At 36.1% G+C, this 57,671-nt stretch carries 48 protein-coding genes and 2 riboswitches (2 of these 50 only partly in view); of the genes, 34 read left to right on the top strand and 14 right to left on the bottom strand.

Annotated features, from left to right (window positions below; genetic code table 11):
- Positions 1–206, bottom strand: partial view of a 2TM domain-containing protein gene (locus tag P177_RS15965; RefSeq protein WP_036156354.1) — the 5' portion only. The gene continues 172 nt to the left of window position 1, outside the view; the window shows 206 of its 378 coding nt (coding positions 1–206); it begins with the start codon at positions 204–206; its stop codon lies off the left edge, out of view.
- A 54-nt stretch (positions 207–260) separates the two neighbouring features.
- Between P177_RS15965 and P177_RS15960 the strand changes: the two genes are divergently transcribed.
- Positions 261–1,343 carry an aminotransferase class V-fold PLP-dependent enzyme gene (locus P177_RS15960; protein WP_036156351.1) on the top strand — a complete coding sequence of 361 codons (1,083 nt, stop codon included), beginning with the start codon at positions 261–263 and terminating at the stop codon, positions 1,341–1,343.
- Between the two features lie 150 nt (positions 1,344–1,493).
- Positions 1,494–1,790, top strand: a complete 297-nt coding sequence (locus P177_RS15955; RefSeq protein WP_036156349.1) for an isoamylase early set domain-containing protein — start codon at positions 1,494–1,496, stop codon at positions 1,788–1,790.
- A gap of 74 nt (positions 1,791–1,864) precedes the next feature.
- Here the strand turns inward: P177_RS15955 and egtD are convergent, their stop codons facing one another.
- The 8 genes from egtD to P177_RS15915 all read right to left on the bottom strand — a co-directional run bounded on the left by egtD (position 1,865) and on the right by P177_RS15915 (position 9,831).
- Complete coding sequence (gene egtD / locus P177_RS15950) at positions 1,865–2,833, bottom strand: L-histidine N(alpha)-methyltransferase (RefSeq protein WP_036156347.1); 969 nt, start codon at positions 2,831–2,833, stop codon at positions 1,865–1,867.
- Between the two features lie 16 nt (positions 2,834–2,849).
- Positions 2,850–4,010, bottom strand: a complete 1,161-nt coding sequence (egtB, locus tag P177_RS15945; protein WP_036156345.1) for an ergothioneine biosynthesis protein EgtB — start codon at positions 4,008–4,010, stop codon at positions 2,850–2,852.
- A 71-nt stretch (positions 4,011–4,081) separates the two neighbouring features.
- Positions 4,082–4,900, bottom strand: a complete 819-nt coding sequence (locus P177_RS19505; protein WP_084684716.1) for an energy transducer TonB — start codon at positions 4,898–4,900, stop codon at positions 4,082–4,084.
- Between the two features lie 3 nt (positions 4,901–4,903).
- Complete coding sequence (locus tag P177_RS15935) at positions 4,904–5,728, bottom strand: thymidylate synthase (RefSeq protein ID WP_036156343.1); 825 nt, start codon at positions 5,726–5,728, stop codon at positions 4,904–4,906.
- A gap of 169 nt (positions 5,729–5,897) precedes the next feature.
- Complete coding sequence (locus P177_RS15930) at positions 5,898–7,355, bottom strand: NupC/NupG family nucleoside CNT transporter (RefSeq protein ID WP_036156341.1); 1,458 nt, start codon at positions 7,353–7,355, stop codon at positions 5,898–5,900.
- Positions 7,356–7,369: 14 nt separating this feature from the next.
- A complete protein-coding gene (locus P177_RS15925; RefSeq protein WP_036156338.1) occupies positions 7,370–7,999 on the bottom strand; it encodes a bifunctional nuclease family protein in 630 nt (209 codons plus the stop codon).
- An 85-nt stretch (positions 8,000–8,084) separates the two neighbouring features.
- A complete protein-coding gene (locus P177_RS15920; protein ID WP_036156336.1) occupies positions 8,085–9,053 on the bottom strand; it encodes an electron transfer flavoprotein subunit alpha/FixB family protein in 969 nt (322 codons plus the stop codon).
- 37 nt (positions 9,054–9,090) lie between these two features.
- Positions 9,091–9,831 carry an electron transfer flavoprotein subunit beta/FixA family protein gene (locus tag P177_RS15915; RefSeq protein ID WP_036156334.1) on the bottom strand — a complete coding sequence of 247 codons (741 nt, stop codon included), beginning with the start codon at positions 9,829–9,831 and terminating at the stop codon, positions 9,091–9,093.
- 173 nt (positions 9,832–10,004) lie between these two features.
- On the opposite strand from P177_RS15915, the gene P177_RS15910 reads away from it, so the two are divergent.
- From P177_RS15910 to P177_RS15895, 4 genes are all read left to right on the top strand, one after another.
- Positions 10,005–10,982: a pyruvate dehydrogenase complex E1 component subunit beta gene (locus P177_RS15910; protein ID WP_036156332.1), complete on the top strand. Its 978-nt coding sequence runs from the start codon at positions 10,005–10,007 to the stop codon at positions 10,980–10,982.
- Positions 10,983–11,088: 106 nt separating this feature from the next.
- Positions 11,089–13,590: a DUF5686 family protein gene (locus P177_RS15905; RefSeq protein ID WP_036156330.1), complete on the top strand. Its 2,502-nt coding sequence runs from the start codon at positions 11,089–11,091 to the stop codon at positions 13,588–13,590.
- Positions 13,591–13,662: 72 nt separating this feature from the next.
- Complete coding sequence (locus P177_RS15900) at positions 13,663–14,190, top strand: inorganic diphosphatase (protein ID WP_036156327.1); 528 nt, start codon at positions 13,663–13,665, stop codon at positions 14,188–14,190.
- Positions 14,191–14,295: 105 nt separating this feature from the next.
- The gene (locus P177_RS15895; protein ID WP_036156325.1) at positions 14,296–16,722 is read left to right on the top strand and encodes a sodium-translocating pyrophosphatase; all 2,427 of its coding nucleotides are present in this window, start codon (positions 14,296–14,298) and stop codon (positions 16,720–16,722) included.
- A 59-nt stretch (positions 16,723–16,781) separates the two neighbouring features.
- Here the strand turns inward: P177_RS15895 and P177_RS15890 are convergent, their stop codons facing one another.
- The gene (locus P177_RS15890) at positions 16,782–17,489 is read right to left on the bottom strand and encodes an energy transducer TonB (RefSeq protein ID WP_036156323.1); all 708 of its coding nucleotides are present in this window, start codon (positions 17,487–17,489) and stop codon (positions 16,782–16,784) included.
- A 235-nt stretch (positions 17,490–17,724) separates the two neighbouring features.
- On the opposite strand from P177_RS15890, the gene P177_RS15885 reads away from it, so the two are divergent.
- Complete coding sequence (locus tag P177_RS15885; RefSeq protein ID WP_036156321.1) at positions 17,725–18,726, top strand: App1 family protein; 1,002 nt, start codon at positions 17,725–17,727, stop codon at positions 18,724–18,726.
- Positions 18,727–18,728: 2 nt separating this feature from the next.
- Here the strand turns inward: P177_RS15885 and P177_RS15880 are convergent, their stop codons facing one another.
- From P177_RS15880 to P177_RS15870, 3 genes are read right to left on the bottom strand one after another with little or no spacing between them, the layout of a single operon-like run.
- Entirely contained in the window at positions 18,729–19,331 is a 603-nt protein-coding gene (locus P177_RS15880; protein WP_051941875.1) for an aminotransferase class IV, read from the bottom strand.
- Positions 19,315–20,289, bottom strand: coding sequence for an aminodeoxychorismate synthase component I (locus P177_RS15875; protein ID WP_051941874.1), 975 nt, complete (start codon positions 20,287–20,289; stop codon positions 19,315–19,317). The genes P177_RS15880 and P177_RS15875 overlap by 17 nt, the downstream gene beginning before the upstream one ends.
- Before the next feature lie 26 nt (positions 20,290–20,315).
- Positions 20,316–20,930 carry a deoxynucleoside kinase gene (locus P177_RS15870; protein ID WP_036156319.1) on the bottom strand — a complete coding sequence of 205 codons (615 nt, stop codon included), beginning with the start codon at positions 20,928–20,930 and terminating at the stop codon, positions 20,316–20,318.
- 194 nt (positions 20,931–21,124) lie between these two features.
- Here P177_RS15870 and P177_RS15865 point away from each other — a divergent pair, with 194 nt between their 5' ends.
- From P177_RS15865 to P177_RS15815, 11 genes are all read left to right on the top strand, one after another.
- The gene (locus tag P177_RS15865) at positions 21,125–21,982 is read left to right on the top strand and encodes a GLPGLI family protein (RefSeq protein ID WP_036156317.1); all 858 of its coding nucleotides are present in this window, start codon (positions 21,125–21,127) and stop codon (positions 21,980–21,982) included.
- Positions 21,983–22,021: 39 nt separating this feature from the next.
- Positions 22,022–24,700, top strand: coding sequence for a TonB-dependent receptor (locus tag P177_RS15860; protein WP_036156315.1), 2,679 nt, complete (start codon positions 22,022–22,024; stop codon positions 24,698–24,700).
- Between the two features lie 258 nt (positions 24,701–24,958).
- Positions 24,959–26,215, top strand: a complete 1,257-nt coding sequence (gene metK / locus P177_RS15855) for a methionine adenosyltransferase (RefSeq protein ID WP_036156314.1) — start codon at positions 24,959–24,961, stop codon at positions 26,213–26,215.
- Between the two features lie 345 nt (positions 26,216–26,560).
- On the top strand, positions 26,561–26,758 hold the full coding sequence (locus tag P177_RS15850) for a hypothetical protein (protein ID WP_036156312.1): 198 nt from the start codon (positions 26,561–26,563) through the stop codon (positions 26,756–26,758).
- A gap of 385 nt (positions 26,759–27,143) precedes the next feature.
- A complete protein-coding gene (locus tag P177_RS15845) occupies positions 27,144–29,087 on the top strand; it encodes a CocE/NonD family hydrolase (protein ID WP_036156310.1) in 1,944 nt (647 codons plus the stop codon).
- An 89-nt stretch (positions 29,088–29,176) separates the two neighbouring features.
- Positions 29,177–30,604, top strand: coding sequence for an amidohydrolase (locus P177_RS15840; protein ID WP_036156308.1), 1,428 nt, complete (start codon positions 29,177–29,179; stop codon positions 30,602–30,604).
- A gap of 75 nt (positions 30,605–30,679) precedes the next feature.
- Positions 30,680–32,302 (top strand): sulfatase family protein, encoded by a 1,623-nt coding sequence (locus tag P177_RS15835; RefSeq protein ID WP_036156305.1) that lies wholly within the window; start codon positions 30,680–30,682, stop codon positions 32,300–32,302.
- A gap of 230 nt (positions 32,303–32,532) precedes the next feature.
- A riboswitch (SAM riboswitch) is annotated at positions 32,533–32,636 on the top strand.
- 140 nt (positions 32,637–32,776) lie between these two features.
- Positions 32,777–34,051 carry an O-acetylhomoserine aminocarboxypropyltransferase/cysteine synthase family protein gene (locus P177_RS15830; RefSeq protein WP_036156303.1) on the top strand — a complete coding sequence of 425 codons (1,275 nt, stop codon included), beginning with the start codon at positions 32,777–32,779 and terminating at the stop codon, positions 34,049–34,051.
- Positions 34,052–34,185: 134 nt separating this feature from the next.
- On the top strand, positions 34,186–37,572 hold the full coding sequence (gene thrA, locus P177_RS15825; RefSeq protein ID WP_036156301.1) for a bifunctional aspartate kinase/homoserine dehydrogenase I: 3,387 nt from the start codon (positions 34,186–34,188) through the stop codon (positions 37,570–37,572).
- Between the two features lie 149 nt (positions 37,573–37,721).
- A complete protein-coding gene (locus tag P177_RS15820) occupies positions 37,722–38,033 on the top strand; it encodes a GIY-YIG nuclease family protein (RefSeq protein WP_036156299.1) in 312 nt (103 codons plus the stop codon).
- 151 nt (positions 38,034–38,184) lie between these two features.
- Entirely contained in the window at positions 38,185–39,357 is a 1,173-nt protein-coding gene (locus P177_RS15815; RefSeq protein ID WP_036156296.1) for a trans-sulfuration enzyme family protein, read from the top strand.
- 70 nt (positions 39,358–39,427) lie between these two features.
- On the opposite strand, the gene P177_RS15810 is transcribed toward P177_RS15815, so the two are convergent.
- Positions 39,428–39,958 carry a hypothetical protein gene (locus P177_RS15810; RefSeq protein ID WP_036156294.1) on the bottom strand — a complete coding sequence of 177 codons (531 nt, stop codon included), beginning with the start codon at positions 39,956–39,958 and terminating at the stop codon, positions 39,428–39,430.
- Between the two features lie 92 nt (positions 39,959–40,050).
- On the opposite strand from P177_RS15810, the gene P177_RS15805 reads away from it, so the two are divergent.
- The 16 genes from P177_RS15805 to P177_RS15730 all read left to right on the top strand — a co-directional run.
- A complete protein-coding gene (locus tag P177_RS15805) occupies positions 40,051–40,461 on the top strand; it encodes an RrF2 family transcriptional regulator (RefSeq protein ID WP_036156292.1) in 411 nt (136 codons plus the stop codon).
- 200 nt (positions 40,462–40,661) lie between these two features.
- A complete protein-coding gene (locus P177_RS15800; RefSeq protein ID WP_036156290.1) occupies positions 40,662–40,925 on the top strand; it encodes a DUF2061 domain-containing protein in 264 nt (87 codons plus the stop codon).
- A 14-nt stretch (positions 40,926–40,939) separates the two neighbouring features.
- Complete coding sequence (locus tag P177_RS15795) at positions 40,940–41,563, top strand: phosphoadenosine phosphosulfate reductase domain-containing protein (protein ID WP_036156288.1); 624 nt, start codon at positions 40,940–40,942, stop codon at positions 41,561–41,563.
- 48 nt (positions 41,564–41,611) lie between these two features.
- Entirely contained in the window at positions 41,612–42,562 is a 951-nt protein-coding gene (cysD, locus tag P177_RS15790; protein WP_051941873.1) for a sulfate adenylyltransferase subunit CysD, read from the top strand.
- Between the two features lie 102 nt (positions 42,563–42,664).
- Positions 42,665–43,912: a sulfate adenylyltransferase subunit 1 gene (locus P177_RS15785; protein ID WP_036156285.1), complete on the top strand. Its 1,248-nt coding sequence runs from the start codon at positions 42,665–42,667 to the stop codon at positions 43,910–43,912.
- Between the two features lie 147 nt (positions 43,913–44,059).
- The gene (locus P177_RS15780; protein ID WP_036156283.1) at positions 44,060–46,150 is read left to right on the top strand and encodes a HEPN domain-containing protein; all 2,091 of its coding nucleotides are present in this window, start codon (positions 44,060–44,062) and stop codon (positions 46,148–46,150) included.
- A gap of 5 nt (positions 46,151–46,155) precedes the next feature.
- Positions 46,156–46,968: a uroporphyrinogen-III C-methyltransferase gene (gene cobA / locus P177_RS15775; RefSeq protein WP_051941872.1), complete on the top strand. Its 813-nt coding sequence runs from the start codon at positions 46,156–46,158 to the stop codon at positions 46,966–46,968.
- Between the two features lie 87 nt (positions 46,969–47,055).
- Positions 47,056–48,117, top strand: coding sequence for an NAD(P)/FAD-dependent oxidoreductase (locus tag P177_RS15770; protein WP_036156281.1), 1,062 nt, complete (start codon positions 47,056–47,058; stop codon positions 48,115–48,117).
- Positions 48,118–48,274: 157 nt separating this feature from the next.
- Positions 48,275–48,389, top strand: a riboswitch (SAM riboswitch).
- A 114-nt stretch (positions 48,390–48,503) separates the two neighbouring features.
- Positions 48,504–49,505, top strand: coding sequence for a homocysteine S-methyltransferase family protein (locus tag P177_RS15765; protein WP_036156279.1), 1,002 nt, complete (start codon positions 48,504–48,506; stop codon positions 49,503–49,505).
- A 24-nt stretch (positions 49,506–49,529) separates the two neighbouring features.
- The gene (locus P177_RS15760; RefSeq protein ID WP_036156277.1) at positions 49,530–49,886 is read left to right on the top strand and encodes a four helix bundle protein; all 357 of its coding nucleotides are present in this window, start codon (positions 49,530–49,532) and stop codon (positions 49,884–49,886) included.
- Positions 49,886–52,654 carry a methionine synthase gene (gene metH, locus P177_RS15755; protein WP_084684715.1) on the top strand — a complete coding sequence of 923 codons (2,769 nt, stop codon included), beginning with the start codon at positions 49,886–49,888 and terminating at the stop codon, positions 52,652–52,654. Before P177_RS15760 ends, metH begins: the two co-directional genes overlap by 1 nt.
- 175 nt (positions 52,655–52,829) lie before the next feature.
- On the top strand, positions 52,830–53,783 hold the full coding sequence (gene metF, locus P177_RS15750) for a methylenetetrahydrofolate reductase [NAD(P)H] (RefSeq protein ID WP_036156275.1): 954 nt from the start codon (positions 52,830–52,832) through the stop codon (positions 53,781–53,783).
- 228 nt (positions 53,784–54,011) lie between these two features.
- The gene (locus P177_RS15745; RefSeq protein ID WP_036156273.1) at positions 54,012–55,109 is read left to right on the top strand and encodes an acyloxyacyl hydrolase; all 1,098 of its coding nucleotides are present in this window, start codon (positions 54,012–54,014) and stop codon (positions 55,107–55,109) included.
- 10 nt (positions 55,110–55,119) lie between these two features.
- Positions 55,120–55,914 (top strand): head GIN domain-containing protein, encoded by a 795-nt coding sequence (locus tag P177_RS15740; RefSeq protein ID WP_157486594.1) that lies wholly within the window; start codon positions 55,120–55,122, stop codon positions 55,912–55,914.
- Positions 55,911–57,059, top strand: coding sequence for a serine hydrolase domain-containing protein (locus tag P177_RS15735; protein ID WP_036156269.1), 1,149 nt, complete (start codon positions 55,911–55,913; stop codon positions 57,057–57,059). Before P177_RS15740 ends, P177_RS15735 begins: the two co-directional genes overlap by 4 nt.
- Before the next feature lie 364 nt (positions 57,060–57,423).
- Positions 57,424–57,671 carry the 5' portion of a prephenate dehydratase gene (locus tag P177_RS15730; protein ID WP_036156268.1) on the top strand. It continues 580 nt past the right edge of the window, so the window shows 248 of its 828 coding nt (coding positions 1–248); the start codon lies at positions 57,424–57,426; its stop codon lies off the right edge, out of view.

The following is a 57,671-nucleotide window of genomic DNA, read 5'->3' as shown; positions in this document are numbered from 1 at the left end:
CAAAAAGTAATTGCCCAAACGAACCAATTATATTCTTGTCCGTATTTTAATATTTTATTGATAAGGACCAAGAAGACGCTACCTACTAAAAAGACTACAAAATGCGTATAAAGACGTTTCTTTTGTTTCACTCTTTTTTGAGCGTTCTCTAACAGCTCATGCTGTTCTAAATCTAATTTGGAGGTATTTTTATTTCTAGAAAACATACTCTTCCTATCTTTGGTATAAAGATACAGCAATTGTAGTATACCCTATAACCAATGGAAAAAATTAGAAAGGAATTCCCAGTTTTAAGAAAAGGTATTTATGCGAACACCGCAGTGTATGGTTTGCTATATGATTCTTTATTAGAATGGCGTCAAGAGCATGATTTAGACTTTCTAATAGATGGTAGCGATATGCGCGAAAAGTCTTTAAAAGTAATATCAGATACACGTTCTGCCATTGGTAAGTTCTTTAACTGCAAACGACAGAATGTTGCATTAGTCAGTAATTTTTCATCAGGACTCAATATTTTGCTAGAAGGATTGGATGAGGATAAAAAGGTGTTACTTGTAGAGAATGATTATCCTTCTCTTAATTGGAGTTTTGAAAATAGAGATTTTGAGGTGTCTTATATAGCACAGACTACTGATTTAGAAGAGCGAATTAAAGAAGCCGTATCCAACCAAAAAATTGATGTCCTTGCCTTGAGCTTGGTTCAGTGGTTAGACGGATTTACAATTGATTTGGATTTCTTGAAGGAATTAAAAAAAGATAATCCCAAATTAATTATCATGGTAGATGGTACCCAGTTTTGTGGCAGTGCTAGTTTTGATTTTGATAATTCTGGAATTGACGTTCTGGGAGCTAGTGCGTATAAATGGTTATTGGCTGGTTATGGTAATGGTTTTATGTTATTCTCAGATCAAGTTAAGAATGAATTTGCCATAAATAATATAGGTTTTAATGCGGCAGATGGTGATTTCGATAAAAAAACTGAAATTAGGTTTGCCAAGAAATTTGAACCTGGTCATTTATCTTCATTGATTTTTGGAAGCTTGAAGTATTCTATTGATTTCTTTGAAAGAATAGGGATGGATAAGATTACGACACATAATCGTAGGTTGGCAAAGAAGGCAAAGTCTGAATTTGAAAAATTAGGTCTGTTATCCGATGAAATTAAAAATAGAAAAGAACATAGTACCATTTTCAATATTAAAGCGGATGACGCTACTTTTCAAAAATTGAAAGATAACGATGTATTTTGTGCACAACGTGGTAATGGTGTAAGGTTAAGTTTTCATTTCTACAATACGGAAGCAGAGATAGATGCCATTGTTAAAATTTTAAAAACAAGCTAACGGTATTCGTAATAAAGAATTTTTTTATCCTTAAATTTTGTTGTGCATCTAAAAAAAGGATTATTATTAAGGATTTGATAAAAATACCTTAAGTATTGTAAATGAGTGTTTTATTGTGCTAGTTTTGCTTAAAATATTAAATTTAATATCATGGCAATTGCAAAAAAATATTTAAAGACTAAGCCAGTTTGTAAGGTTACTTTTACAGTGCCTACAGACGATGCAAAGAAAGTAGCTGTAGTAGGCGATTTCAATAATTGGAATGCTAAGAAGAGCGCTTTAAAAAAACAAAAGAACGGTACTTTCAAAGGAACATTTGATCTGCCAAAAGAGAATTCTTTTGAGTTTAAATATATTGTAGATGGTGAATATGTAAATGATGGTGAAGCAGATCGTTACCAATGGAATGATTTTGCTGGTTCTGAAAATGCTGTTTTAGAATTGTAGAATAATCATACTGATATAAAAAAAGCCTGCTATTTTTAATAGCAGGCTTTTTTATGAGATTTATGTATCTAAAATCAAGATTTTTTAAACACACAATTTTTATATCCATATGCTTTAGATTCGTACTCTGTGGTCATTTGCAGTCCAGATTCATTGGCTAACCATGAAATGATTTCGTCATCATATTTTTGTGAAATTTCTGTGTGTATGGTTTCCCATTGGTTGAAATTAACCGTTAAATCAAGTTTGTCAATTTTTACTGTTTGTTCGGTCTTAGAGACTAAGTAGCTTTTAGCAGATCCTGTTTCTGGGTTGTACACTTCCCAATGTAAAAAATGGTCTAAGTTAAAATCTGCATTAAGCTCTGTATTTATTCTAGCCAGAACATTTTTATTGAATGCTGCAGTAACACCTTCTGGGTCATTATAAGCATCTAATATGGTCTGCGGATTTTTCTTTTGGTCAAATCCCATAAAAAGTAAATCGTTCGGTTGCATTAGTTTCTGAATCTTATTCATGAAACCAACTGCTTGATCGTGTTCTAAATTGCCAATATTAGACCCTAAGAATAAAATGATTTTTCTGTTCTTACGGTTATTAATTTCTTTTAGCGCTTCAAAGTAGGTGCCTTGAAAAGGCTGAACATTGATTTTTGGTAATTCTTTTTCAATAGAATTATGAAGTTGGTTCAACGCATTGTCACTAATATCTATAGGCACATATGTGAAATCTATATTCTTGTCGCTGAATTCTTTTAATAAAATTTTAGTCTTTTTACCATCTCCTGCTCCAAGTTCTATTAAATCAAAGGAACCAAAACCGGTGAACAATTCGGTAATTTCTTCTTTATTACTTTCAAGGATTTCATACTCACAATCAGTAAGATAGTAAGTTGGCATCGCCATAATATCTTGAAAAAGCTTATCGCCTTTCTTATCGTAAAAATATTTTGAGGAGAGGTGTTTAGGGGAATCGGTTAATCCAGAATAAACCTCTTTTTCAAATTCAGTTGAAACAACTGGTACTGTTTTAGTGTCTTGCATAATTAGTATGTCGTAATTATTTGGCTAACCTTATTCCGGTGAACTGCCATTTTAAGTCTGTTGGGAAAAAATTGCGATACGTATGTCTAGCATGTTTGCTGGGTGTGGCTATAGAGCTTCCTCTAAGAACTTTCTGGTTAACCATAAATTTACCGTTATACTCGCCTAATGCGCCATCTACTTTTTTGTAGTTGGGGTAGGGTAGGTACGCACTTTCGGTCCATTCCCATCGTTGTCCCCAATTGAAAAGGTTCTGTGCAGCTTCCCACTCAAATTCGGTAGGTAGACGGCATCCTTTAAATTGTGCAAAGGCAAATGCTTCAAAATAAGAAATATGGGTAACAGGAGCCTCTAAATCAACTTCAGTTAATCCTTTAAGGCTATAATAATGCCAAATTCCGTCAATTTCGTGCCAGTATAATGGAGCGTTTACTTGATTTTGTTGAACCCAATCCCATCCAGCGGCATGCCAAAGGTCAAAACGTTTGTAACCATCCGATTTTATAAATTCAATATACTCTTCATTGGTAACTAGTTTGTTTGATATTTGATAATCATGTAGGTATACTTTGTGTCTCCCTAATTCATTGTCAAAACAAAAGTCTGTAGAATTATGACCTATTTCATAAATGCCTTCGCTCATCGAAATCCAGTTTTGAGGGTATTTTTCAATAGTGAATTCCTCAAAAGAGTTCGTGTATTTTGGTAAAAGCGGATTGTTGCCTAGAATATATTTAATATCCGTTAGTAGTAATTCCTGGTGTTGTTTCTCGTGATGAATCCCTATTTCAAGAACTTCTAATAGTGTTTGGTCATTATTTGATTCTAGCAATTTGTTCATTGCTTGGGTTACGTAGCTACGGTATTCATAAACCTTTTTTACTGAAGGTCTAGAAAGGTTGCCACGATTGGCACGTACAACTCGTTTGCCAACGGTTTCATAGTAGCTATTGAATACAAAAGAAAAATCTTCATCAAAAACCTGATAAGTTGTATCGTAGTTTTTTAGAATGAATTCTTCAAAAAACCAGGTAGTATGCCCTAAGTGCCATTTTGGCGGTGAGACGTCTATAATGGGTTGTACCACATAATCTTCAATTTCAAGAGGTTTGCAAATAACCTCAGTATGCTCCCTAGTTTCTAAAAAGAAATCTATGAGCGTATCAGTACTAACCATAAGAACAATTTTATTGAAAGATAATTAAAATTGAACTACTGGGTTTAATCCGATTAATATAGAAATTAATGCTATTGCAGCTTAAAGGTTATAGGAATTGAATATGGAAACGTTTTAGGAGAACCATTTTGGCTTCCTGGTTGAAGTTTTGGTAGCAAAGAAATAATTCTTATAGCTTCATTTTCTAAAATAGGAGATGGACCTTTTGTCTTAATGTTGCCGATATTGCCTTCTTTGTCAATAGTAAACATGATACTTACTCTGCCGCTTATTCTTTTTGCAATAGCTTCTTTTGGGTAATTAAAGTGAGAGCCAATATGCTGTTGCATAAGTGAATTAAAGGTTCTTCTATCCGTTAGATCATCTACCCTTGCCTGATTTGGAAATAAAGGAACTTCTTCAATAATACCACCTGTGAAAGTAGAACTACTATCTAAAGGAATTTTTTTTAATAGATTATCGTTTGTAAGGTAATCGTAATTCAAGACGTATTTAGGTCTATTCTTTATAGGTTTTTTATTGTCGACTCTTAAAATATTTAAGTTGGCGATTCTTTTATTTAGTTCTTTATAGAATTTTTTATTAAGTTTTTTATCATTTACAGAAGTATAAATTCTTTCCTCATTAATTTGATTCAAGTCATTTAGACTGAAAATGACACAAGTTTTTAAAGTATCTATTTCCTGATTTCTTTTTTTGAATAAATCTTCTATTACATCAAGAACTTCATTTTCAATTTTAAGACTTAAGCAATCATTTTTATCTAAAGCATCTGCACACTCATCAATTATTATTTCTTCTTGTGGAAAATAAATAGAATCATCTTGAGAAAAACAATTCATTGAAATGAAAGTACAAACGATAAGTAAAATAGATGCTTTTATTTTCATAGTTTAAACAGCTACCGCCCCTTTTATATGAGGATGCGGATTATAATCCTCTAATGAAAAGTCTTCGAATTTAAAGTCGAAAATATCTTTCACATCAGGATTTATTTTCATTTTTGGCAATGCTCTAGGCTCTCTGCTTAGTTGCAATTCAACCTGCTCCATATGATTATTGTAAATATGGGCATCACCGAAAGTATGAATAAAATCTCCAGCTTCGTAGCCACAAACTTGCGCCATCATCATGGTAAATAAAGCATAAGATGCAATATTGAAGGGCACTCCTAAAAAGATGTCTGCACTACGTTGGTATAATTGGCAAGATAATTTTCCGTCTGCCACATAAAATTGAAAGAATGCATGGCAGGGTGGTAAAGCAGCTTTGCCGTTAGCTACATTCTCTGAAAAAGACTTGGATGTATCTGGTAAAACACTAGGGTTCCAAGCGGAAACTAACATTCTTCTGCTGTTAGGATTAGTTTTTAAAGAATGAATTACCTCTTTTATTTGATCAATCCCATCATCGTTCCAATTACGCCATTGATGCCCGTAAACCGGACCAAGATCTCCGTTTTCATCTGCCCATTCGTTCCAAATGCGAACACCGTTCTCTTGTAAATACTTAATATTGGTATCACCTTTTAAAAACCAAAGTAATTCATACACTATAGATTTTAAATGTAATTTTTTGGTGGTTACCATGGGAAAACCTTCGCTGAGGTCAAAACGCATTTGATACCCAAAAACACTTTTGGTTCCTGTACCTGTACGGTCACCTTTTTGATTTCCTTCAGCTAATACGTGATTAAGTAAGTCGTGGTATTGTTTCATAAGAATAAAGCTCCTGCACAGCCCTATACATAGAACTTTTGCGGAGTAATGATTTTTGTTACTTCAAAAATAAAGAAAGATGATATGTAAAACAGAGGAATAACTTCTCAGTTATCAATAATTATCAACGAAATAATAAGTATTCCCCTTTTGGGGGCTAAGGGGCTTTTTACCCTAAAATCATACCTGCGATAGTTGCAGAAAGTAATGATGCTAAAGAACCGCCTAAAACTGCTTTCATTCCAAATTCGGATAACGTTTTTCTTTGCCCTGGAGCAAGAGATCCAATACCGCCAATTTGAATACCAATAGAAGCAAAGTTTGCAAAGCCACATAGCATAAATGTTGCCATTATTACTGATTTGTTATAGGTCAAATGTGTAGCGCTTGCCATATCTTTTAGCTCTATAAGTTGAGTGTATCCAACAAATTCACTGGCAACAAGTTTAATTCCTAGTAGTTGGCCCATGAGCATAATATCTTCATTGGCTACCCCTATTATCCACATTAATGGAGCGAATATGGTTCCTAGAATTGCTTCTAAGGAAAACCTTTCAAAACTAGTATTGTTTGCTACCCATTCATTTAATCCTGTTAAATCTCCTGTAAATTCGAATATACCGTTAATCATAGCTATAAATGCAACAAATACTAATAGCATAGCCCCTACATTAACCGCTAATTTTAAACCTTCTGTTGTTCCGTTGGCAATTGCATCTAATATGTTTGCGCCAATTTTTTCAGTAGATACTTCTACATTGGTGTCTATTTCTTCGGTTTGTGGGTATAGTATTTTTGATATTACTATGGCTCCAGGAGCAGCCATTACGGATGCAGCTAAAAGGTGTTTAGCAAAGATTAAACGTAATTCTGAATCATCTCCACCTAAAAATCCTATATATGCAGCAAGTACAGCACCAGCTAATGTTGACATACCACCAATCATTACCAATAAAATCTCAGACTTTGTCATTTTCTCTAAATATGGCTTAATCAATAATGGAGCTTCTGTTTGCCCCAAAAATATATTGCCAGCAATACTTAAGCTCTCAGCACCTGAAATGCCTAATGATTTTGATAGAAGCCAAGCAAGCGTTTTGACTACTTTTTGAATTATACCTAAGTAAAATAATACAGAGGTCAGAGCAGAAAAGAAGATGATTGTTGGTAATACCTGAAAAGCAAATATGTAGCCAAATGTATCCATGTCCGAAACAAGGCCTTTAAAAATAAACTCACTTCCTTTGGTGGTAAATTCTAATATCTTAACAAAAACTTTTCCTATAGAATCAAAAATTTTCTCAACCCAACTTACTTTTAATACACCAATAGCAATTATAAGTTGTATTGAAAGACCAATACCAACAGTTTTCCAATTAATTGCTTTTCTATTGGAGCTAAACAAAAAAGATATAAATATTAAAACAGCCATCCCTAAAATTCCTCTCCATAAACTGTGAATGGAAAACCCTGCAACAGGAACTATTTGATCTACAGGATTGGAAATATCTTCAACAATACTATTTGGTGTTAATGTAGATAAGCTATCTTGAATAACGGCATCTTGAGAAAAAGCAGAAAACGAAAAAATAAAACATATAAATACAACCCAACCCCAATTCTTCATGCAAATCTCTTTAATTAATTACGTTTAGAGATTTCATCTCTCAGTTTTGCCGCCTTTTCGTAGTCTTCGTTGATGACTGCCTTTTTTAATTCTGCTTCCAATTCATCTATAGTAAGTTCGGTATACCCGTCTGATGCACCGGATTCTATTTCTATAGTTTCCCCTTCTTGCAAGATTTCATCGACCATAATACTGTCATCGTTATCTTTTTGGTCTTTCTCTTTAGAAGAGAATTTCAAGAAAATACCGGCTTTGTCCAATATCGTTTTATATGTAAAAATGGGAGCATTGAAACGTAATGCCAAAGCAATGGCATCACTAGTTCTTGCATCTATAATTTCTTCGATACCATCTCTCTCGCAGATAATACTGGAGTAAAATACACCATCTACCAATTTATGAATAATCACCTGTTTGATAACGATATCAAACCGGTCAGAGAAGTTTTTAAAAAGGTCATGCGTAAGTGGTCTTGGGGGTTTGATCTCTTTCTCTAAAGCAATTGCAATAGACTGAGCTTCAAAAGCGCCAATGACTATAGGTAATTTTCTGTCGCCTTCAACCTCGTTCAAAATAAGAGCATATGCCCCATTCTGAGTTTGGCTGTAAGAGATACCTTTTATTTTTAATCGTACTAGACTCATAGGATTTTAACTAAAAAAGGCTGTTCGAATACTTGGGGCTCCAACTATCCGAACAGCCCTTTAAGGGGCACAAAATAACAAAAATTTAGCCGTTTTGCGCTTTAAAATCCTTTAATTTTTCAATCAATTGAGGAACAACTTCAAAGGCGTCTCCAACAATACCGTAATCAGCTGCTTTAAAGAAAGGAGCTTCAGGATCATTATTGATCACAACTTTGGTTTTAGAAGCACTTACGCCTGCTAAATGTTGAATTGCTCCAGAAATACCGATAGCGATGTAAAGATTACTTGCTACGGGCTTTCCTGTTTGTCCTACGTGCTCACCGTGCGGTCTCCATCCAAGGTCGGATACGGGTTTTGAACATGCAGTTGCAGCACCTAAAACATCAGCTAATTCTTCAATCATTCCCCAGTTTTCTGGACCTTTCATTCCTCTACCTGCAGAAACGACTATATCGGCATCGGCAATAGTAGCCTTACCAACAACTTTATCGATTTCAACAGATTTGGTGTCATTTGTCGCTGCATTTGAAGCTGCGCCTATTTCTTCAACAGAAATATCCGTTTTGTTTTCATGAGCACCAAAAGCATTGTTAGATACACCTACTATTTTAATATCGGTATCTATTTGCGTGTGTGCAAAACCTTTGTTACTGAAGGCGGTTCTCTTTACTGTAAATGGCGATGTGCTATCTGGAGCTTGAACTACATTAGGTGCGTAACCTGCAGATAATTTTGCCGATAACAATGGTGCTAAATACTTTGTATCTGTGCTAGAGCTTAAAATAACCACTTTGGCATCTGTGCTCTTTACGGCTTCAGCAATAGAAGAGGCATATGATCCAGCATTGAAAGTTGCAAGAGCATCATCCTTTACATTAATTACTTTTGAAACTCCGTATTCACCCAGCGATTCGTTCTCAGTGCTATTGAAAGCAATAGCGGTAACAGTTGTACCCATCATTTGGGCAACTGCAGAAGCGTAAGAGGCAACCTCGAAAGCATTCTTTTTAAATTTTCCTTGTTCTGATTCTGTATATACTAAAACTGACATCTTTTTTGTTTTTAATTATTACCTATTATATAGGTTATTAAATGACTTTGGCTTCATTATGTAGTAGATCAACCAATTGATCTACACTGTCGGCAAGTTTAACTTGACCTTTTGGAGCCGGTTTGTCGAATTTTTTGTCTTCGGTAGCTTTAATAGCATCTACAGGTTCAACAACCGTTAATGCCTTTTTTCTTGCCATCATAATACCACGCATATTAGGAATACGAAGATCACTTTCTTCAACAAGACCTTTTTGGCCACCTACTACTAAAGGTAGAGAGCTGCTCAACTTTTCTTTTCCTCCGTCTATTTCTCTAACTGCAGTAACATTATTACCGTCAATTTCAAGACTAATACATGAATTGATGAAATTCATATTTGTCAAAGAAGCTAAAATTCCAGGTACCATTCCGCCATTGTAATCAATAGATTCTCTACCGCCAATAACTAAATCATAACCACCGTTTTTGACAATTTCTGCTAATTGTTGAGCAACAGAAAATCCGTCTGTAGGTTCTGTATTAATTCTAAAAGCTTCATCTGCGCCAATAGCAAGTGCCTTACGCATTGTGGGTTCAACAGTTGGTCCGCCAACAGTAGCAATATGCACTGTAGCGCCTTGTTTTTCTTTAAACCACATAGCTCTTGTTAATCCGAATTCATCATTCGGGTTAATTACAAACTGTACACCATTGGTGTCAAATTTTGTATCGCCATCCGTGAAATTTATTTTAGACGTAGTGTCTGGTACATTACTTATGCAAACTAATATCTTCATGTTTAAAAAACTTTATATCAATGGTGACGAAGATAGCTAATAAAATCCGAATTTACTATGCATGCATAGTAAATTTTATAACTTTTTTTAAATAAGTCATTCTATTTTTTGACATTATATTTCCTATTTTTGCTTGCTTTCTAGCATATAACAAAGAATAATATTTACCATACATGAAAACACTACAATTTAGGCAAGCAATAGCCGAGGCCATGTCCGAAGAAATGAGGAAGGATGAATCTATCTATTTAATGGGTGAAGAGGTAGCGGAATACAATGGCGCATATAAGGCTTCCAAAGGGATGTTGGACGAGTTTGGTCCTAAGAGGGTTATTGATACTCCAATATCAGAACTTGGTTTTGCAGGAATAGGTGTTGGTTCTACCATGACGGGGAATAGACCTATTATAGAGTTCATGACTTTCAACTTTGCGTTGGTAGGTATAGATCAAATTATAAACAATGCTGCTAAGATCAGACAAATGTCCGGTGGGCAATTTCCTTGTCCTATAGTATTTAGAGGACCTACAGCTTCTGCAGGTCAATTGGCGGCAACGCACTCACAAGCTTTTGAGAGTTGGTACGCTAACTGCCCGGGATTAAAAGTAGTGGTACCTTCTAATCCGGCAGACGCAAAAGGATTATTAAAAGCGGCTATACGTGATAATGATCCAGTAATATTTATGGAGTCTGAGCAAATGTATGGTGATAAAGGTGAAGTGCCAGAGGGTGACTACACTATTCCATTAGGGGTGGCAGACATTCGTAGAGAAGGTAAAGATGTTACTATCGTTTCTTTTGGTAAGATTATCAAGGAAGCTGATAAAGCTGCAGATGAATTAGAGAAAGAAGGAATTAGCTGTGAGATCATTGATTTACGTACGGTAAAGCCATTGGATTACGAAGCTATTTTAAAATCAGTTAAGAAAACGAACCGATTGGTAGTATTAGAGGAAGCTTGGCCATTTGGTAACGTAGCAACTGAAATTACATATCATATACAAGCACATGCATTTGATTATTTAGATGCTCCTGTTGTTAAGATAAACACGGCAGATACGCCAGCACCATATTCTCCTGTATTATTAGAGGAGTGGTTACCAAACCATAAAGATGTGGTAAACGCTGTTAAAAAAGTTTTATACAAATAAAAGTATACTTTTGTAAAGTACCTTAGCTTCTCCGACCAAGTCTGGAGAAGCTTTTTTTATTGGTATGTTATTTACGACTAGAATTTTTATTGAACGACGTTTTTTAATGAGAGGAATATTTTTCACATTTTTAAGTCTATGTTTCTTCATAGCTCAAGGTCAGACCAAAATTGGGGGTATTGTCATTGACGAGCAAGGCGATCCTGTTTCCTTTGCGAATGTATTCTTTAAAAATTCTACTGAGGGTACCATTACTAATGATGATGGTAGGTTTTATCTAGAGTCTGAAAATGAATATACTACTGTTGTTATATCATTTATTGGCTATACGGATTATGAACTTCAGTTAGATGCTAAAGTTGCCTATGATCTAAAAATAACCATGGTAGAGGCTGCTGAACAGTTAAATGAGGTGGTTTTAATAGCGGGTAAACAATCTAAAAAGAATAATCCTGCAGTAGATATTCTCCGTAAAATCTGGGAAAAGAAGCGTCAAAACGGGGTTAGGCAGTTTAATCAATATGCTTTTGATAAGTATGAAAAGGTTGAATTCGATTTAAATACTATTGATAGTTCATTAATAAAAAGTAAACTCTTTAAAGGTTTAGAGTTTGTATTCCAAGATTTAGATACTTCTAGAATTACCGGTAAAACCTATTTACCCATTTTCTTGAATGAGACTTTTTCTAAAATATATGGTGATAATAAGCTTAAAGAAGAGAAAGAAGAAGTTTTAGGAAATAAGAATTCCGGTTTTGAAAACAACCAAGCTATAATTGCGTTTGTACAAGATTTATATCAGGAATATGATGTCTATAATAATTACTTAAAATTCTTCGATAAAAGTTTTACTAGTCCCTTATCAAAAACAGGTGTTGATGTGTATAATTATGCCCTTAGGGATAGTGCATTTATAGATAATAAGTGGTGCTATAATATTGTCTACTATCCACGTCGTAAAAATGAACTGACCTTTAAAGGCGATTTTTGGGTGAATGATTCTACTTGGGCGGTAAAAAATATCAATTTACAGGTTACCAAAAGTGCTAATATCAACTGGGTTAAAGAAATCTATATTGAACAAGATTTCGAGGTAATGAACGATTCTGTGTTTCTCCTGAAACGAGATTATATGTTGAGTGATTTCAGTTTCAATAAAAAAGAAGAATCACGCGGGCTCTATGGTAAGCGAACCTCTGTGTATGATAACTATGAGTTCGATAAAGTGAAGCCTAAAGAGGTGTATAGAAAAGATCGTAATCCTTTAGATGTAACCCAGATTATAAGAGAAGATTCATTTTGGGAAAAGAATAGGTTAGAGAGTTTAAATAAAGACGAACAGGGTATTTATAAATTGCTAGATACACTTAAAACGGTTCCTAAATTTAAAACATATTACAATTTTGTAAGTATTTTAGGTTCAGGATATGTTGAAGTCGATAAATGGAATTTAGATTTAGGGTCTGTCTATGATTTCTTTGGATATAATACTGCTGAAGGAGCAAGGATTCGACTAGGTGCAAGAACTTACTATGGTCAAAATGACCTTTGGCGTGTAGAAGGTTATACGGCATACGGCTTCAAAGATCACAAATTCAAACACGGTTTGGCCGGTAAGATGCTTCTGGATCAGAATAGCAGGTTAATAGTCTCTGGTGGTAATCGTAGGGATATAGAGCAGCTGGGTGTCAGCTTAACAGCAACAAATGATGTTTTGGGTAGAAGTATAGCATCTTCATCTTTATTGACCGTAGGGGCAAACAATAGACTTACAAATATTAATTTAAGTGCCCTTAATTTTGAAATAGAACCATTGACCAATTTAAAATTATCTGTAGGTGGTACGTTTAGAACTTTGAGTTCTGCGTTGCCTAATGATTTTAGTTTGGATTATGTAAATCCAGAATCTCCAACAGGTGTTTCTTCAGAGATAAGACAATTCGATTTTAATGCCCTGGTGCTCTACACGCCCGGCAAGAAAACAATTGGGTTTGGTGTAGAGCGTAGAGATGTCAATGATACATATAGTACTTTATTGCTAAATTACACCAAAGGGACAAAAGGAGTGTTGAATAGTGATTTCGATTACAGTAAACTCCAATTTTCATATAGCCAACCATGGCAACTAGGTGGTTTTGGTAGATTGTTGAGTACAGTAGAATTAGGTAAAACATTTGGCGAAGTACCTTTAGGACTTTTAAGTGTAGTGCCGGGTAACCAAACCTTTTTCTCTAACTATGGTACATTTCCCAATTTAGATTTTTACGAGTTTGTAACAGATACTTACGCAGCGGTACATTTGCAACATAATTTCAATGGTCGTTTCTTCTCTAGAATCCCATTTTTAAGAAAATATAACTTAAGGGAAATTGTTGCCTTGCGTGGCGTATGGGGAGATTTGTCTGATGAGAATATAGCTTTGAGCGCACCTGCAACGGTAAATACACCGTTACGTGCGCCATCGGAAAAAATATACTATGAGTATTCTTTTGGGATAGGAAACATCTTTAAAGTATTCAGATTAGATTTCAATTTTAGAGGAAATTATTTAGAAAATCCCGATGCAAGAAAGTTCGGAGTTACAGGAACTTTTGGATTTGTCTTTTAATTCGATTAATTTTTACAATTATAACTAATAAGTAACGTTTCATAACAAACTAGAATTTAAACAACTTTTAATATGGCAGCAGCAAAAGGATTGACCTTTGATGTTTTAATAGAAATTCCGAAAGGAAGTAGAAACAAATACGAATACGACTTCGATTTACATAAAATTCGTTTTGATCGTATGTTATTTTCTTCAATGATGTATCCAGGTGATTACGGATTCATTCCTGAAACTTTAGCATTGGATAAAGATCCATTAGATGTTTTGGTAATGGGAACGGAGCCTACTTACCCAATGACGGTAATGGAGGTAAAACCAATAGGAGTTTTCCACATGACAGATGAAAAAGGACCAGATGAGAAAATTATCTGTGTACCGGTTTCTGATCCAATTTGGAGTAATAATAATGACATTAGCGATTTAAATCCGCATAGATTAAAGGAAATAGAACATTTCTTTCAAGTATATAAAGATTTAGAAGAGAAAAAAGTAGATACAGGTGGATGGAGCGATGCTGCGAAAGCGGTAGAGATTTACCATGAATGTGTTGAAAGATATGATAATAGTGAGCACAAAGCGAAGCGCACTTTTATGATATAAATAATATTTTACCTTATTTGAGCCACTTTTTCTAAGAAAAAGTGGCTTTTTTTATTCTATTCTAATTTACTACATTAGTTGATCTAACAACTAACAATAGATTAAATGGAGTCAATGATGATTTACATGCCAATTCTTATGGCAGTACTAGGCCTAATTTACATGGGCATTAAAAGGTCTTGGGTGATGAAACAACACGCCGGAGATGGAAAAATGAAAGAAATATCGGATTACATTTACGAGGGTGCCTTAGCCTTTTTAAGTGCAGAATATAAGCTTTTGGCTGTATTCGTTGTAATCGTAAGTGTTCTGCTTGCTATCGTTTCTTTTGTAGTGCCCACAACACATATGCTAATTGTGGTCGCATTTATTTTTGGAGCTATATTTTCTGCATATGCGGGTAATATAGGTATGAAAATAGCAACAAAAACGAATGTAAGAACAACACAAGCGGCACGCACAAGTTTGCCAAATGCCTTAAAGATATCTTTTGGCGGTGGTACCGTAATGGGGCTTGGTGTTGCTGGATTGGCGGTATTGGGACTGACCGTATTTTTTATCATATTTTTTCAATTTTTCATGGGCGGTGTTTGGACATCGACTATGGATATGACTGTCGTTCTTGAAACACTTGCAGGTTTCTCTTTAGGAGCGGAGTCAATTGCACTTTTTGCACGTGTGGGCGGTGGTATTTATACAAAAGCTGCAGATGTGGGTGCGGATTTAGTAGGTAAGGTAGAAGCGGGAATTCCTGAAGATGATCCTCGTAACCCTGCTACTATTGCAGATAATGTAGGTGATAATGTAGGTGATGTTGCTGGTATGGGTGCAGATTTGTTCGGTTCGTATGTGGCAACTGTTTTAGCGGCTATGGTTCTAGGTAACTATGTCATAAAAGATATGGGCGGTAGTATAACCGATGCCTTTGGTGGTATAGGTCCTATTTTATTACCAATGGCAATTGCAGGGGTAGGTATCATTATATCGATTATCGGTACCATGTTGGTGAAAATCAAAAGTAACGATGCAAAAGAAGCCCAAGTAATGGGTGCTTTAAATATAGGAAACTGGACATCGATTATTTTGGTTGCAGTTTCTTGTTTTGGTTTGGTAACGTGGATGTTGCCGGAAACTATGAAAATGGAATTCTTTGGTGAAGGATTAGTGGAGGTTTCAGCAATGCGTGTTTTTTATGCCACTTTAGTAGGTTTGGTAGTAGGTGCCGTTATTTCTTCGGTAACCGAATATTATACAGGATTAGGGAAGTCTCCTATCTTAAAAATAGTACAACAATCAAGTACTGGTGCCGGTACTAATATTATTGCAGGTTTGGCAACGGGTATGATTTCTACATTCCCATCGGTATTGCTATTTGCAGGTGCTATTTGGGCATCTTATGCTTTTGCAGGTTTTTACGGTGTAGCGTTGGCTGCCTCTGCAATGATGGCAACTACGGCTATGCAATTGGCAATTGATGCATTCGGTCCAATATCCGATAATGCAGGTGGTATTGCTGAAATGAGTGAGCAAGAACCTATTGTAAGAGAAAGAACGGATATTTTAGATTCAGTTGGTAACACCACTGCCGCTACAGGAAAAGGTTTTGCTATTGCTTCTGCTGCATTGACTTCTTTGGCTTTATTTGCTGCGTACGTAACTTTTACGGGAATTGATGGAATCAACATTTTCAAGGCTCCGGTATTGGCAATGTTATTTGTTGGCGGTATGGTGCCGGTAGTATTCTCTGCCTTGGCAATGAATGCGGTTGGTAAAGCAGCTATGGAAATGGTACAGGAGGTTAGGCGTCAGTTTAAGGATATACCCGGTATAATGGAAGGTACGGGTAAACCTGAATATGATAAATGTGTGGCGATATCTACACAAGCTTCATTAAAAGAAATGATGTTGCCAGGATTGTTGACTATTGGTTTTCCTTTAGTCATTGCATTCGTTCCAATGTTATTTGGAATGAACAAATTGGCAATCGCAGAAATGTTAGGTGGTTATATGGCAGGTGTAACAGTATCTGGTGTATTGTGGGCAATCTTTCAGAACAATGCTGGTGGTGCTTGGGATAATGCCAAGAAATCATTTGAGGCAGGTGTTGAGATTAATGGCGAAATGACCTATAAAGGCTCAGAGGCTCATAAGGCAGCTGTAACTGGTGATACTGTTGGTGATCCTTTTAAAGATACATCTGGACCTTCAATGAACATCTTAATTAAATTGACTTGTTTAATAGGTTTGGTAATTGCACCAATATTAGGTGGTCATGCAGAAGAAGGTGTTGCATCGTTAAATGATACGAAAGAAGTAACCATAGAAATGAATGTAGAAAGTGAAAATTTGGCGGAAGCTATTGTCACTTATTCTACTACTGTTAATGGTAAGTCTGTTACAGAAGAAGTAATTTATAATGGTACTAAGGCAGAAGTAGAAGCTCAATTGAAAGCTTTTGAAAATGCTACCGTTGAGAAAAAAGGTACAGCTACAGAAATAACTATAGAGAAAGTGGAGATTAATAAACAGTAATTTCACATTTAGAATATTAAAAACCATCAGCTTTGCTGATGGTTTTTTTGTTTTCAGAGTTATTGTAATCTGAATGTAATAGGAATTGCGAAGGAAACTTTTACAGCAGAACCTCTTTGTTTACCAGGGGTCATTTTTGGCAGTTTCGATAAGATTCTTACAGCTTCTTTTTCTAGTACATCGTGCGGACCTCTTTTTTGAATAGTGCCAATAGTACCATCATTGTTAATCATGAATGTTGTATTCACTTTGCCTTCAATGTTCATTTCTTGAGCTAATTCTGGGTAACGAAAGTTTTTACGAATATGCTTTTGCATCATGTCATTAAAACAAGCTCTTTTATCTTTTTCATTTTCACACCCTGGGAATACTGGAACTTCTTCAATGGTAATCCAATTTACTTTTACCTCTTCGGGCTCTTCTATGACCTCAAAATCTGTTGGATCTACAACTTCGGTGTCTGGTGTTATTTCAATGGCAATAACTTCAGTTTCTTCAATAGGATCATCATCTTCAATAATTTCTATTTCAGTTGGTAAAACTGGTGGTTTTGGAGGCGGAGTTACTTCTATTTCGAAAATAGGAACTTCTTCATCGTCAATTGAGTCATCAACATCGTTCAAGGCTACATCAATATCATAGATAGGGTCAAATGATTTCCATTCTAATGCGGTGTACACCATACCTAATACTAATAGTAGTCCGACAACAAAGAACATTCCGCTCTTTTTATTCAGGTCTTTTTGTGGATTCTTTTTTGGTCTCATAATGTTTAAATTTTAGACTTGCGTACACAAGTGGGTTATTATTCATGTTTGCTTGTCTAAAACTATGGTAATACTATAGGTTTTAAAACGAGTAATGAGTTAACACTGCTTTTGGGTGAGTGAAACCGACTTTCGCTAAAAACGCAGGCGGAGAATGGATGATTGTGAACGTTTAATTCGATAATTTTTGAAATAAAAATTTTAAAGGTTGTTGAAAGACCGTAATTTTAACGTCATGGGTATTTTTAAAAAAGATAAACTTCAAATCATTAATTTTCAGTCCTACGGTAGTGCTAATCGTTTGTATGTAAGGGGTAGGGCAATTGAAGATGAAAATATCGATTTGGATCAAAAAGGTTTTTTTAATTTAATTAAGAATACATGGAAGCGTTTTGAAACCGATGAAATTAAAAATGCTCCTTTAAAAATTACATTTTCTAACGGTGAAACAGTAGAGGGAGCTACTGATGGTGATGGTTATTATCTAATTGATGAGAATATAGAGGGGCTTCAAGATTTGGCAAATGATGAGGGATGGGTAAAATTTGAGTTATCGTTTGGCAATACAAATTTAAAAAGAGAGATACTTCTGCAAAATCGTTTTCCCGGTGAAATGCTAATACCATGTAAGCAAGCCAAATTTGGGGTAATCAGTGATATTGATGATACCATTTTACATACGGGAGTAGTGTCTTCTTTAAAATGGAAGGTCATTATAAACACAATGTTTAAAAGAGCTACTAAGCGGTCTCAGTTAGAAGGAGCATCGGATTTTTATACAAAACTACATCAGGGTAAAACAGGAAACGAGGCAAATCCTATTTTTTATGTGAGTCATAGTCCTTGGAATTTGTATAGGTATCTTGAACTTTTCTTAAAGACCAATAATTTTCCTAAAGGTCCGGTTTTGCTCCGTAGCATGGCGAGTTTTAAAATGAGGAAGAAGAGTGATGAAAAGCCACAGAAGCAAAAAGAAATCAGTAATTTATTAAAATCCTATCCAGAATTACCTTTTATATTAATTGGTGATAGTGGTGAAAAAGATGGTGATATTTATCAAGAGATATCCATGCTTTTTCCGGGTAGAATAAAAGCTATTTATTTACGTAGTGTCAACCACAGCAAAAGAATGGCACGTATTGAAAATCTATTTGCAGACTTTAAAGATATACCTTTTTTAATGGTCAATAAAACAGCTGAAGCTATTGATCACGCAAAGAAAAACGGTTTTATATGATTTTATCCCCTATTAATCTTTGTAATAGGTACCCATCTGGTTTCATCAAAATCATTTAGGGCATTAATCAATTGAAAGCTGTCAAAATTTTGTATAACAGCTTCTGAAATTCTTTTTTCCGTAATCTTATTTTCATCCAATAATCTAGCTCTACAGGTGCCTTCAAGTAGTGGAGTTGCTGGAGTTACAATCTGTTTACTGTCCTTAAGTAGAATGTTGGCATAAGAAGTGTCTGTAACAAGTCCGTTTTTAATAATTAAAACATCGTCAAAGTCTCCTTTTTGCTTATAGAGGTTGTTCAATTTTTTACGGTTGTTCCTTTTTACGTTGTAAGATATGGTGTCATCGCTTACTAGCTTGAGCGAAGAAGGTATACTGTTTTCATATTCAGAAAAGGAGAATCGCGTGCCATGTTGCTTGTAGCCTATGCGCAGTTTGTATTTTAAATTAGGGTCTAAATTGGTCAAATGTATGCCATCGAACAAAGAATACGTAGGGTGGGTTTTATATTGTTGCATATAAGACCTTCTAAATCTAGCCTCGTGATAATGTGCATTTTTAATTTGACTATTTTCTATACAAACAGATTCAAATAATGGGTACATATATTTTTTCTAAAAGTTCTTGATATTCATCTTCCATCTCGCTGAGGTGGGTAATTCCGCCACCACTTTTGTAAACAAGATTACCGTCTATTTTTTCAATAAATCTAATACTAACTGCACTATCTACCTGTTGTCCATCAAATACGCCAAAGATACCGGTGTAGAATCCTCTGGGTGCAATTTCCGCCTTAGAAATAATCTCCAAGGTTTTCTTTTTAGGTGCTCCGCTAATAGATCCTGCGGGTAATGTTTTTAGTAATAAAGAGGCAAATTCATTTTTCCAGTTGTCAGGTAATTCCCCTTGTATTTCAGTACTGGTTTGCAAAAGTTCTTGATTCCCTTTTTTAATGGTATCTACAAATCTAAATTTATTGACCCTAATTTTTTTAGCTATCATGGAAAGGTCGTTTCGTATAAGGTCTACAATGGTATTATGTTCGTACAATTCCTTTTTATTGGAAAGTAAAAGTTCTTTTGCATTGGGCACGTTACTATTGATAGTGCCTTTCATTGGGTAAGAAAAAATCTTTCCATCTTTTACTTTTAGATAGCATTCCGGAGAAAAAACAACAAATTTATCTTTGTATAAAAGCTTGTACGGAGCATGTGCTTTTTGATAAATATCATCTAAATTTACAGTGGTGTCAAGTGCCGTAGGAAAGGTAAGATTTAGCAAAAAGCTATTGCCTGTATTTAGTTCGTGCTTAACGGTCGTAAATGCCTTCTCATAAATTTCTTTAGAAACCAATGTAGGATTTAAGTCGAAATTGGAGATTTCAGGTGAGGTTTTGATAAGGTTTTCATCATTACCATTGCCCTTGATATTGAAATAGATATTTTCGTCTGCCGCTTCTTCAAAAGTATAAACCTGTTTTACCTTTTTTTCAAAATCTATAATAAAGAAAAACGGAATTTCATCTTGAAGAAAGCTTGTCACTTTATTTTCAAAATTTTCCAATGGTTTCGGGCTTTGCGAAATTGAACTTAAAATAGACCGTTTATTTGAGCGTCAATTTTATTAAGTATACTACCTAAATCTTCAGGGCTGTCAACAAAATCTAAATCGTCAACATCGATAATCAATAGATTGCCTTTGTTATACCCATGTATCCAAGCTTCGTAGCGCTCGTTCAAACGGCTTAAGTAGTCAATTGAAATCGTGTTTTCATATTCTCTTCCTCTCTTATGTATTTGTTTTACCAAGTTAGGTATGGAGCTACGTAAGTAGATAAGAAGATCTGGTGGATCAACCAAGGTCTCCATCAGTTCAAACAAACTAGAGTAGTTTTGAAAATCTCTATTGGTCATAAGACCCATGGCGTGTAAGTTGGGTGCAAAAATATGTGCATCCTCGTAAATGGTTCTATCCTGTATAATTTCCTTACCGCTTTCTTTGATTTGTAGAATTTGTCTATATCTACTATTTAAAAAGTAAATCTGAAGGTTAAAACTCCAGCGTTCCATTTGGTTGTAAAAATCATCTAAATATGGGTTCTCGACTACATCTTCAAAATGAGGTTCCCATTTATAATGTTTTGCAAGTAATCTGGTTAGGGTAGTTTTCCCGGCACCTATATTTCCGGCAACTGCTATGTGCATAGAATTAAATTGATTAATGGTTGTGTTCTTGTTCTATAAGAATATTAGATGGTACAAGATACAAGATAACTACAGGAAGTAAAAACATATTTGATGTATGGCATAAAAATAATTACCTGAATTCAATTATTAACAATAATCGATTAAACCAAAAGCAAAAAATAATGTCATACTTCTATATTTAATTCTAGAACATGATAAGATTTAAGTGGTTTATAGCATTTACAATAGTTTTTACGGTCGCTACCGTGCAAGCGCAAGATTTTCAAGGTAAGGCCGTGTACCAGAGTAAAACTCAGGTGAATTTTGATTTTGGTAATAGAAATATACCAGAGGATAGAAAAAAGGCTATGATGGAGCGCATAAAAAAGGCAAATGAAAAAACCTTTGTGCTCAGTTTTGATAAAACAGCATCTATTTATAAGGAGGAAGAAAAATTAGAGCAACCAGGTGAAAGAGGTGGTGGTCGTGGTCCGCGTTTTGGAGCTATGGCCGGTACTGATGGTGATTTGTATAAGGATATTAAAGAGCAACGTTATTTGATAAAAAATGAGCTGCTAGGTAAAATATTCTTGATCGATGATGAGCTGGAAGCCTTAGAGTGGAAAATGGGTAGCGAATCTAAGAAAATTGGAAATTATACTGCTTTTAAGGCAACAGCAACTAAGACCATTAAACGACCAAATATGAGTGCTATTTTCAGAAGACCGGGTAGGGGAGAAGAAAATAAAGATGAAGAGAAGAAAGACGAAGAATTTACGATTAAGGAAGTAGAAATTGTAGCGTGGTATACACCAGAAATTCCAATAAATCAAGGTCCTGGACTTTATTGGGGGCTGCCGGGTTTAATATTAGCGGTAAATGATGATATTACTACAATTGTATGCTCAGAAATTACAATGAATCCTTCTGAGAAAATGGAAATAAAAGCTCCAAGTAAAGGAAAAAAGGTATCCCAAGCAGAGTATGATCAAATCTCTCAAGAAAAGATGAAAGAAATGCGAGAGAATTTCAGAAACCGTGGCGGTCGTGGTGGCGGTAGACCAAATTAAATAAGTACTTCATAATTCATTCTTTTTTATAGCTTTCACATGAGAAATAAAGTGCTTTTTATACTATTGTTACTAGTGGCAACAATTGGTTCATCTCAAGAAATATCGTTGTCAGGTACCGTAAAAGATAGCTTGGGAGTTGGTGTAGATATGGCAAATGTAATTGCTATAAATACAGCGACACAAGGATTGGAATCTTACGGAATTACCAACCATGCGGGACTCTTTAAATTGAAATTGAAAACAGGGGAACAGTATACGGTAAAAGTCACTTACCTAGGCTTTAAACCAGAATCGTTCACATTTACTGCTGGTGAGCAAGATGCTGTCAAAGATATAATGATGCAAGAGCAGGCGGCACAATTAGATGAGGTAGATGTTACCTATGAGATGCCGGTTTCGGTTAAGGGTGATACCATTGTGTATGATACAGATGCCTTTGTTTCCGGTACAGAAAAGAAGTTGAAAGATGTTTTAGAAAACCTTCCAGGAATTGAAATAAACGATGATGGTCAAATAGAGGTAGAAGGTAAGACCGTGAGCAAGGTCATGGTAGAAGGCAAGGATTTTTTTGATGGCGATACCAAATTGGCGGTAGAGAACATTCCGGCGAATGCCTTAAGTAAGGTTGAGGTATTGCGTAATTTCAATGAGGTTTCTCAAATGAAAGGATTGACCAATGATGACGATAATGTGGCTTTAAATATAAAGCTGAAAGAGGGAAAAAAGAATTTTTGGTTCGGAGAAATAACGGCAGGCTATGGACCTGATGATCGCTATTTGGCTCATCCGAAGTTATTTTACTACAGTCCAAAATACAGTATAAATATCATCACCGATTTAAACAATATTGGTGAAGTTCCATTTACCCGTAACGATTATCGAAATTTTACAGGCGGATTCAGAAATTTGAATTCAAGAGGAGGAAGCTCCATTTCTACCGGTGCGGATGCTTTAGGACTTTCTTCTGCACAGAACAATAGGGCTAATGATATTGATACCAAATTTGCAGCAGCTAATTTTAGTTATGCGCCAATGGATGGTTTGGATTTAAGCGGATTTGGAATTTATTCTTACACCGGTACGCTCATGAAATCTGAAGGAACTACGTCTTATATTGCCAGTAATGATATTGAAAGTACGACTACGAATACAGACCAGACCATACATTTAGGTTTGGCAAAGTTGAGTGCGAAATACAAACCTAATGAAGATTTTCAGTTAGATTATGATGCATTGCTAAAACAGTCAGATGACACAGAGGAAGTCAATGTACTTTCCATTTCCTCTATTACCGATGAAATTGACGAAGTAAAAAAGCAAAAACCCTTATCTGTAAATCAGAATTTAAATATCTACTACACTTTAAACGAGAAAAATATATTTGCGGTAGAGGCGCAATATTTATATGCCGATGAAGATCCTTTTTATGAAGCAATACGAAACGAATTTGCTTTTGTTGATATTTTCCCGGTGGATGAAGCTCAGGATTTGTATAATATCAATCAGGCTAAATCGGTCGTGACCAATAAGGTCGATGCCAAGGTAGATTATTATAGGGTTTTGGGTACAAAGAGTAACATCAATCTAACATTAGGTACTACCCAAAGTAATCAGAATTTCAATTCTAACATTTTTCAGATATTAGATAATGAAGATGTGTTAAATATGAGCGGAGATGAATTTGGTAATGAAGTAGCCTTTCATGTTTCTGATATTTATGCAGGTCTACATTATAAAGTTATTTCGGGCATATTTACTTTTAATCCTGGTGTAACCTTACATCAGTTCAATGTAAAGAATGAACAATTAGGAACTGTCGTAGAAGATAACTTAACGTCTTTATTGCCAGATGTATATATTAATGCACAACTGAAGAAATCTGAAAATCTACGTTTCAATTATCGAGTAACTAGATCATTTACAGATGTCAGTAATTTTGCACAAGGGTATGTGCTTAATAATTATAACTCGCTCTACAGTGGTAATCGTGATTTAGAAAGTGCGTTGAATCATAATGTATCGTTTAATTTTTTCAGCTTTAATATGTTCAATTTCACTAATATTTTTGCTAACGTGGCGTATACCAAAAGAATAGATGCCTTAAAAAGTGGAGTGAATATTATAGGGATTAATAGGGTAAGTAGTACTATCAACTCTAATTTTGATGATGAGTCTTTAACCGCAAGCGGAAAATATGAACGTACCTTTGGTAAAATAAAGGCATCTGTTCAAGGTAATTTGGGATGGTCTACCACCAATAACTTGGTTGATGATACGCAACGTACCTCAAACTCATTAACGCAGAATTATAATGCAGCACTTTCCACTAATTTCAAAGACGCTCCTAATTTAGAATTAGGCTATAGGTATACTATAAATAATTACGAGAATGGAGATTTAGAAACCACATTTTTTACCAGCAGACCTTATGCTCGTTTTGATGCCAGTTTTTTAAAGAACTTCATATTTACGGTAGATTATGATTACTATAATTATACAGACGATGCCAACACAATCTCTAATACCTACAGTTTTTTAGAATCTGACTTAACATATCAGAAGAAAGATAGTCGATGGGAATACGGTATAAAAGGAACTAATTTATTGAATACGAATACGTTGAATAGAGATAGTACCAACGAATTATATTTTAGTACACAAGCTTATTTTGTACAACCTAGATATGTACTGTTGTCGGTAAAGTATGACCTTTAAAGAAGACACTTAAAGAGTGATATTTATGAATTCTTTTAAATGAGTCAATAAATAACATCATATTAAGAATTGAACAGAACATTTTTTCTATTTTTGCATCTGAATAAAAAAAGAGGAGGGATTTGACTGATTGCAACCTCTGTTTTAACCTTAGGGTATAAAGCGAAAAAAATGCTAAAGCAGTTGATGTTGATATCGTATCGCATCACACTTCTTTTCGGCATTCATTCAAATCCTTTTTAGAATTAAAAGATTGTTATGCCATATTTATTTACATCAGAATCTGTTAGTGAAGGACATCCGGACAAAGTTGCGGATCAAATCAGTGACGCGTTATTAGATAATTTTCTTGCCTTTGATCCAGAAAGTAAGGTTGCCTGTGAAACTTTGGTAACTACCGGTCAAGTTGTTTTGGCAGGTGAAGTAAAAAGCGGTACCTATTTAGATGTACAGAACATTGCCCGTGAGGTCATCAATAAAATAGGATATACAAAAGGAGAATATCAATTTAGTGGAGATTCTTGTGGAGTAATATCGTTGATACACGAGCAGTCTCAAGATATTAGCCAAGGTGTAGACCGTGGTTCAAAAGAAGAGCAAGGTGCAGGTGATCAAGGTATGATGTTTGGTTACGCAACTAGTGAGACCGAGAACTACATGCCGTTAGCTTTGGATATATCGCACAAAATTCTGCACACATTAGCAGAATTACGTCGTGAAGGAAAAGAAATTGCATATTTAAGACCAGATGCCAAGGCACAGGTTACTATAGAATATTCAGATGCCAACGAGCCAATTCGTATAGATACAATTGTAGTATCTACACAACACGATGCTTTTGATACGGATGACGAGAAAATGTTAGCGAAAATAAAGTCTGATATTATTTCAATTTTAATCCCAAAAGTAAAAGCACAATTACCAGTAGAAACTCAGAAGTTGTTTGATGATCAGATCAAGTATCATATTAACCCAACAGGTAAGTTTGTGATTGGTGGTCCTCATGGCGATACCGGTTTAACAGGTCGTAAGATTATTGTTGATACTTACGGTGGTAAAGGAGCTCACGGTGGTGGTGCTTTTAGTGGTAAGGATCCAAGTAAGGTAGACCGTAGTGCCGCTTATGCAGCGCGTCATGCAGCTAAGAATTTGGTAGCTGCAGGTGTAGCAACCGAAATTCTGGTGCAAGTAAGTTATGCCATTGGTGTAGTAGAACCTACCTCTATTTTTGTTGATACCTATGGTACTTCTAAAGTAGGCTTAAGTGATGGTGAAATTGCCAAGAAAGTAGCGGAGTTGTTTGATATGAGACCTTTTGCTATTGAAGATAGATTGAAGCTAAGAAACCCAATTTACTTGGAAACTGCAGCCTATGGTCATATGGGTAAGCAACCAACTATGGTAACTAAGGTTTTTGAATCGCCATATAACGGGCGTATAGAAAAAGAAGTGGAATTGTTCACTTGGGAAAAATTAGATAAAGTAGCAGAGATAAAGTCAGCCTTTGGTCTTTAGTTATAGCACTGTTCCATAAATAAATAAGAAGCTCCTTTAAAGGAGCTTTTTTTATGCGGTGATTTTTACCTCACAAGCCAATTAACACCCCTTCACAACAAGTTAGGATGGTTTGACCACAAAATCTATTTTGTAGGAAAAGGATTACATATATTTGAAGTGTAATAAATAGAGAATTCCAAATCTCGCCACCTACAAAAGATGAAATATATACTAGTTGTACAAACAAAAAACGGACAGAAACAAGTTCAAGTTGAAGCCCCAAAAGTCAGCTTAATTTTAAATCTGTTTAAGGTATTGAATCTTTGAAAACCTATTAAAGTAATAACTTAACCTACGAATGCCATGTCATTACCCCACAGAATCGCTCTAGCTTTTTTGGCTTGCATAATATTACAATCTTGCTCAAAAGAAACCGACCTAATTTCTGAGTATGTTGTTTTAGATGCTACAAAAACCGAATATCGTTCGGTAAAAATCACCTCGGATTTTGAAAATAAAAAATCTGAAGAAACAGTTGCATTGATTCCTTTTTCTGATTAAATTCCATGCCACTAAACACTAACCAAATGAAAAAACAATTACTCCAAGAAACTACTGTTCAAGAATATAAAGGTGATTTTTTTACTGGCATACTTATGCTTGTAAGAAAGTTGTTCATGATATAATCTTGTTCGCAATTGCTTCATAAATGCTGTTTTTAGATAGCATTTATGAGCAATTTCCCATTATTTATTACAGCGTTTATTTTTAAATTTTATTAAGCTTCCATCTAATTTGGTTTTGCATGGTAACTAGACTATGATGCAATTTGGCATACTTTTGCTCATGTAATCAAATAACGCAACATTTTCCTGCGTCTACCTATCTATAAACCTTCAGAAATCGAGTAAACTTTCTTAGCTTTAAGAATTCAAATTCTTAAGACATGCCAAAGATTACCATCAAACACCTTTTTGCCTTTATTTTATTGGCTACAGCGATTGTTTCCTGTAGAAAAACAGCTCCTAAAGTAGCAGAAGCTGAGGTTTCTGAAACATATGTGGAAGAAAATTACACCAAAAAAGAAGTAGATATCACCATGCGTGACGGTATTAAGCTTCACACTACAATTTACTCGCCCAAGGATACCTCAAAAGAATATCCTATTATCATGCAACGAACTCCTTATAGTTCGCAACCTTACGGTGAAGGTAATTTTAAATCGAAGATTGCACCTAATATTCACATGATGCAAGATGGCTACATTGTGGTCTACCAAGATGTACGTGGTCGTTGGTTAAGTGAGGGTCATTATGAAAACATGCGCGCTTTTAATCCAGATAAAGAAACGGAAAAAGATATTGACGAAAGTTCAGATACGTATGATACCATAGACTGGTTGGTAAACAATGTAGAAAACAATAATGGCAATGTGGGTATATGGGGAATTTCATATCCTGGTTATTATTCTACGTATGCCGTTGTAGATGCACACCCGGCATTAAAAGCAGCGTCTCCTCAGGCAAGTATTGCCGATTTCTTTTTTGATGATTTTCACCATAACGGAGCCTATTTGTTGAGCTACTTTAGGGCAACATCATTATTTGGTACACCAAGGCCAGATGGTGATAAACCTATAGATACAGCGTGGTATACACTGCCGGATTTACCTACTGAAGATCAGTACCAGTTCTTTTTAGATGAAGGTCCGTTAAAAAACTTAGATCGCTTCTTTGAATACGAAACTGCCGATACGCCACGTATGGCAAAAGAAGGTGTTACAGATGATTATTTCTGGAACGAACTTAAAGAGCACCCTAACTATGATGAAATGTGGCAAAGCAAAGGTTTGATTCAGCATTTAAAAGATGTAAAGCCTACCGTGGCAACAATGGTTGTTGCTGGTGAGTTTGATGCCGAAGATTTGTACGGACCTTTGGAAACCTATAAGAATATTGAAAAACACAATGCCGATAATTACAATACTTTAGTTTTTGGACCATGGGATCACGGCGGATGGGCGCGAAGAAAAGGGCAGAATATTGTGGGTAATTATTATTTTGGTGATGGAATTTCAGAATTTTTTCAAGAAAATATTGAAACTAAATTTTTTGACCATTTCTTAAAAGGAGATGGGGATAAAAATAGCGGATTACCCGAAGCCTATGTTTTTGATACCGGTAAAAAAGATTGGAAAACGTATGATACGTGGCCACCAGCAGGAGTTGTTAAAAAAGACATGTACTTATCTTCAGACCAAGAACTGACCTTTGAGCCAAAAGCAGTTGAAGAAGTTAAATTCATTAGTGATATTAAAAAACCGGTTCCATATTCAGAAGATATTAAAACGGTATTTACCCCAAGAAAATACATGACAGATGATCAGCGTTTTGCGGCTCGCCGTGGTGATGTGTTGGTATTTGAAACCGAAGTGATGGAAAATGATCTGACTTTGGCAGGTGATATTCTAGCGAAGCTAAAAGTAGCCACTACGGGAACTGCTGCAGATTGGATCGTAAAAATCATTGATGTACACCCTGCCGATGAGCCAGCGTATGAAGGCATGCAAGATCACTTGAAAATGAGCAACTATCATTTAATGGTACGTAGCGAGGTATTGAGAGGTAGATTTAGAAATAGTTTTGCAGAGCCAGAGCCATTTGTGGCTAATGAAAAGACCGATGTCAACATAAAGTTACAAGACGTTTTCCACACCATTAAAAAAGGGCATAAGCTACAAGTACAAGTACAGAGTACGTGGTTTCCTTTAATAGATTTAAATCCGCAGACCTATGTAGATAATATCTTTAAAGCAGATGAGTCCGATTTTAAAACGCAAACCCATACGGTTTTTACAGATTCTAGTATTGAGTTTTCTGTGTTGGAGTAGAGTTGTGTATTTATATCATCATAGGTATAGATGAATACTGAATTATTCTTACTTTTAGTACTATTCTAACTTACCAAACAACGACGAAAATGAAAAAAGTAATCCGAACAATAGCGGTGATATTATTACTACTACCAGTAACCACTGAAGCACAAAAGAGCAAAAAAGAAATAATAAGACAATTAGATACTGAGTACGAAACTTATAAGGGTATTGCAAACCATCTATGGGAAAATCCTGAGTTAGGTTACTTAGAGGAAAATAGTTCGGCGCTTTTACAAGAAACACTTAGTACAGCAGGTTTTATAATAGAGAAAGGTGTGGCAGGCATTCCAACTGCATTTACAGCAACTTACGGTTCAGGTACACCGGTGATTGGTATTTTGGGAGAGTTTGATGCTTTGCCAGGTATGTCGCAATCTGCCGAACCTATTAAAAAATCAAGAGTTGTAGATGCTCCTGGTCAGGCTTGTGGGCATCATTTATTTGGTACGGGTTCTATGGCAGCCGCAATTTCTATTAAGAATTGGCTAGAAGCTACCAAAAAATCTGGAACAATTAGGTTTTATGGTACCCCGGCTGAAGAAGGGGGGTCAGGTAAAGTTTATATGGTTAGAGCGGGTCTTTTTGATGACATAGATGCTATTGTTTCTTGGCATCCAGGTGATGAGAATACTTCTAATCCAAGTACGAATTTAGCAACCATATCAGGGAAATTCACATTTAAAGGTGTTTCTTCACATGCTGCAGCGGCACCAGAATTAGGTCGTTCAGCTCTTGATGGGGTAGAGGGAATGAACGATTTGGTAAACATGCTAAGAGAACATACAACTGAATCTACACGAATTCATTACGTAATAACTAAAGGAGGTGATGCACCAAATATTGTACCTGAAGAAGCTGAGGTGTATTATGTTGTTCGCCATTCAAATAGAAAAGAAGTAAAAGCAGTTTGGGATAGAGTAATCAAAGCTGCAGAAGGAGCTGCCATAGGAACGGAAACAGAAATGTCGTATGAAATTATTGGCGGAACGTATGAGCGTTTGCCAAATGAAGTACTTGCAACCTTAATGCATGATAATATGGAATTGGTTGGCGGAGTAAACTATACTAAAGAGGAAATAAAATTCGCCGAAGAAATTCAGAAAACATTAAAAACACCAAAACTTATAGAAAGTGCTAGCAGTATTAAGCCGATGGTTTTTACGTATGGAAAAGCTTCAGCAGATACCGGTGATGTTAGTTGGAATGCACCAACCGCTGCTGTGAGAACTGCTACTTGGGTTCCGGGAACACCTCCTCATAGTTGGCAGGCTGTTGCTGCGGGTGGAACCGATATTGGATTTAAAGGAATGATGGTGGCTGCAAAAACCATGTCATTAACTGCTATTGATATTTTCGAGAAGCCGTCCATTTTAAAGGAGGTGAAAGCAGAATTTGAGAAGAGAAGAGGTACTGACTTTGTTTACGAAGCATTACTGGGGGATAGAAAGCCAGCGTTAGATTATAGAAAATAATCAATTTATTGAATAGTTCAAACAGGTTTCAGATTCATTGTTTTTAGTACAAATCAAACTCACAAAACAACAAAAATGAGAAAACTAATTGTAGCTGTATTAGGGATACTATTCTTATTACCGATCACTACAGAAGCCCAAAAATCAAAAAAGAAAAAGCCCAATATTATTTTCATCATGTCAGATGATCATGCCTACCAAGCCATTAGCGCGTACGATGATAAATTGCTGAATACACCAAATATAGACCGACTGGCAAAAGAAGGCATGTTGTTTACAAATGCTAGTGTTACCAACTCCATATGTGCACCATCACGAGCAACAATACTAACAGGTAAGCATACTCATATCAATGGTAAAGTAGATAATTACTTCCCGTTCGATACTACACAAGTAACCTTTCCGCAGATATTTAAAGAGAACGGTTATAAAACTGCCATGTTCGGCAAACTCCACTTTGGTAACAACCCTAAAGGGGTAGATGAGTTTATGATTTTACCAGGTCAGGGGCATTATATTAATCCCGATTTTATTGTTACCAATGGCGATACCATTACCAAGCAAGGGTATGTTACCGATATTATTACAGATGTGTCGTTAGATTGGTTAAAGAAAGAAGCTGCAGATGATGAACCATTTATGATGATGTATTTGCACAAAGCACCACATAGACCTTGGTGGCCAAGAGCAGATAAGTTTAAGGAGTTTACAAAGAAAACATTCCCAGAACCAGAAACGCTTTTTGATGATTACAGCAATAGAGGTTCTGCGGCGAAAACTGCAGAAATGAATTTGCTAACCCACATGATGTATAGTCATGATAGTAAAATAAGACCTGAGACTTTAGCTAAAATGGAAAGCAAAGTATTACCTGTGGTAGAAGAATTTTCAAATAGTTTTTATGGTCCGTATAACCGTGCTACGGCAGAACAAAAGGCATTGTATAATCCGGTGTTAGATTCGATCAACGATTTCTTTTATGATAATTGGCCAAAGATGACCGATACCGAAAAAATGAAATGGAAATACCAGCGCTATATGCAAGACTACTTGGGCAGCATTTCTTCGGTTGATGATAATGTAGGTCGATTGCTAGATTATTTAGACGAAAGCGGGTTGGCAGAAAATACAATAGTCATTTACACCTCTGACCAAGGATTCTATTTAGGAGAGCACGGTTGGTTCGACAAGCGTTTTATTTATGATGAATCTTTTAAAACTCCGTTATTGGTACGTTGGCCCAATGTGGTAAAACCAGGTTCTGTGGAAAATGAAATGGTTCAGAATTTAGATTTTGCACAAACCATGTTGGAAGCGGTAGGCATTACACCGCCAAGTGATATGCAAGGAGAAAGTTTAATTCCGTTATTGAAAGGCGAAAAAGACAAGTGGACAAGAGATGCGGTGTACTATCAGTATTACGAATATCCATCGGTACATATGGTAAAACGCCATTATGGTATTGTAAACAAAGAATTTAAGTTAGTGCATTTCTATTATGATGTAGACGAATGGGAGTTGTATGATAGGTTGAATGATCCCAAAGAAATGAATAATGTGTACCATGATCCAGCGTACGCAGCTACGGTTAAAAAGTTGACAAAAGATTTGGTTGAGATGCGTAAATACTACAAAGATTCTCCTGAGCAAGATCAAAAGTACATTGATAAGTACAAGAGTGCTGGGATGATTGATTAGTTGTTGGTTGTCGGTTGTTGGGGAAAAAATGTCAGTTCGAGAGCTTTTGACCTAATTTTTGATTAGGTCAAAAGTGTATAGAGATCACTGTCGATGTAGGGGTCTCCAGATATCTTTAAGCCTACAGAAAAATAACAACAAGAACTAGAATTATATTTTTTTCTTAAAATTCTAGGTTATTAAAAACTTCTGCCCAATATTTGTAGTTCAAAGTTCAAACACGTATTGAATAGTTATCAAGAAAGGTGGAGGGATTAGACCCTTTGAAACCTTAGCAACCCTTTGTTACATACAAAGAAGGTGCTACATTCTACCCTTATGGGATGGATAACAGTAATCGAATTTTCTTCGATATTACTTTCTTATAACTTTTTGATTTTCACCTACCCGCATATAATGCTGGTTAAGGTTTGGCTTTTAATTTTTTGCATCCTGAGCGTAGTCGAAGGATTAATTTTTAAAAACAACAAAATCATGAGTAATCACAAATTAGCAACAAACGCATTACACGCAGGTCACGACACAACTACCAACGGTGGTACAAGAGCAGTGCCTATTTATCAAACATCATCTTATGTGTTCAATGACACGGATCACGCAGCAAACTTATTTTCGTTAGCGGAATTAGGCTTCATTTATACAAGATTAAACAATCCCACCAATCAAATTCTACAAGACAGGTTAGCTGCGGTAGAAGGCGGAATTGGAGCGGTGGTTTTTGCATCGGGTACAGCGGCAATCTCAACAGGGTTGTTGACATTATTAAAAGCAGGTGACCATATTGTGGCATCAAGCAGTTTATATGGTGGTACGTTTAATTTATTGAATGTAACCTTACCAAGATTCGGTATTACAACAACCTTCGTAGATGCATCTGATCCTGAGAATTTTGGAAAAGCTGTACAGGAGAATACAAGAGCATTTTTTGTAGAATCTTTAGGGAATCCTAAGTTAGATGTGTTGGACTTGAAAGGAATTTCTAAAGAATCTAAAGCGGCAGGAGTACCATTTATAGTAGATAATACTGTGGCTACTCCGTCATTATTGAATCCTATTGAACACGGAGCTAACCTAGTAATACATTCATTGACAAAGTATATTGGTGGACAAGGAACTTCCTTAGGAGGAGCAATAATTGATGCCGGTACTTTCGACTGGACAAACGGAAAATTCCCAGAATTTACTGAGCCATCTGCAGGATACCACGGTTTGGTATATAGCGAAGCATTAGGTGCGGCAGCATTTACCTTTAAATTAATATTAGAAGGCTTACGTGATTTCGGTGGAGCATTGAGTCCGTTTAACGCTTTCCAAATTATTCAAGGTCTAGAAACATTACCGGTACGTATCAAGCAGCATAGTGCAAATGCATTAGAATTGGCTACGTGGTTAGAAGGTAGGTCAGAAGTGGAATGGGTAAATTACCCAGGATTGAAGAGCAATAAGTACAACGAATTGGCAAAAGAATACTTACCAAAAGGACAGAGCGGATTGGTTACTTTTGGAGTTAAGGGCGGATTTGAAGCTGCTAAAAAAGTAACTGATGCGACTAAGATATTCTCGTTGCTAGCGAATATTGGTGATACCAAATCATTGATTATTCACCCTGCAAGTACCACACACCAACAATTAACTGCAGAGCAGCAAGAAGGTGCTGGTGTAGGTCAAGATTTAATTCGTTTGTCCGTTGGTTTAGAAGATATTGAAGATTTAAAAGCCGATTTAGAACAGGCATTAGCAAGTCTTTAATCTCGGTTATCGATATAAAGCAAAATTGAAATAACCGGTCATTGAGCTAAAACTATGTGACCAATTATTTAAAATAGTAAAATATTATTGGCTGAGCGGAACAGAAGCCAAGCCATAAATTGATTTTGAAATAGATGCTACATCAATTACAGATTAAAAAATATAAGACCTTAAGTGGTGCCTCTCAAGATATTCAATTGTCTTATCAGGTATTTGGTAAAGAGCTACATACAGCACCTATTATTTTGGTGAACCATGCTTTGACCGGAAACTCTAATGTTACTGGAGAAGATGGCTGGTGGTCGGCACTTATCGGTGATGAAAAATGTATCGATACCCAAAAGTATACCATTCTGGCATTCAATATTCCGGGAAACGGTCATGATAAATTCGTGATTGAAAACTATAAGGATTTTGTTGCTGGCGATGTAGCTAGAATGTTTTTATTGGGTTTGCAGCAGTTGAAAGTAAACCGTTTATTTGCTTTGATCGGTGGTTCTTTAGGTGGTGGTATTGCCTGGGAAATGGCAGCATTACAACCAGATTTAACCGAGCATTTAATTCCTGTGGCATCCGATTGGAAATCGACCGACTGGTTGATTGCCAATTGTCAAATTCAAGAGCAGTTTTTGGTGAATTCTAAGCAACCTGTGCACGATGCACGTATGCATGCAATGTTATGTTATAGAACTCCGGCTTCTTTCAAAGAGCGTTTCAAAAGAAGTACGAATGAAGAGCTGCAGGTCTTTAATGTAGAAAGTTGGTTAATGCATCATGGCGATAAGTTGCAAGAGCGTTTTCAATTATCTGCCTATAAATTGATGAATCAGTTATTGAAAACGATTGATGTCACTAGAGGTGGAGATGAGAATTTCATCAGACTACAAAATAGCGATACCAACATTCATATCATAGGTGTAGATTCTGATATGTTCTTTACCGCGCAGGAAAATAAAGATACGTTTAAGCAATTGGCGCAAGCGAAAAGCAACGTTACCTATGGCGAAGTACAGTCGCTACATGGGCATGATGCCTTTTTAATCGAGTTTGATCAAATGGAGAAATTGCTTGGTGGTATTTTTAATACCAACGGTAATATCAAGAAAATAAAGATTCTGAAGTTTGGTGGTAAGTCCCTGAGCAATGGAGAAGGACTAGAGCGAGTATTGGATATCGTTGCCAATAAGGTTAAGAATGAAGAGAATATAGCTATTGTTTTATCGGCAAGAGAAAAAGCAACGGATCAGCTAGAGGAGATGCTGGAGAAAGCCGCAAAAGGTAAAGACTATAAAACTCAGTTTGAGGCTTTAGAAAAATATCAAAAGCATACGTATAAAAATATCAGTTTGTCGGCAGAGTTTAAAGGCTTAGCGAAATTGTATGAAGGTGTTTCATTGTTAGGTGATTATAGTGCCAAAATTAAAGATGAGGTACTGGCTTATGGTGAATTAATTTCAGCCAAATTGGTTACCAAATTATTGATAGGTAAAGGCATTAACGCAGAGCTGGTAGATACGCGTATGGTGATAAAGACCGATAATACATTTGGTGATGCCAAGGTATTGGAGGCAGAGTCTAAAGAGCAGGTGTTATTAAAGTTTGCGGATATTCCTAAAGATACTGTTGCGGTAGTAACCGGTTTTATTTCATCTACTTTAGATGGGGAGACAACAACATTGGGTAGGAACGGAAGTAATTATTCCGCAGCCTTGTTAGCGAATTTTTTAGATGCTGAAGAATTACAGAATTATACACATGTAGACGGAATTTACACGGCAAACCCAGATTATGTTCCGGAAGCTAAAAAGTTGGAAAACTTGTCTTATGAAGAGGCAAATGAGTTGGCGAATTTCGGAGCAACTATTTTACATGCGAAAACTATAATTCCGCTTATTGAAAAGAACATTCCGTTACGTATTTTAAATACGTACAATGATGATAGTGAAGGAACTTTGATCAGTGCAAAATCTAGTAAAGAAGGTATAAAATCACTTTCTGTTATTGAAGATGTTGCAATGATCAATATAGAAGGTCGCGGTTTGTTAGGTAAAGTGGGTGTAGATGCTAGAATATTTAAGGCTTTAGAAGCAAGTAATATTAGTGTTAGTATCATATCTCAAGGTTCTTCAGAAAGAGGTATTGGTCTTGTGGTGAAGAAAGACAAGGCGAAAAGAGCGAAATTGGCTTTAGAGAATGAATTCAGTAATGATTTTGAATCTAAAGATGTAAATATGATCACGGTGATAGATGATGTGTCTATCATATCTATTGTAGGTCAAGATTTAAGTACGTTCCATAATCCCTTTAACGCACTGATTAAAAACCAGATTGTGCCTTTGTTGTTCAACAACACGGTATCAGGTAATAATGTGAGTCTGGTGGTGAAGAAAGCAGATTTACACAAGGCGGTAAACGTCATGCACGGACAAGTATTTGGTATCAGTAAAAGGATAAATATTCTAATTTTTGGGCATGGTAATGTGGGAGGAACATTGATCGATCAAATTCTAAAATCTGCCAAAACAATTAAAGATCGTAAGAAATTAGATTTGCGCGTATTTGGTATAGCGAATTCCAAGAAGATTTTATTGAATGAAAAGGGAATTACCAAAAGCTGGAAAACGAATTTAAAGCAAAAAGGAAAGTCATATAAAGTAGAAGATGTTTTTGATTTTGCAAAACGTCATCATTTAGAGAATCTGATCGTTATTGATAATACGGCGAGTAAAGACTTTGTAGCAAACTATTTTGAATTTGTAGAACATGGTTTCGATATTGTGTCTTCAAACAAAATAGCCAATACCTTACGTTACGATTTTTATCAGTTGCTACGAGAAGAGCTGCAAAAGAATCAAAAGCAATATTTGTATGAAACTAATGTAGGTGCAGGATTGCCATTGATAGATACCATTAAGTTATTGCATTTATCCGGTGAGAACATAACCAGAATTAAAGGCGTGTTCTCTGGTTCATTAAGTTATATTTTCAATACTTTTTCAGAAAGCGATGTACCATTTTCATCTATTTTGAAAGATGCGATGCAGCAAGGATTTACAGAACCGGATCCTCGTGAAGATTTATCAGGAAATGATGTCGGTAGAAAGTTGTTGATTTTAGCACGTGAACTAGATTTACATAATGAGTTTGCAGATATAAATATTGATAACCTTATCCCGAAGAAATTACAAGACGGAGAAGTGGCTTTCTTTTTAGAGAATTTAGATGTGTTGGATGCCAAATTCAGTGAAATTAAAAAGAATCAGAAGCCAAATCATGTATTAAGATATGTTGGTGATTTGCATGGAAACCTTCAAAAGGAAAAAGGAGTATTAGATGTGAAGTTGATATCAGTGCCAAAGGAAAGTGCCTTGGGGCAGGTAAAGGGATCAGATTCCATCATAGAAATATACACAGAATCTTACGGTGAAAATCCGTTAGTAATTCAAGGAGCCGGAGCCGGAGCAGCTGTTACCGCAAGAGGTGTATTTGGAGATATATTGAGGATTGCGGAGAAAGGATGACTTCGGCTCCGCTCAGTCACCGCGTACAAATGAGTAGTTAGGTGACAGGCTGGTGGCTGAGCGTAGCTGAAGCCAAATCAGATGAATAAAAGTAAGAAATTTTAATGTTTGGTGGCTGAGCGTAGCCGAAGCCGATAAATGATAATTGTATGTCAGGGTTCATGTATATTTTGGAATGTTTAGACGGAAGTTATTATACAGGTAGTACAAAGGACTTAGATAAAAGGTTATTAGAACACCAAGATGGTAAAGGGGCTAATCATACAAGAAAAAGATTACCTGTGAAATTGGTTTATGTAGAAGAGTATTTAAGAATTGATTCTGCATTTTACAGAGAGAAGCAAATACAAGGTTGGAGAAGAGAAAAGAAAGAAGCATTAATAAATGGTGAATTAGAGAAGTTGCCTAGTTTTGCAGAATGTATAAACGATACACATTATAGATATTTTAAAGAAAAGTAAAATGTCAATTCGGCGGAGCTTAACGGTCAGCATAAAAAAGGTAGTATGTTTAAGACAGGTGGCTGAGCGTAGCAGAAGCCCAATAAGTTGGATAAGAGTAAATAAGGTGAAGGTAAATGGCTGAGCGTAGCCTAAGCCAAAAAGTAAAGAAATGAACAAGAACAATAATAAATTTGAAACGAACGCGATTCGTACTCAACTAAAAAGAAGTGAAAACTTGGAACATTCGGTTCCGTTGTACTTGACTTCAAGTTTTGTGTTTGAAGATGCAGAAGATATGCGTGCGTCGTTTGCAGAAGAGAAAGATCGTAATATATATTCAAGATACTCAAACCCCAATTCATCTGAGTTTATCGATAAGGTTTGCCAAATGGAAGGTGCAGAAAGCGGATTCGCGTTTGCATCGGGTATGGCGGCAGTATTTTCAACTTTGGCGGCGTTATTGGATAGTGGTGATCATGTACTTTCGGCAAGAAGTATATTTGGTTCAACACATTCATTGTTCACGAACTTCTTCCCAAAGTGGAATATTGACCATACCTATTTCAAGATAGATGCATTGGAAGAAATAGAAAGTCTAATTACTCCAAAAACAAAAATCATTTATGCAGAGACTCCGACGAATCCTGGTGTTGATGTGTTGGATTTAGAGGAGTTGGGTAAGATTGCGAAAAAGAATAATTTGATACTTGTAATCGATAACTGTTTTGCATCGCCTTATTTGCAGCAGCCCATAAAGTTTGGTGCAGATTTGGTCATTCATTCTGGCACAAAACTGATGGATGGTCAAGGTAGAGTATTAGCAGGTATTACAGTGGGTAGTGCGGAGTTGATGGATAAGGTATATCGTTTTTCAAGAATTACAGGTCCCGCTTTATCACCGTTTAATGCATGGGTGTTGTCTAAAAGTTTAGAGACTTTGGCAATACGAGTAGATAGGCATTGTGAAAACGCATTGAAATTAGCGGAGTATCTAGAGGGGAACGATAAAGTGAATTGGGTGAAATATCCGTTCTTGAAATCGCATCCAAAATATGAGATAGCTAAAAAGCAAATGAAAGCAGGTGGTTGTGTAGTAGCTTTTGAAGTTAAGGGAGGATTAGATGCAGGTAGAGAGTTCTTTGACTCTATTAAACTGTTGTCCCTATCTGCCAATTTAGGAGATTCAAGAACTATAGTTACCCATCCGGCATCTACAACGCATAGTAAGTTGAGTGTAGAAGAACGTGCTGCAGTAGGTATCTCGGATGGCACAGTTCGTATTTCGGTAGGGTTAGAACATATAGATGATATTATCGCAGATATTGCTCAGGCATTAGGATAGTCGAATAATAGTAGAAACAAAAAAAGCCCGGTATGTACCGGGCTTTTTTTTATATGATAAATTAAAGTGTTTATTTACTTAAAGTCATATTGTAGGTCGCACTAATACTAGTTTCGAACCCTGAAAAATCTACAGTTTCATCTAACTCATATCGTAATGACATTTGAGAATCTGTTAATTCTGTAATCGTAAAACCAATTTCTTCTTCGCCAGAGCCAAAATAAAGGATGCTTCCGTCCAATCTCCATTCATTACTTTCGAAAAAGTCTTCGCCGGTTTCTTCTTCTGTTGAGGTTTCACCCATAACAGTAGTGGTTGTCACCGTTGTATATGATCCTTCACTCGTTACAGTTTGTGGTTCTTCAGAAAAAATAATAACAGTATCAAAATCTTTACCAACAGCTGTAAACGTAGTGGGTATTGATGTTCCATCAAAATTAGTATCAGACCTGCCATCTCTTGTTTCAAGAGCGGTAAGGTTCCATGTACCTATAATTTGTGATTCACTTGCGTTGGAAACGCCAACGCTGTCGTCATCTGAACAAGATGTAAAAACTAATGCAAATACGCCAATAAGCGATAATAAGAATACTTTTTTCATAAGTAGGTAGAATTGATTTGGAAACTTATAACGTAAAAATGGTGTGCTCAAGTATTTTGCTGATATTTTTATTATTTGGCTATCTTAGCATTATGCTCTCGAAAAAGACAAAATATGGTTTAAAAGCGCTAGCCTACTTAGCGGCACAGCCAGATAAGAAACCAGTTCAAATATCAGAAATAGCCGAAAAGGAGAACATCTCCCAAAAATTCTTGGAGAGTATACTTCTTAGCTTAAGAAAAACAGGATTCTTAGGTTCAAAAAAAGGTAAAGGTGGCGGTTACTATTTGTTAAGAACACCTGAGGAAATTTCGATGACGGATGTTATGAGAGTTTTAGAAGGTCCAATTGCCATGGTACCGTGTGTAAGCCTAAATTTTTATGAAACCTGTGATGATTGTCCCGACGAAAACACTTGTTCCGTTCATAAACTAATGCTGCAAGTGCGTGATAGTGCCTTAGATGTATACCGTAATAATACACTGAAAGACATCATCTCATAAAATCATATTTTTATTTCATTCTGCAATTCGCGATGCTTCAGTTTGTTGCGAAATATTAATTTTTCATGCGCTTTTGTTAATAATCTACTAAATCTATAGGGTAAATGAAATTTATCTGAGATTAGGGCGACTACATTGGAAAATAATACTATTTTTGAAAACTCTATTAAATTAGTAGGGTAATAAAAATTGAGTAAAAGATGATTGCAGATCAACTTATATTAAATAAAAAAGAAAACAAAACTACGTATCAAGATGATAAAACATCTGAAAAACCAATTCGTAGTATAGCCAAGGCTTTTAGTTGGAGAGTAATAGGAACAGTAGATACGCTGATTATATCTTATATACTTACAGGTGAGTTTTCAGTAGCAGCATCAATAGCCTCTATAGATTTCGTAACAAAAATGATATTGTATTTCTTTCACGAGCGTTTTTGGAATTTAGTAAAGTGGGGTAAATAATAAAGAATAGTATTATGGCATTGACAGAAGCACAAGTTCAGAAGTTGAACATTCAATTTAAAGGTATACCGCCAGAAGAAATTATTTCTTGGGCAGTAAAGCATGCAGAAACGCCTGTAGTAACAACAAACTTCAGACCATATGAAGTAGCTATTTTACATGCGGTATCTGGTGTAAAAAAAGATATTCCAGTAGTTTGGTGCGATACGGGTTATAACACTCCAAAAACATATAAGCATGCAGATGAAATAATCGGCAAGTTGAGTTTGAACGTAAAATTGTTTGTGCCAAAACAAACCACTGCACATAGAGATGCTGTAATGGGTATTCCACAAATTGATGACCCTAGACATGCCGAGTTTACTGAACAAGTAAAGTTGGAGCCTTTTAAAAGAGCCATGGCAGAATTCAAGCCAGATGTGTGGTTCACGAATTTGAGAAAAGGGCAGACCGCACACCGCGACAGTTTGGATATTTTAAGTCTAAGCAAAGACGGAGTGTTGAAGGTGAGTCCGTTTTACCACTGGAACGATACACAATTAGATGCCTATTTAAGAAAATATAATCTTCCTAACGAGCATAACTATTTTGACCCGACCAAGGTGTTGGAGAACAGAGAATGCGGATTGCATAGTTAATCTAAGGTGGTAGAAAAGAATAAGATAATTTATCTAAGAAAATATAGAATGAGTAATACAAGTACGGAATTGGAAGTAACGCCTTCCCAAGAACTTTTAAAAGATACTGCCCATATAAATGCACTTGAGAATGAGGCAATTTATATCATTAGGGAGGTTGCCGCTCAGTTTGAGAAGCCGGTTCTTTTATTCTCAGGAGGAAAAGATTCTATTACACTGGTTCGTTTGGCGCAAAAAGCATTTTGGCCATCGAAAATTCCTTTCCCATTAATGCATATAGACACGGGTCATAACTTTCCTGAAACTATCGAATTTAGAGATAGATTGGTTAAGGAGTTAGGGTTAGAGTTAATTGTGCGTAATGTTCAGGATTCAATCGATCAAGGTAAGGTTAAAGAAGAGTCAGGTAGATACTCAAGTAGAAATAGTCTTCAGACTACGACATTATTAGATGCGATTGAAGAATTTAAGTTCGATGCTTGTATCGGTGGTGCGCGTAGAGATGAAGAAAAGGCTCGTGCTAAAGAACGTATTTTTTCTGTTCGTGATGATTTCGGACAGTGGGATGAGCGTAACCAACGCCCAGAGTTGTTCGATATGTTAAACGGACAAATAGAATTGGGTCAGAATGTAAGAGTTTTTCCTATATCTAACTGGACAGAATTAGATGTGTGGTCTTATATCAAAGAAGAGCAAATTGAAATTCCTTCAATCTATTTCGCACATAAGCGTAAGACGTTTTTAAGAGATGGTATGATATGGTCTGCAGAAGATGGTATTGTATTTAGAGAAGAAGATGAGGTTGTAGAAGAAAGATTGGTTCGTTTCCGTACAGTAGGTGATATGTCTTGTACAGCAGCCGTACTTTCAGATGCGGAATCTATAGATAAGGTAGTAGAGGAAATTAGAGATTCATCTATTTCAGAGCGTGGTGCGCGTATAGACGATAAGCGTTCAGAAGCAGCGATGGAGAAAAGAAAACAACAAGGGTACTTCTAGAAAGCAGTATTCAGTAGCAGTAGGCAGTTTAATAATTACCTGCTAGCAATAACAATAATATTAAAAGTCCAAAGCTAAAAGCTAAGGGCTAACAGCATAAGAATGGAAGTACTAAAAATAGCAACGGCAGGTAGTGTAGATGATGGTAAAAGTACCTTGATAGGGAGAATGCTTTACGATACAAAATCTTTGACCAGCGATAAGTTAGAAGCAATAGAAAAGACTAGTAAGCAAAAGGGATACGATTATTTAGATTTCTCTTTGGCTACAGATGGTTTGGTAGCAGAACGCGAACAGGGTATTACTATAGATGTTGCCCATATCTATTTCTCTACAGCAAAGAAAAGTTACATTATTGCAGATACTCCCGGTCACGTAGAATATACCCGTAACATGGTTACAGGAGCATCTACTTCACAAGCAGCGATTATATTGATTGATGCACGTAAGGGTGTTATCGAGCAAACGAACAGACACTTTTTTATCAATAACTTATTACGCATTAAAGATGTAGTGGTGGCTATTAATAAAATGGATTTGGTAGATTATTCTGAGGAAACTTACAATGCTATCAAAGCTGATTTTGAAGAATTGATGGCGAAAAGAGATTACCAAGATCAGAAGATAACCTTCATTCCGGTAAGTGCATTGAAAGGTGATAATGTAGTAAATAAAACAGATAAGACACCTTGGTATACCGGTCCTACTTTGTTAGAGCATTTTGAGGCTTTGGATAGAAAAGATATTTTCAATGCAGGTACACCTCGTTTCCCAGTACAATATGTTATTCGTCCGAAGACAGATGAGCATCATGATTTTAGAGGATTTGCCGGTAAGGTTTATGGTGGCGAGTTAAGTGTAGGTGATGAAGTGGTAGCACTTCCTTCACAAACGCGTTCTAAAATAAAAGAAATCTATTTTCATGACAAGAAGTATAATACTGCTTCTAGACGTTCATCGGTAACGATTACTTTAGAAGATGAAATCAACTTGAGTCGTGGAGATATGTTAGTGAAAGCTGGGGATTTACCAACGGTTGATAAGCAATTTACTGCTACAATATCTTGGATGGATTCGTTACCGTTAGCCGCAGGAAACAAATATGTTGTTCAACACGGTGTCAATAAAGTATTGGCGAAAGTGGAGCAGGTACATCATAAAATTGCTCCTGATTATTCGGGTATCGATACAGAAACAGATTCATTAGGTATGAATGATATTGCCCAGGTAAGTTTTCGTTTAAATAAGCCAATTTTCTACGATCAATTTAAAGATCATAGAACTAACGGGTCGTTCATCTTAATAGATACAAAATCCAATAGTACCGTAGGGGCTGGTTTTATACAGTAAAAGCCCTTTAGGGGAATTCAAACTAGACATTATATTTTAATTAGTATAGTAAGTCTATAGGAATAGTAAAGTGATAAATTAATAATAACGCTTGTTTAACCCGAGTAAGTGTTCCTCCCTTTTGGGGAGGTTAGGAGGGGCCACAATATGCAGAGTTTTAGAACAGAAATAGAGAATCAAGTAGTTGCGAATGATATTTTAGAATTGGAGCGCAAGATTCATGAGTTCCATGGCGGCAAATTAGATGAAGAGAAATTTAGAAGCCTGCGTTTAGCTCGTGGTGTATATGGTCAGCGTCAAGAAGGCGTTCAAATGATTCGTATAAAATTGCCATATGGTAAGGTGACTTCTCAGCAATTACTACGTATTTGCGATGTGTCCGATGAATATTCTACGGGTAGATTACATATTACAACGCGTCAAGATATTCAGATTCACTATGTTGATTTGAACAGAACTCCAGAGTTATGGTCAGAATTGGAGAAAGACGATATTACATTAAGAGAAGCTTGTGGTAACACCGTACGGAATGTAACGGCAAGTGAAACGGCTGGTATTGATGTAGATGAGCCTTTTGATGTTTCGCCATATGCACATGCATTATTTCAGTATTTCCTTAGAAACCCTATAAGTCAAGAAATGGGACGTAAGTTCAAAGTTTCTTTCTCGGCAAGTGATGCTGATACAGGACTATCATACATGCACGATTTAGGTTTTATCGCCAAAATTGAAAATGGAGAAGTCGGTTTTAAAGTGATGTTAGGTGGCGGATTAGGTTCTCAGCCAAGACATGCAGATGAATTATATAGTTTCTTGCCTGCAGATCAGATCATTCCGTTAATGGAAACGGTAATACGTGTTTTTGATCGCTACGGTGAGCGTAAGAGTAGAGCAAAGGCAAGAATGAAATTTTTGTTGAAAGATTTAGGTCTTGACGGATTCAAAGAATTATTGGCTGCTGAGAAAACGGCTGTGCCTTTTGATACATTTCCTATTAATCCAGAAGACTATCCAAAAACCAAAGTTTCAGATTTAAAAGTTCCTGCAGTTGAAATAGAAGATTCAAAGGAATTTGAAAAGTGGAAAGTGACTAACGTTGTTCCTCAGAAACAACCTGGTTATGTTGCTTTGGGAATTAAAGTATTGCTAGGTGATTTTTATACAGACAAGGCACGTTTATTAGCCAATTTGGTGCAGAAATATGCAGCAGGTGAGTTAAGGTTGTCATTACGTCAAAACATTTTAATTCCTTTCGTAAAAGAAGAGAATGTTGAATTTTTCTATACGGAATTAAAGAAATTAGGTTTTGCAGAAGCAGGTTACAATAAAGCACTAGATATTACAGCTTGCCCAGGTACAGATACTTGTAATTTAGGTATTGCAAGTAGTACAGGTATTGCAGAAGAATTAGAAAGAGTTATAAAAACAGAATATCCTGATTATATCAATAACGAAGATGTTGTAATAAAAATCAGTGGTTGTATGAACGCATGTGGACAGCACAATATGGCAAATATTGGTTTTCAGGGAATGTCCGTTCGTACGAAAGATAAATTAGTTGCTCCGGCACTACAAGTATTATTAGGTGGTAGCACAGATGGTAACGGTCAAGGTCGTTTTGCTGATAAAGTGGTAAAAGTGCCTAGTAAAAGAGGTCCTGATGCATTACGTTTAATCTTGAATGATTACGATGCTAATGGTGGCGATTTATCATTCCCGGATTACTATGCTGAAAAAGGGCAAATGTATTTCTATGATTTTCTAACGCCATTATCATCTGTAGATGATTTAACGCCAGAAGATTTCATTGACTGGGGAAATACAGAACGATATGAAAAAGCAATTGGTGTAGGTGAATGTGCAGGTGTGGTTATTGACTTGATTGCTACACTTCTTTTTGAAAGTGAAGAGAAAATACAGAATGCTCAAGCTATGTTCGATGCAGAAAAATGGTCTGCAAGTATCTACCACGCATATTCTTCAATGGTGAATTCAGCGAAAGCGATGTTAACTTCAGAGAATACGAAAGTAAATACACATGTAAGTATCATTAAAGATTTTGATGAGAAGTTTGTAGCCGATGGAAGAATTGCCGTAGCTGGCGGATTTGAGAAATTGGTACTGCAATTGAATCAGAACGAACCAACAAAAGAATTTGCTGAGTCATATATCAAAGATGCGAAAGTATTCTTAGAGACGGTTGCAAAGTTTAGAGAACAAGAATTGGCAGAAGCATAAACGGCATGAGTTTAGAAAGCAATTTAACGAAGACTGAGCGTAGCCGAAGTCAAGGTCTTTTGACTGTTGTAGGCGCGGGACCTGGCGATATAGATCTCATCACTTTAAAAGCAATAAAAACGCTGGAAAATGCCAATGTGGTTTTGTATGATGCTTTGGTTAACGAAGAGTTGCTAAAGTATGCAAAAAACGCAGAATTGATTTTTGTGGGTAAGCGAAGAGGATGCTATGCATATCAGCAAGAACAGATAAACGAGTTAATTGTCAGCCGGGCAAAATCTGACGGACATGTGGTAAGATTAAAAGGCGGAGATCCTTTTGTATTTGGTCGTGGTTCAGAAGAAATGGAATTTGCAGCATCACATGGTTTAGAAGTGGCCATGGTGCCAGGTATTTCTTCAAGTTTAAGTGTACCGGCCTATCAGAATATTCCAGTAACAAAAAGAGGGGCATCAGAAAGTTTTTGGGTAATTACAGGTACAACCAAAGAACATAAGCTATCAACAGATGTTGCTTTAGCTGCAAAAAGTAGTGCAACGGTAGTTATATTAATGGGAATGTCAAAACTTCCACAAATTGTAGAACTGTTCAAAGGTGAGGGAAAATCGGATATGCCAATAGCCATTATTCAAAACGGTACACGAAAGAATGAAAAACTGGGCATTGCAACTATTGAAACTATAGTTGAGGTTGTAGAAAAAGAAGAATTATCAAACCCTGCAATTATCATCATAGGTGAAGTGGTAAAACATAGAGAGGCATTAATTCAGGCGAAGAATCGGTATTCAAAGGAGAATGCTAAGTTGAGCGAAGTATAAAATTGCAAAGTATTAATTACATAGTCGAAGTGAAATTAAAAGAAGTTGAAAAGTGATTTCTAATTACTTTTCACTAAACAAAAAATTATGATTAAAACAGATATGCTCATTATAGGAGCGGGACCAACCGGATTATTTACGGTGTTTGAAGCAGGATTATTAAAGTTAAAAACGCATTTAATAGATGCATTGCCACAGCCAGGTGGACAGTGTTCAGAGATATATCCTAAGAAGCCTATCTACGATATTCCTGCATTTCCAGAAATTTTGGCGGGTACTTTGGTAGATAATCTAATGGAGCAGATCAAACCTTTTGAGCCAGGGTTTACATTGGGTGAAAGAGCAGAAACCTTAGATAAGTTAGAAGATGGTTCTTTTGTAGTAACTACAAATAAAGGAACTCAGCATAATGCGCCAGTTGTTGTTATAGCAGGCGGGTTAGGTTCTTTTGAACCAAGAAAACCACCTATCTCGAATATTGTAAATTTTGAAGATACCGGTGTTTCTTATATGATTAAGGATCCAGAAGTATATCGTGACAAAAAGGTAGTGATTGCCGGTGGTGGAGATTCAGCTTTAGATTGGGCTATATTTTTAACCGATGTAGCATCAGAAGTAACTTTGGTGCATAGAAGAGATGAATTTAGAGGGGCTTTGGATTCTGTTGAAAAAGCATCTGAACTGGCAAAGCTTGGTAAAATAAAATTAATTACAAAAGCAGAGGTAAAAGAATTGCACGGCAAAGATCATTTGGAAGCTGTTGTGATTAAACATACGGATAAGGAAAAGGAAGATACTTATTTAGAGGTAGATAATTTTATTCCGTTATTCGGTCTTTCACCAAAATTAGGTCCTATAGGTGATTGGGGACTAGAAATTCAGAAGAATGCCATTAAGGTAAATAACGCAAAAGATTACCAAACAAATATACCGGGAGTATATGCTATTGGCGATGTTAATACCTATGAAGGTAAATTGAAATTGATACTTTCAGGTTTTCATGAAGCAGCGGTAATGTGTCAGTATGCATACCAACAAATCAATCCGGGTAAGCGCTACGTAATGAAATATACGACCGTTGGTGGTGTTGAAGGATTCGATGGTTCTAAGAAAGAAGCCAAAAAAGAAGTAGTACAAAGTATTGCATAAAGTTATAATTTGGTCAGTAAAACCTCCAGATTCTTTATGATTCTGGAGGTTTTTTTATGACAAATTTCTAAAAATTCGTTGGGTAAAAAACCTGTTGAAGTTTTGGATTAGAGCATGCTGTGCCGTTACTTTGCAAATCGTTCATAAATAGATTGAAACGTTATCAAGAAAGGTGGAGGGACTAGACCCATTGAAACCTTGGCAACCCTTTCCTTTAAGGAAAAGAAGGTGCTACATTCTATCTTTATTCTGTGTACTTGTGCAGAAGATGTTATTCTATATGGCATTACAAAGACAGATAACTTAAGAAAAGGCATCTAGCCGAACTTTCCTTACTTGATTACGAATTACATTTTTATTGAACCAATAATATTTTACACCGTAAAATGAAGGATATAAAGGAAATATTAAAAGAGCGAATTCTCATATTAGATGGCGCCATGGGTACCATGCTACAGCGCTATAAGTTTACTGAGGAAGATTTTAGGGGAGAACGTTTTAAAGACTGGGAACACCCATTACAGGGTAATAATGATTTGTTGTCACTAACTCAGCCTGATGCAATTGCTGAGGTTCATCGTAAGTATTTCGCTGCGGGTGCCGATATCGTAGAGACCAATACATTTTCTGGAACTACGATAGCGATGGCGGATTATTACATGGAAGACTTGGTGTATGAGTTGAATTATGAATCTGCGCGTATCGCTAAAATGGTAGCAGATGAATTCACGGCTAAAGAACCGAATAAACCAAGATTTGTAGCCGGAAGTATCGGTCCTACGAACAAAACGGCAAGTATGTCGCCAGATGTAAATGACCCAGGGTATAGAGCAGTTTCTTTTGATGAGCTACGTATTGCATATAAACAACAAGTAGAAGCCTTGTTAGATGGTGGATCGGATATTTTATTGGTAGAAACTATTTTTGATACGTTAAATGCAAAAGCGGCATTGTTTGCTATTGAAGAAGTAAAAGAAGAGCGAAATGTCGATGTGCCTATCATGGTAAGCGGTACCATTACCGATGCGTCAGGTAGAACGTTATCTGGTCAAACGGCAGAAGCATTTCTTATATCCATTTCCCATATTCCTATTTTATCGGTCGGCTTCAATTGTGCATTAGGAGCTAATCAATTGGTGCCACATTTAGAGGTATTATCAACCAAAAGTGAGCATGCGGTTTCGGCACACCCCAATGCAGGACTACCAAATGCATTCGGAGAGTACGATGAGACTCCTGATCAAATGGCAGAACAAATTAAAGAATACGCAGAAAAAGGATTAGTAAATATAGTAGGTGGATGCTGCGGTACCACTCCGGAACATATTACTGCGATAGCAGAGGTAGTGGAAAATTTTGAACCTAGAAAGTTGACAGTTGTCGGTTGATGGTTGTCAGTAAATAGTAACTGAATGGAATATACAGAATTAGAAGTGTGGAAAGAATCTAGGATTTTGGCGAATTTGATATATAAAGTTTCTCAGCAGTTTCCTAAAGTTGAAATGTATGGGTTGACAAATCAGATACGTCGTTGTGCTGTTTCAGTTCCGTCAAATATAGCTGAAGGATGTGGAAGAAGAACAGCAGCAGATACTATCCAGTTTTTACACATTTCTAGAGGTTCTCTATATGAATTGGAAACTCAGCTATTCATTGCTTTGGATCAAGAATATTTGATTAAAGAAGATTTTGAATCCATTGCGAAGCAAATTTTAAAATGTAAAAAACTCATTAATGGGTTTATCAATTACTATAAAAAGACCAAATAATGTCTGGAAGTATTTCAAAAAAACCATCAACTGACAACGGTCAACCGACAACTAAATACCTGAAGTTATCAGGTCTTGAACCCTTAATAGTCACCCCAGAAACGAATTTCATAAACGTTGGTGAACGGACAAACGTTGCTGGTTCAAAAAAGTTTCTACGTCTTGTAAAAGAAGAGAAATTTGAAGAGGCATTGGCAGTTGCTAGAGAGCAGGTAGAGAATGGAGCACAGGTCATTGATATTAACATGGATGACGGATTGATCGATGGTAAAGAAGCCATGGTTAAATTTTTGAATCTTGTTATTTCTGAGCCAGATATTTCTCGTGTACCTATAATGATAGATAGCTCTAAATGGGAAATCATTGAGGCGGGTCTGCAAGTAGTTCAGGGTAAATGTGTGGTTAATTCCATTAGTTTAAAAGAGGGTGAAGAACAGTTTATACATCATGCCAAGCTGATAAAAAGATATGGTGCCGCAGTCATAGTTATGGCATTCGATGAGGTAGGTCAAGCAGATAATTATGACCGTAGAATTGAAATAGCAAAACGCTCTTATGATGTTTTGGTGAACAAAGTGAATTTTGCACCAGAGGATATTATTTTCGATTTAAATATATTTCCTGTAGCCACAGGTATGGATGAGCATAAACTGAATGCCATCGATTTTATAGAAGCTACGCGTTGGGTACGTGAAAATTTGCCACATGCCAGTGTAAGTGGTGGGGTAAGTAATGTTTCTTTCTCCTTTAGGGGTAACAACCCGGTTCGTGAGGCAATGCACTCGGTTTTCTTATATCATGCAATAAAAGCTGGTATGAATATGGGTATTGTAAACCCAAGTATGTTAGAGGTATACGATGATATTCCTAAAGATTTATTGGAGCGTGTTGAAGATGTTATCTTAAATAGAAGAGACGATGCAACCGAGCGATTGCTTGATTTTGCAGAATCTGTAGTTGGGAAAACTAAAGAAAGTAAGATAGATCTTTCATGGAGGGAAGAGCCATTACAAGATAGGATTACACGTGCCTTGGTAAAAGGTATTGACCAATATATTGTTGAAGACGTAGAAGAAGCTAGAGCTGCTGCAGATAAACCTATTGAGGTCATTGAAGGTAATTTAATGACCGGTATGAACGTGGTAGGTGATTTATTCGGAAGCGGAAAAATGTTCTTGCCACAAGTGGTTAAATCTGCCCGTGTAATGAAAAAAGCGGTAGCTTATTTATTGCCATATATTGAAGAAGAAAAGTTGTTGAATCCGCAGGTAGGTGATTCTGACAATGCAGGTAAAATATTAATGGCAACTGTAAAGGGTGATGTCCATGATATCGGCAAAAATATTGTGGGTGTTGTACTAGCATGTAACAATTATGAGATTGTTGATTTGGGAGTTATGGTACCTCCTGAAAAAATAATTGCCGCAGCCATAGAACACAATGTGGATATTATAGGGCTTAGCGGATTGATTACGCCTTCTTTGGATGAAATGGTGCATTTGGCAAAGGAAATGGAACGTAAAGACTTTAAGATTCCATTGCTAATTGGTGGGGCAACAACCAGTAAGGCACATACTGCGGTAAAAATTGATCCACAATACAAAGAAGCGGTAGTTCATGTAAATGATGCCTCTAGAGCGGTTACTGTAGTGGGAGATTTACTGCAGAAAGAAACTTCTAATGGTTATAAGAAAAGCATTAAAGATGATTACGATATATTTCGTGAGAAGTTCTTAAATCGCTCATCAAGTAAAACGTATAAATCGATTTCTGCGGCCCGTAGAAATAAGTTTAAAATAGACTGGGAAACTTCAGGAATCGTAAAACCGAATAAGCTTGGGATTCAAGTAATAGAAGATTTAGATTTAAATATTCTAGTACCATATATAGATTGGACTCCATTTTTTAGAAGTTGGGAACTGCATGGAAAATACCCTGCAATATTGACCGATGAGGTTGTTGGAGAACAAGCAGTAGATTTATTCGCAGACGCCCAAGAGATGCTGAGCAAGATAATTTCTGAGAAGAAATTAAAGGCAAAAGGTATTTTTGGACTCTTTCCTGCAAACTCCGTCAACGATGACGATATTTTAGTTGACATAAGCTCCAATCTAGATGAGAATACTGGGTCGTTGAACGGAGCCGAAGCGAAAGAGAGCTACACTTTTAGAACCTTACGCCAACAATTGGAGCGTAGAGAAGGTGTGGCAGATTATGCCCTGGCGGATTTTATAGCACCTAAAGAATCAGGGAAACAAGATTATATGGGTTGCTTCTGTGTGTCTACAGGTTTTGGTACTGCAGAATTAGCGGCGAAATATGAAGCCGATTTAGATGATTATAATTCCATTATGGTTAAAGCTCTTGCAGATAGATTGGCAGAAGCCTTTGCGGAATATTTACATAAAGAAGTCCGTCTGAAACACTGGGGCTATGCTTCAAATGAGGAGTTGAGCAATGAAGATTTAATTAAGGAATCATACAAGGGAATTCGTCCTGCACCAGGGTACCCTGCTTGTCCTGATCATTTAGAGAAATTGACCATTTGGGATGTTTTAAAAGTGAAAGAGACTATTGGTGTTGAACTGACGGATAGTTTGGCTATGTGGCCGGCAGCATCTGTAAGTGGATATTATTTTGGAAATCCGCAAGCACGTTATTTTGGGTTAGGAAAAATAAAAGACGATCAGGTAAAAGATTTCGCAGAACGAAAAGGCATACCATTAGGGGATGCCGAAAGATGGCTAGCGCCGAATATAGTTGATTAATGCGTTAGGGATAGAAGCGGCATCTTTTTCTATTTTAGCAGTGAGGATGAAGTTTTGCTAAAGTTTTTAAATAGAAAAAATATAGCTGAAAGCCCGCCCGAACGCCCAAAGAATATAATTAAGTATTAATACCTATTTAAGGTTTGCTCTCCAAATAAGAGTGAAAATATAAGAAATGAAAGTAACAGACCATATCAATAATGCAAACGGAAAGACACTTTTTTCATTTGAAATAGTGCCTCCGGTAAAGGGTAAGAATATTCAAGAATTGTATAATAATATTGATCCGTTAATGGAATTTAAACCTCCATTTATTGATGTGACCACATCTCGTGAAGAAACTATCTATATTAAGAAAGAAGGACTTTTAGATAAGAAAACTACACGTATGAGACCAGGTACAGTGGGTATTTGTGCTTCTATACAGCATAAGTATGATGTTGATACGGTACCTCATGTTATTTGTGGAGGTTTTACTAAAGAAGAGACCGAGTACATGTTGGTAGATTGTCATTATTTAGGCATACAGAATGTAATGGCTTTACGTGGTGATGCCCGTAGCGAGCAAAAGTATTTTGAACCTACCGATGGCGGACACCCTTTTGCGATTGACTTGGTAAAACAAATTCAAGAGTTGAATTGTGGTAAGTATCTGCATGAAACCATAGAAAGCGAACACTGCAGTGATTTTTGTATAGGTGTGGCGGGTTATCCGGAAAAGCACTTGGAATCACCTTCATTACAATCAGATTTAAAACGATTGAAAGAGAAAGTAGATGCAGGTGCCGATTATGTAGTAACACAAATGTTCTTCGATAATAAAAAGTATTTTGAGTTTGTAGAAGCCGCAAAAAGTATGGGTATTAGCGTACCTATTATTCCGGGTATAAAGCCTATTGCAGTTAAAAGACATATGCAATTATTACCACAGGTATTTAGAATTGATATGCCGCAAGATTTGATAGAAGCGGTAGATGGTTGTGTAACAAACAAAGATGTGCGAAAAGTAGGTGTTGAATGGGCAATTCAGCAATCTAGAGAGCTGAAAGCTGCTGGTGTACCTGTTTTGCATTACTACTCAATGGGGAAATCTGATAATATTAAGGCGATAGCGGAAGCGTTGTTCTAGATTTGGATAACTAAATAATCAGTTCGAGTGTTTTTATATCGTAGAGTAACGGAGATGTAAAAATGTACCGAGAACCTTTGGAACATGAGATCTTCTCTATAAAAATTTCTTGGTACCTCATAAATTCACTCGAGGTGACATTGTTACTTTTGTAAATACATAATTTGTAGGAAAGAACTTTGTATTTTGTACATGGTACTTCGTACTTAGTACTTATTTTTGCCCCCAATGAATTTTAAGTTTCTATCCATTTTACTGATTTCAGTAAGTTGTTGTTTCGCACAAGAATCTGGTGAGCAAAAAAAGTATACCCTTGATGCTAGTCAGTTTTACGGGTCTATAATTTTACATAATCCAGATATTTCGCATTTAATCACTTCGCACCCTGCGGGTGTAATTTTGAGTTACAATAGAAAAACCTATGGTTTAAATGCATGGGAGGAGTTATATAATTATCCTGATTTTGGATACTCTTTCATTTATCAGAATTCTAATAATAGCACACTAGGTGATAATTACGGACTCTACGCGCATTATAATTTTTATCTTTTTAAGCGTAATGTGCAGCTTCGCGTTGGGCAAGGGGTCTCTTATGCTACTAACCCGTATGATAAAGTAACCAATTTTAGAAATAACGCATACGGATCAGATGTATTAAGTTCTACGTATTTAATGTTCAATTATCATAAGGAGAATATTATTAAAGGGCTAGGACTCAAAGCAGGTATCTCTTTAATACATTATTCAAATGCTAATTTTAGAGCTCCTAATACCTCTACCAATACCTTGGCTTTCAATGCCGGAGTGGTATACGATTTAGATGGAGGCAAAGAAATAGAATATATACATCGAGAAAAAGAAAAAATAACAGAGCCTTTACGTTATAATTTTGCTTTAAGAACAGGTATAAACGAAAGTGATGTTATTGATTCTGGACAGTATGGTTTTGTTGTACTCTCTGCCTATGCGGATAAAAGAGTGGGAAGAAAAAGTGCGTTACAATTTGGGGTAGATGCCTATTTCTCTAATTTTTTAAAGGAGTTGATTCGCTATCAAAGTATAGCTTTTCCAGAAAATGGTGTTGCTGCAGATGACGATTATAAAAGAGTAGGAATATTTGCTGGACATGAGTTGTTCATAAATCGAACTTCGGTAGTTTCGCAATTCGGATATTATGTGTATTATCCATTTGATTTTGAGGGGCGTACATATTTACGTGTAGGGCTAAAACGTTATTTTGGAGAAAAGATATTTGGGGCAGTTACCTTAAAATCTCACGGAGCAAAAGCAGAAGCAGTAGAATTCGGGATAGGAATACGATTATAAGATGATAAAAATGATAAATAATTCACTTAGTTGTCTGATTGAGCGCAGTCGAGACCTTATAGTCTTGATGGTAATTTTGGTTTCCCTATTTGTTTCTTGCGATTCTGAAAATGCTTCGGATTGTTTTCAAAGTACTGGTGAGATTACGAGACAAGAAGTTTCGGTTGCCGAGTTCTCTTCAATAACAGTTTTTGAGAACGTAACTCTAATTATTAAACAAGGAGATACACAAAAAGTAGAAATTGAAACTGGTGAAAATTTACGTAATGAAGTAGCTGCGGTTGTGGATGATGAACAATTGTTATTGACAGATACAAATGACTGTAATTATGTACGTGATTATGGAACCACGGTAGTTTATGTGACCACTCCAAATTTAACCAGTATTCGTAGTAGTACCGGTTTTCCTGTTCAAAGTGACGGAGTGCTGGCTTTTGAAAGTTTAAGCTTGCTATCAGAAAGTTTTACAGATCCAGAAGCGGAAACTACAGATGGGGAATTCAATTTAGAATTAGACGTTTCTAGTTTAAGTATAACAAGCAACGGAATATCATATTTCAAGTTAAAGGGTAGCGCAGATAGCTTTAATATAAGTATTGCGGCAGGTGATTCTAGGGTAGAGGCAGAAGAACTGATAACCCAGCGGGTAAATTTTAACCATAGAGGTTCAAATGATATTTTAGTGAATCCGCAAGAAAGTTTAACCGGAGTTTTAAGAGGTACAGGAGACCTACAGAGTTTTAACCGACCGGCAACAGTGGATGTTGAAGAATTGTATAACGGACGCTTGATCTTTGTGGAATGAATCCTATACTCAAATATCTAAAAAACGTGTTTGCTGCTAAACGTATTTTGGCGGATGATACTGAGTTAACAGGATTGGTAAAAGTAGATTATTTACTTCAACAATTAATAATAGAAGATAAAGTACCCGGAATTGCAATTACGGTTTTAAAAGAGGGAAAGTCAGTTTTCCAAAAAGGGTATGGGAATGCCAACATTGGCGAGAAACAGTATATAGACCCTAAAAAATCTATTTTTAGAATTGCTAGTGTCTCAAAGCCTATTGCAGCTACAGCTTTAGCACATATGGTACAAGAAGGGCTTATTGATTTAGATGAGTCTTACTATACTTACCTTCCAGATTACCCTAAGAAAGAATGGGATTTTACCATTCGCCAATTAGCTAGTCACACCGCAGGTATACGTGTTTATAAAGGCAAGGAATATGGTTTGAACGAACCATTATCCATCAAACAGGGTCTTAAGATATTTAAAGATGATCCTTTGGTATACAAACCAGGTACCGAATATTTGTACAATAGTTTTGACTGGGCAATGATTTCTGCAGCAATACAAGAAGCAAGCGGAATTCCGTTTGAGGAATATGTGCAAGAGAAGGTGCTGAATCCGCTAGGGATGAATTCTACTTATTGTCCCCAATGTTATTACCAGTCAGACTCACAGAGCAGTAGTAAAAATTCTGATGCTCTTGGGGTAAATCATATTTCCGCATTAAAAGAACAAAACCGTGTTACTGCATTTTACACAAAGAGCATTTCAGGATTTAGAAAGGCGATACCTGTAGATAATTTTTACAAATTAGCTGGCGGTGGTTATTTGTCTACGTCAGAGGATATCGCAAAATTCGGACAAGCATTTCTAGATAAGAAAGTTAAAGTCAAAGAGACTATTCTGGATCAATTTTTAAGGGCTCAACAAGTAGCTGGTAATTCTACGTACTACGGTTTAGGTTGGCAGGTAAGCGAAGATGCAAAAGGTAGAAAGTTCTTTGGGCATGTTGGTAACGGAGTAGGAGGGTATGCTAATTTCTTTGTCTACCCTAAAGAGCAACTTGTTTTTTCAATTCTTGTTAATTGTACAGATCCTAAAATACAAGAAGAGCTAGATGCAATAATAGATTGTTTTTTTGATGAGGTTGATTTTTGAGTTTTGTCTATCCCTAATGGAGTGGTGTTTCGGTTTATGAAAAGGGGTTTGTCTAATTTTTAACACAAAACCTTCGTTTTTTGAGATAGAAATAGAATTTTTTAAAAAAATAAAACGGAAAACAACCATTTTTAAATATAATTACTACATTAGCCAAAGTTTACAAGCACAATGACAAAACAATATTTCTGGAACGGTTTTTATTTTTACTTCTTTTTTAAGAGAGGTACGGGACTGTTGTAGTATATTTTAAAAATAAAATAGAATCTAAGTTCCGATATGTATCGGAACTTTTTTTTTGTTCAAAAATTGAAATCACCTTGAACGTAGTAGAAGGGTTTTGCGGTAAGTTGAAATGTGAATTATGAGTTTAAAAATAGCCATACAGGGAATTAAAGGAAGTAACCATCATCAGGTAGCTAAAGATTGTTTTGGTGATGATATCGAGTTGGTAGAATGCCTTTCTTTTGATGCTTTGGTAGACAAGTTATTGTCTAATGAAGCGGATCAAGGTATTATGGCTATCGAGAATAGTATTGCAGGTTCAATAATACCGAATTATGCATTGGTCAACCATAATAACCTACATATTATTGGCGAGTATTATTTGAA

It is taken from the genome of Maribacter forsetii DSM 18668 (genome assembly GCF_000744105.1).
GTDB lineage: Bacteria > Bacteroidota > Bacteroidia > Flavobacteriales > Flavobacteriaceae > Maribacter > Maribacter forsetii.
This window is presented reverse-complemented; position numbering and strand designations above follow the sequence as displayed.

What these genes read in the sequence shown, in the direction of transcription:
- P177_RS15770 (WP_036156281.1), top strand. Translation starts at nt 47,056, where the DNA reads ATGATTAAAACAGATATGCTCATTATAGGAGCGGGACCAACCGGATTA.
- thrA (WP_036156301.1), top strand. Translation starts at nt 34,186, where the DNA reads ATGCTACATCAATTACAGATTAAAAAATATAAGACCTTAAGTGGTGCC.
- P177_RS15845 (WP_036156310.1), top strand. Translation starts at nt 27,144, where the DNA reads ATGCCAAAGATTACCATCAAACACCTTTTTGCCTTTATTTTATTGGCT.
- P177_RS15835 (WP_036156305.1), top strand. Translation starts at nt 30,680, where the DNA reads ATGAGAAAACTAATTGTAGCTGTATTAGGGATACTATTCTTATTACCG.
- egtD (WP_036156347.1), bottom strand. Translation starts at nt 2,833, where the DNA reads ATGCAAGACACTAAAACAGTACCAGTTGTTTCAACTGAATTTGAAAAA.
- metK (WP_036156314.1), top strand. Translation starts at nt 24,959, where the DNA reads ATGCCATATTTATTTACATCAGAATCTGTTAGTGAAGGACATCCGGAC.
- P177_RS15910 (WP_036156332.1), top strand. Translation starts at nt 10,005, where the DNA reads ATGAAAACACTACAATTTAGGCAAGCAATAGCCGAGGCCATGTCCGAA.
- P177_RS15890 (WP_036156323.1), bottom strand. Translation starts at nt 17,489, where the DNA reads ATGAGACCAAAAAAGAATCCACAAAAAGACCTGAATAAAAAGAGCGGA.
- P177_RS15895 (WP_036156325.1), top strand. Translation starts at nt 14,296, where the DNA reads ATGGAGTCAATGATGATTTACATGCCAATTCTTATGGCAGTACTAGGC.
- metH (WP_084684715.1), top strand. Translation starts at nt 49,886, where the DNA reads ATGTCTGGAAGTATTTCAAAAAAACCATCAACTGACAACGGTCAACCG.
- P177_RS15830 (WP_036156303.1), top strand. Translation starts at nt 32,777, where the DNA reads ATGAGTAATCACAAATTAGCAACAAACGCATTACACGCAGGTCACGAC.
- P177_RS15900 (WP_036156327.1), top strand. Translation starts at nt 13,663, where the DNA reads ATGGCAGCAGCAAAAGGATTGACCTTTGATGTTTTAATAGAAATTCCG.
- P177_RS15800 (WP_036156290.1), top strand. Translation starts at nt 40,662, where the DNA reads ATGATTGCAGATCAACTTATATTAAATAAAAAAGAAAACAAAACTACG.
- P177_RS15850 (WP_036156312.1), top strand. Translation starts at nt 26,561, where the DNA reads ATGTCATTACCCCACAGAATCGCTCTAGCTTTTTTGGCTTGCATAATA.
- P177_RS15795 (WP_036156288.1), top strand. Translation starts at nt 40,940, where the DNA reads ATGGCATTGACAGAAGCACAAGTTCAGAAGTTGAACATTCAATTTAAA.
- P177_RS15815 (WP_036156296.1), top strand. Translation starts at nt 38,185, where the DNA reads ATGAACAAGAACAATAATAAATTTGAAACGAACGCGATTCGTACTCAA.
- P177_RS15870 (WP_036156319.1), bottom strand. Translation starts at nt 20,930, where the DNA reads ATGCACATAGCAGTTGCCGGAAATATAGGTGCCGGGAAAACTACCCTA.
- P177_RS15735 (WP_036156269.1), top strand. Translation starts at nt 55,911, where the DNA reads ATGAATCCTATACTCAAATATCTAAAAAACGTGTTTGCTGCTAAACGT.
- P177_RS15785 (WP_036156285.1), top strand. Translation starts at nt 42,665, where the DNA reads ATGGAAGTACTAAAAATAGCAACGGCAGGTAGTGTAGATGATGGTAAA.
- P177_RS15810 (WP_036156294.1), bottom strand. Translation starts at nt 39,958, where the DNA reads ATGAAAAAAGTATTCTTATTATCGCTTATTGGCGTATTTGCATTAGTT.
- P177_RS15930 (WP_036156341.1), bottom strand. Translation starts at nt 7,355, where the DNA reads ATGAAGAATTGGGGTTGGGTTGTATTTATATGTTTTATTTTTTCGTTT.
- P177_RS15925 (WP_036156338.1), bottom strand. Translation starts at nt 7,999, where the DNA reads ATGAGTCTAGTACGATTAAAAATAAAAGGTATCTCTTACAGCCAAACT.
- P177_RS15780 (WP_036156283.1), top strand. Translation starts at nt 44,060, where the DNA reads ATGCAGAGTTTTAGAACAGAAATAGAGAATCAAGTAGTTGCGAATGAT.
- P177_RS15905 (WP_036156330.1), top strand. Translation starts at nt 11,089, where the DNA reads ATGAGAGGAATATTTTTCACATTTTTAAGTCTATGTTTCTTCATAGCT.
- P177_RS15760 (WP_036156277.1), top strand. Translation starts at nt 49,530, where the DNA reads ATGGAATATACAGAATTAGAAGTGTGGAAAGAATCTAGGATTTTGGCG.
- P177_RS15765 (WP_036156279.1), top strand. Translation starts at nt 48,504, where the DNA reads ATGAAGGATATAAAGGAAATATTAAAAGAGCGAATTCTCATATTAGAT.
- metF (WP_036156275.1), top strand. Translation starts at nt 52,830, where the DNA reads ATGAAAGTAACAGACCATATCAATAATGCAAACGGAAAGACACTTTTT.
- cobA (WP_051941872.1), top strand. Translation starts at nt 46,156, where the DNA reads ATGAGTTTAGAAAGCAATTTAACGAAGACTGAGCGTAGCCGAAGTCAA.
- P177_RS15740 (WP_157486594.1), top strand. Translation starts at nt 55,120, where the DNA reads ATGATAAATAATTCACTTAGTTGTCTGATTGAGCGCAGTCGAGACCTT.
- P177_RS15935 (WP_036156343.1), bottom strand. Translation starts at nt 5,728, where the DNA reads ATGAAACAATACCACGACTTACTTAATCACGTATTAGCTGAAGGAAAT.
- P177_RS15840 (WP_036156308.1), top strand. Translation starts at nt 29,177, where the DNA reads ATGAAAAAAGTAATCCGAACAATAGCGGTGATATTATTACTACTACCA.
- P177_RS15805 (WP_036156292.1), top strand. Translation starts at nt 40,051, where the DNA reads ATGCTCTCGAAAAAGACAAAATATGGTTTAAAAGCGCTAGCCTACTTA.
- P177_RS15960 (WP_036156351.1), top strand. Translation starts at nt 261, where the DNA reads ATGGAAAAAATTAGAAAGGAATTCCCAGTTTTAAGAAAAGGTATTTAT.
- P177_RS15820 (WP_036156299.1), top strand. Translation starts at nt 37,722, where the DNA reads ATGTCAGGGTTCATGTATATTTTGGAATGTTTAGACGGAAGTTATTAT.
- egtB (WP_036156345.1), bottom strand. Translation starts at nt 4,010, where the DNA reads ATGGTTAGTACTGATACGCTCATAGATTTCTTTTTAGAAACTAGGGAG.
- P177_RS15865 (WP_036156317.1), top strand. Translation starts at nt 21,125, where the DNA reads ATGATAAGATTTAAGTGGTTTATAGCATTTACAATAGTTTTTACGGTC.
- P177_RS15955 (WP_036156349.1), top strand. Translation starts at nt 1,494, where the DNA reads ATGGCAATTGCAAAAAAATATTTAAAGACTAAGCCAGTTTGTAAGGTT.
- P177_RS15885 (WP_036156321.1), top strand. Translation starts at nt 17,725, where the DNA reads ATGGGTATTTTTAAAAAAGATAAACTTCAAATCATTAATTTTCAGTCC.
- P177_RS15880 (WP_051941875.1), bottom strand. Translation starts at nt 19,331, where the DNA reads ATGTACCCATTATTTGAATCTGTTTGTATAGAAAATAGTCAAATTAAA.
- P177_RS15920 (WP_036156336.1), bottom strand. Translation starts at nt 9,053, where the DNA reads ATGTCAGTTTTAGTATATACAGAATCAGAACAAGGAAAATTTAAAAAG.
- P177_RS19505 (WP_084684716.1), bottom strand. Translation starts at nt 4,900, where the DNA reads ATGAAAATAAAAGCATCTATTTTACTTATCGTTTGTACTTTCATTTCA.
- P177_RS15915 (WP_036156334.1), bottom strand. Translation starts at nt 9,831, where the DNA reads ATGAAGATATTAGTTTGCATAAGTAATGTACCAGACACTACGTCTAAA.
- P177_RS15745 (WP_036156273.1), top strand. Translation starts at nt 54,012, where the DNA reads ATGAATTTTAAGTTTCTATCCATTTTACTGATTTCAGTAAGTTGTTGT.
- cysD (WP_051941873.1), top strand. Translation starts at nt 41,612, where the DNA reads ATGAGTAATACAAGTACGGAATTGGAAGTAACGCCTTCCCAAGAACTT.
- P177_RS15860 (WP_036156315.1), top strand. Translation starts at nt 22,022, where the DNA reads ATGAGAAATAAAGTGCTTTTTATACTATTGTTACTAGTGGCAACAATT.